This window comes from Segatella hominis, assembly GCF_004535825.1.
Classification (GTDB): domain Bacteria; phylum Bacteroidota; class Bacteroidia; order Bacteroidales; family Bacteroidaceae; genus Prevotella; species Prevotella hominis.
Genome location: NZ_SGVY01000018.1, coordinates 1 through 57,671 on the forward strand (window position 1 = coordinate 1; position 57,671 = coordinate 57,671).

At 41.0% G+C, this 57,671-nt stretch carries 45 protein-coding genes and 1 pseudogene (1 of these 46 running past the window's edge); 36 read left to right on the forward strand and 10 right to left on the reverse strand.

Annotation, left to right across the window (positions count from 1 at the left end; all coding sequences use genetic code 11):
* Window positions 1–234 precede the first annotated feature (234 nt).
* Together EXN75_RS08275 and EXN75_RS08280 are read right to left on the reverse strand one after the other, a co-directional pair.
* A complete protein-coding gene (locus EXN75_RS08275; RefSeq protein ID WP_134843429.1) occupies window positions 235–2,547 on the reverse strand; it encodes a BT4734/BF3469 family protein in 2,313 nt (770 codons plus the stop codon).
* A 52-nt stretch (window positions 2,548–2,599) separates the two neighbouring features.
* Window positions 2,600–3,088, reverse strand: a complete 489-nt coding sequence (locus EXN75_RS08280; RefSeq protein WP_134843430.1) for a hypothetical protein — start codon at window positions 3,086–3,088, stop codon at window positions 2,600–2,602.
* An 851-nt stretch (window positions 3,089–3,939) separates the two neighbouring features.
* Between EXN75_RS08280 and hsdR the strand changes: the two genes are divergently transcribed.
* From hsdR to EXN75_RS08300, 4 genes are all read left to right on the forward strand, one after another.
* A complete protein-coding gene (hsdR, locus tag EXN75_RS08285) occupies window positions 3,940–6,300 on the forward strand; it encodes an EcoAI/FtnUII family type I restriction enzme subunit R (RefSeq protein ID WP_134843431.1) in 2,361 nt (786 codons plus the stop codon).
* A 91-nt stretch (window positions 6,301–6,391) separates the two neighbouring features.
* On the forward strand, window positions 6,392–7,903 hold the full coding sequence (locus EXN75_RS08290) for a class I SAM-dependent DNA methyltransferase (RefSeq protein WP_134843432.1): 1,512 nt from the start codon (window positions 6,392–6,394) through the stop codon (window positions 7,901–7,903).
* 36 nt (window positions 7,904–7,939) lie between these two features.
* Window positions 7,940–8,968, forward strand: a complete 1,029-nt coding sequence (locus EXN75_RS08295; RefSeq protein ID WP_134843433.1) for a PDDEXK nuclease domain-containing protein — start codon at window positions 7,940–7,942, stop codon at window positions 8,966–8,968.
* Window positions 8,969–9,087: 119 nt separating this feature from the next.
* Entirely contained in the window at window positions 9,088–10,665 is a 1,578-nt protein-coding gene (locus EXN75_RS08300) for a restriction endonuclease subunit S (RefSeq protein ID WP_134843434.1), read from the forward strand.
* Here the strand turns inward: EXN75_RS08300 and EXN75_RS08305 are convergent.
* Window positions 10,645–12,048 carry a restriction endonuclease subunit S gene (locus tag EXN75_RS08305; RefSeq protein WP_134843435.1) on the reverse strand — a complete coding sequence of 468 codons (1,404 nt, stop codon included), beginning with the start codon at window positions 12,046–12,048 and terminating at the stop codon, window positions 10,645–10,647. The genes EXN75_RS08300 and EXN75_RS08305 overlap by 21 nt on opposite strands.
* A 62-nt stretch (window positions 12,049–12,110) precedes the next feature.
* Between EXN75_RS08305 and EXN75_RS08310 the strand changes: the two genes are divergently transcribed.
* The 8 genes and pseudogenes from EXN75_RS08310 (at window position 12,111) to EXN75_RS08345 (ending at window position 19,023) form a co-directional block, all read left to right on the forward strand.
* Window positions 12,111–12,917, forward strand: a complete 807-nt coding sequence (locus EXN75_RS08310; protein ID WP_134843436.1) for a tyrosine-type recombinase/integrase — start codon at window positions 12,111–12,113, stop codon at window positions 12,915–12,917.
* Window positions 12,918–13,324: 407 nt separating this feature from the next.
* Complete coding sequence (locus EXN75_RS08315; protein ID WP_134843437.1) at window positions 13,325–14,215, forward strand: Rpn family recombination-promoting nuclease/putative transposase; 891 nt, start codon at window positions 13,325–13,327, stop codon at window positions 14,213–14,215.
* Between the two features lie 49 nt (window positions 14,216–14,264).
* A pseudogene (locus tag EXN75_RS18635) lies at window positions 14,265–14,381 on the forward strand (PDDEXK nuclease domain-containing protein); the annotation flags it as partial.
* Between the two features lie 20 nt (window positions 14,382–14,401).
* Entirely contained in the window at window positions 14,402–14,611 is a 210-nt protein-coding gene (locus EXN75_RS18195; RefSeq protein WP_134843439.1) for a PDDEXK nuclease domain-containing protein, read from the forward strand.
* A gap of 115 nt (window positions 14,612–14,726) precedes the next feature.
* Window positions 14,727–15,275: a Panacea domain-containing protein gene (locus EXN75_RS08330; RefSeq protein ID WP_022111360.1), complete on the forward strand. Its 549-nt coding sequence runs from the start codon at window positions 14,727–14,729 to the stop codon at window positions 15,273–15,275.
* A gap of 683 nt (window positions 15,276–15,958) precedes the next feature.
* A complete protein-coding gene (locus EXN75_RS17665; protein ID WP_167639479.1) occupies window positions 15,959–16,345 on the forward strand; it encodes a LytTR family DNA-binding domain-containing protein in 387 nt (128 codons plus the stop codon).
* Between the two features lie 112 nt (window positions 16,346–16,457).
* A complete protein-coding gene (locus EXN75_RS08340) occupies window positions 16,458–18,512 on the forward strand; it encodes a TonB-dependent receptor (RefSeq protein ID WP_134843441.1) in 2,055 nt (684 codons plus the stop codon).
* Window positions 18,493–19,023: a hypothetical protein gene (locus EXN75_RS08345; protein ID WP_134843442.1), complete on the forward strand. Its 531-nt coding sequence runs from the start codon at window positions 18,493–18,495 to the stop codon at window positions 19,021–19,023. The genes EXN75_RS08340 and EXN75_RS08345 overlap by 20 nt, the downstream gene beginning before the upstream one ends.
* 23 nt (window positions 19,024–19,046) lie before the next feature.
* On the opposite strand, the gene EXN75_RS08350 is transcribed toward EXN75_RS08345, so the two are convergent.
* Window positions 19,047–20,087: an asparaginase gene (locus EXN75_RS08350; protein ID WP_134843443.1), complete on the reverse strand. Its 1,041-nt coding sequence runs from the start codon at window positions 20,085–20,087 to the stop codon at window positions 19,047–19,049.
* A gap of 355 nt (window positions 20,088–20,442) precedes the next feature.
* Between EXN75_RS08350 and thrS the strand changes: the two genes are divergently transcribed.
* The 15 genes from thrS to EXN75_RS08425 all read left to right on the forward strand — a co-directional run bounded on the left by thrS (window position 20,443) and on the right by EXN75_RS08425 (window position 36,773).
* A complete protein-coding gene (gene thrS / locus EXN75_RS08355; protein ID WP_134843444.1) occupies window positions 20,443–22,395 on the forward strand; it encodes a threonine--tRNA ligase in 1,953 nt (650 codons plus the stop codon).
* A gap of 152 nt (window positions 22,396–22,547) precedes the next feature.
* A complete protein-coding gene (locus tag EXN75_RS08360) occupies window positions 22,548–22,925 on the forward strand; it encodes a GxxExxY protein (RefSeq protein WP_134843445.1) in 378 nt (125 codons plus the stop codon).
* 369 nt (window positions 22,926–23,294) lie between these two features.
* A complete protein-coding gene (gene infC, locus EXN75_RS08365) occupies window positions 23,295–23,981 on the forward strand; it encodes a translation initiation factor IF-3 (protein ID WP_134843446.1) in 687 nt (228 codons plus the stop codon).
* Window positions 23,982–24,063: 82 nt separating this feature from the next.
* A complete protein-coding gene (gene rpmI / locus EXN75_RS08370; protein ID WP_022111351.1) occupies window positions 24,064–24,261 on the forward strand; it encodes a 50S ribosomal protein L35 in 198 nt (65 codons plus the stop codon).
* Window positions 24,262–24,300: 39 nt separating this feature from the next.
* Window positions 24,301–24,645 (forward strand): 50S ribosomal protein L20, encoded by a 345-nt coding sequence (gene rplT / locus EXN75_RS08375; protein ID WP_022111350.1) that lies wholly within the window; start codon window positions 24,301–24,303, stop codon window positions 24,643–24,645.
* Between the two features lie 273 nt (window positions 24,646–24,918).
* Entirely contained in the window at window positions 24,919–26,037 is a 1,119-nt protein-coding gene (locus tag EXN75_RS08380; protein ID WP_022111349.1) for a phosphatidylinositol-4-phosphate 5-kinase, read from the forward strand.
* A 74-nt stretch (window positions 26,038–26,111) separates the two neighbouring features.
* Complete coding sequence (locus EXN75_RS08385) at window positions 26,112–26,555, forward strand: YhcH/YjgK/YiaL family protein (RefSeq protein WP_134843447.1); 444 nt, start codon at window positions 26,112–26,114, stop codon at window positions 26,553–26,555.
* An 81-nt stretch (window positions 26,556–26,636) separates the two neighbouring features.
* Window positions 26,637–28,712, forward strand: a complete 2,076-nt coding sequence (locus tag EXN75_RS08390; protein ID WP_134843448.1) for an alpha amylase C-terminal domain-containing protein — start codon at window positions 26,637–26,639, stop codon at window positions 28,710–28,712.
* A 10-nt stretch (window positions 28,713–28,722) separates the two neighbouring features.
* On the forward strand, window positions 28,723–29,820 hold the full coding sequence (locus tag EXN75_RS08395; RefSeq protein WP_134843449.1) for a DUF6057 family protein: 1,098 nt from the start codon (window positions 28,723–28,725) through the stop codon (window positions 29,818–29,820).
* A gap of 78 nt (window positions 29,821–29,898) precedes the next feature.
* Window positions 29,899–31,116, forward strand: a complete 1,218-nt coding sequence (locus EXN75_RS08400) for a tetratricopeptide repeat protein (protein WP_134843450.1) — start codon at window positions 29,899–29,901, stop codon at window positions 31,114–31,116.
* Window positions 31,117–31,118: 2 nt separating this feature from the next.
* Entirely contained in the window at window positions 31,119–32,432 is a 1,314-nt protein-coding gene (locus EXN75_RS08405) for a DEAD/DEAH box helicase (RefSeq protein ID WP_134843451.1), read from the forward strand.
* A gap of 266 nt (window positions 32,433–32,698) precedes the next feature.
* Window positions 32,699–33,769, forward strand: a complete 1,071-nt coding sequence (gene serC / locus EXN75_RS08410; protein ID WP_134843452.1) for a 3-phosphoserine/phosphohydroxythreonine transaminase — start codon at window positions 32,699–32,701, stop codon at window positions 33,767–33,769.
* Between the two features lie 28 nt (window positions 33,770–33,797).
* Window positions 33,798–34,715, forward strand: coding sequence for an NAD(P)-dependent oxidoreductase (locus tag EXN75_RS08415; RefSeq protein ID WP_134843453.1), 918 nt, complete (start codon window positions 33,798–33,800; stop codon window positions 34,713–34,715).
* Window positions 34,716–34,832: 117 nt separating this feature from the next.
* On the forward strand, window positions 34,833–36,167 hold the full coding sequence (locus tag EXN75_RS08420) for a DUF1015 domain-containing protein (protein WP_134843454.1): 1,335 nt from the start codon (window positions 34,833–34,835) through the stop codon (window positions 36,165–36,167).
* 18 nt (window positions 36,168–36,185) lie between these two features.
* Window positions 36,186–36,773, forward strand: a complete 588-nt coding sequence (locus EXN75_RS08425; protein WP_134843455.1) for an IMPACT family protein — start codon at window positions 36,186–36,188, stop codon at window positions 36,771–36,773.
* 134 nt (window positions 36,774–36,907) lie between these two features.
* Here EXN75_RS08425 and truA read toward each other — a convergent pair whose 3' ends face one another.
* The gene (gene truA / locus EXN75_RS08430; protein ID WP_134843456.1) at window positions 36,908–37,711 is read right to left on the reverse strand and encodes a tRNA pseudouridine(38-40) synthase TruA; all 804 of its coding nucleotides are present in this window, start codon (window positions 37,709–37,711) and stop codon (window positions 36,908–36,910) included.
* 147 nt (window positions 37,712–37,858) lie between these two features.
* Between truA and dapA the strand changes: the two genes are divergently transcribed.
* From dapA to EXN75_RS08450, 4 genes are all read left to right on the forward strand, one after another.
* Window positions 37,859–38,746: a 4-hydroxy-tetrahydrodipicolinate synthase gene (gene dapA / locus EXN75_RS08435; protein ID WP_134843457.1), complete on the forward strand. Its 888-nt coding sequence runs from the start codon at window positions 37,859–37,861 to the stop codon at window positions 38,744–38,746.
* Window positions 38,747–38,822: 76 nt separating this feature from the next.
* Window positions 38,823–39,710 (forward strand): AraC family transcriptional regulator, encoded by an 888-nt coding sequence (locus tag EXN75_RS08440; RefSeq protein ID WP_134843458.1) that lies wholly within the window; start codon window positions 38,823–38,825, stop codon window positions 39,708–39,710.
* 318 nt (window positions 39,711–40,028) lie between these two features.
* A complete protein-coding gene (gene uxaC, locus EXN75_RS08445; protein ID WP_118117306.1) occupies window positions 40,029–41,432 on the forward strand; it encodes a glucuronate isomerase in 1,404 nt (467 codons plus the stop codon).
* Between the two features lie 103 nt (window positions 41,433–41,535).
* Window positions 41,536–42,855, forward strand: a complete 1,320-nt coding sequence (locus EXN75_RS08450; RefSeq protein WP_134843459.1) for a YihY/virulence factor BrkB family protein — start codon at window positions 41,536–41,538, stop codon at window positions 42,853–42,855.
* A 100-nt stretch (window positions 42,856–42,955) separates the two neighbouring features.
* On the opposite strand, the gene rho is transcribed toward EXN75_RS08450, so the two are convergent.
* Complete coding sequence (rho, locus tag EXN75_RS08455) at window positions 42,956–45,199, reverse strand: transcription termination factor Rho (RefSeq protein ID WP_134843460.1); 2,244 nt, start codon at window positions 45,197–45,199, stop codon at window positions 42,956–42,958.
* A gap of 155 nt (window positions 45,200–45,354) precedes the next feature.
* On the opposite strand from rho, the gene EXN75_RS08460 reads away from it, so the two are divergent.
* From EXN75_RS08460 to EXN75_RS08480, 5 genes are all read left to right on the forward strand, one after another.
* A complete protein-coding gene (locus EXN75_RS08460) occupies window positions 45,355–47,190 on the forward strand; it encodes an ABC-F family ATP-binding cassette domain-containing protein (RefSeq protein WP_134843461.1) in 1,836 nt (611 codons plus the stop codon).
* 89 nt (window positions 47,191–47,279) lie between these two features.
* Window positions 47,280–47,882, forward strand: a complete 603-nt coding sequence (gene yihA, locus EXN75_RS08465; protein WP_118117302.1) for a ribosome biogenesis GTP-binding protein YihA/YsxC — start codon at window positions 47,280–47,282, stop codon at window positions 47,880–47,882.
* Between the two features lie 35 nt (window positions 47,883–47,917).
* Window positions 47,918–48,901 (forward strand): Gfo/Idh/MocA family protein, encoded by a 984-nt coding sequence (locus EXN75_RS08470; RefSeq protein ID WP_134843462.1) that lies wholly within the window; start codon window positions 47,918–47,920, stop codon window positions 48,899–48,901.
* A gap of 232 nt (window positions 48,902–49,133) precedes the next feature.
* Window positions 49,134–50,201, forward strand: a complete 1,068-nt coding sequence (locus tag EXN75_RS08475; RefSeq protein ID WP_246031333.1) for a DUF4421 domain-containing protein — start codon at window positions 49,134–49,136, stop codon at window positions 50,199–50,201.
* A gap of 29 nt (window positions 50,202–50,230) precedes the next feature.
* A complete protein-coding gene (locus tag EXN75_RS08480; protein ID WP_246031334.1) occupies window positions 50,231–51,280 on the forward strand; it encodes an N-acetylmuramoyl-L-alanine amidase-like domain-containing protein in 1,050 nt (349 codons plus the stop codon).
* A 395-nt stretch (window positions 51,281–51,675) separates the two neighbouring features.
* Here EXN75_RS08480 and EXN75_RS08485 read toward each other — a convergent pair whose 3' ends face one another.
* The 4 genes from EXN75_RS08485 to EXN75_RS08500 form a co-directional block, all read right to left on the reverse strand.
* Window positions 51,676–54,009, reverse strand: a complete 2,334-nt coding sequence (locus tag EXN75_RS08485) for a YgiQ family radical SAM protein (RefSeq protein WP_246031335.1) — start codon at window positions 54,007–54,009, stop codon at window positions 51,676–51,678.
* A gap of 29 nt (window positions 54,010–54,038) precedes the next feature.
* Entirely contained in the window at window positions 54,039–54,380 is a 342-nt protein-coding gene (locus EXN75_RS08490; protein ID WP_118117301.1) for a hypothetical protein, read from the reverse strand.
* 94 nt (window positions 54,381–54,474) lie between these two features.
* Complete coding sequence (locus EXN75_RS08495; protein WP_246031336.1) at window positions 54,475–57,090, reverse strand: golvesin C-terminal-like domain-containing protein; 2,616 nt, start codon at window positions 57,088–57,090, stop codon at window positions 54,475–54,477.
* A gap of 95 nt (window positions 57,091–57,185) precedes the next feature.
* Window positions 57,186–57,671: the 3' portion of a 1-acyl-sn-glycerol-3-phosphate acyltransferase gene (locus tag EXN75_RS08500; protein WP_022111324.1), read on the reverse strand. The gene runs 72 nt beyond the window's last position; only the last 486 of its 558 coding nucleotides appear in the window; the start codon falls outside the window, past its right edge — the gene reads right to left on this strand; it ends in the stop codon at window positions 57,186–57,188.

Below are 57,671 nucleotides of genomic sequence, written 5' to 3' on the forward strand. Positions count from 1 at the left end.
TGATGTGTAAACCATTTCAGTAAGGCTTTTCTGATTGTGTATAGTATTTTAGTAAGAAAGTAAATTATGTGTATAGTAAATCAGTAAGTATAACAAGAAAGGTGTATACTACTTTCAGTTAAAGACATTTAGCACCTGTAAACAAGTCATTTAGGAGTGGCAAACAAGTCATTCAGCACCCGTAAACAAGTCATTTACGATAGCCAAACAAGTCGTTTGCAAGTCCTAAATGAGTCATTTCCTCATCGTATCTGAGTCATTCTGGCTCTCTGCTATCGTCAGTTTCGCCTCCTGATTGATATCATAGCCTTCCTTCTCGATTACGATCCAACCTCTGCCTTGTTTTCTGCGTAATCTCCGGAATCCCATTTTTTCCATGACGTTCTGAATGTATCCACTGGTCACGTTGTTTCGTATGGCAGGGTTGAATCCTATCTTTTCCATGATGTCGGCAGAGGTGGCAAATTTCATATTCGGATTCATCAGGTCGCCTTCTGTCGGCACCCTGAAATACTTGGCTATGAGCTCCTCCAGGAAGCTGTTGGCAAGGAACATCTTGTTGTGCAGTCTTTGCTTCTCCATGTCCTCGTAGGTGAGCCAAGGCACCCAGTCACCTTGCTTCAGTTTGCCCTCCTTGCGCTTTCTGATGAGTTCTTTCACGATATATATAGCCTGGGCATAGATATGATCGTGATCGATGGGATATTCGAAGGGGCTCTGGATTTTCTCCACCTCCCATACCAGGCAGCGGCGGTCTTCCTCTTCGCATATCACGTGGCGATTGTTGCTCGTGCCGCAGAGAGAGGCATGGCGCAGCAGCTGACTGGGATATTTGTCGTAGGGCACACGGATGGTTACGCTGCGCTTCGTCACACAACTCTTGAAGGAATTGAGATTCTTGCCATGAGGGGCATCAAACTCGTCGAGGCATATGAGCGCCTTGCTGGTCGTTATCTGCAGGAAATCCTTGTTCTTGTAGTCGGCTGAAGAATCGTTGGCATAGTAGCTTCTGAGGCACTTGGGCAGGAGATTTTCCAGAAATTTGGTCTTGAAGATACCGCCACGACCCACGAGCACCAGCACCAGCTCGTTCACCATCTCCTTGCTGCCCCAGCCATACACCATGCTCACAAACCATTTGCGGAAGGCATACTTGAAGTACTTCTTGGTGTGATAGTATTCGGGCGCCTCCTTCACCGTGATACGTTCGCAGAGCTGGTCGATGTAGTCGGGATCGCCTTCCTTCCATTCTGGCAATCCCATGAGATAATCCTCGATGGGGTTGAACTTTTTCGTGAAATCCGACTTGATGGCGCTTTCCAATCTTTTCTTGTTGGTGCGCAGTCCGTCCATATCCATCAGCGTATAGATGGTATTCTCCACGGTCTCGGTCACCTCCGTCCATTTGTAGTAGAATTCGCTCTGGGTATCGTAGGCCCTGATTTCCACCATGCCGGTCACGGTGTTCAGATGCATCTCATATCGGGTGTTAAGCCACTGCATCAGCACCTTCATGCTCGGGTTGGATCCGTATTTCTCGCCCTTCGTATAGAGATGCCAGCAGCCCCAACCTTCCGTATGATTGAACACCCAGTCCACGATGCTTTTCACACCGTCATACTGGCTTCCAAATTCCGCCGTCATCCAGTTGAGCAGTTCTTCCTTCTTAGCACCGTAGTTGAAGCAGAAGGTGGCAAATCGCATGCAGAACTCGTGATGGCTGCCAGGCTCAAATCGGCAGAACCAACCCTCAGAGAGCTTTTTCACTTGCTCTATCACGTCCTCCGTACTCGCTTCCGTCTTCTTCTTGCCTTTTGCATTCCCTGAGGATGCGCTGCCCTGACTCTTCTTGGCGCTTCTACTGCCTTTCGATGAAGTACCGTTGGCTCTATCCGTCTCCAACTTTTTCTCCCTTTCCATCTCCGGTTTCAGCACGGTCTGGTAGAATTTCGTCACCTCTTCAGGCGAAAGGGGTAGGGGTTCCGCATCCCAGTTGAAGTAGGCCTTCTCATCGTGCGCCAGACCGCAGAGACGGGTCATGTCGAGGCACTGTCTGTCGGCATTGAGATTCAGCAGCTCATCATAGATTTTGATGGCCTTTGTGATGGCGAGGCGGTGCAGTTCAGTCTCAGTGAGCGTGCAGCCGGGGGGACGCGCATATTTCAAGAGAATTCTGAATCCCCTGCCGCTGATAGTGCGGTAACAAACCATGGTAGTAGGCTTTTTGATAGCCTTTTCCACGGCGTCTTCCAGGATGATGCTTGGCGTATGATCATAGTCGAGCATGGCCCAGTAGGTAGGTTTGCCGAAGTATTCGAGCGTTCTACCATCGGGTTTGAACTGGATAGATGGGCAGATGGCAGCAGAGTTTCGCTTTTTGTTATCAGCAGCTTTTCTGTCGATATTTACCATTTGTCGGTAGTCATCCGTATGAATCTGGATGAATCTGTCTTGCATGATGAGCCATTCCAGTTCCTTCTTGCTCGACAGAGGTTTGTGGCTACTACTTCTGAGCGAAGTAAATAGCGAGGGCATGGTTTCTTCCATTAGCTTCCAAGTTAAATTGTTATTTTGGAAATTAGTTGAGGTCTGAAGATTGTTACTGTTTCAGATGAATGTCTCCATTTTGAATCAGGATGTTGATATTTTCGACGAAGTGTGTACTTTGAATGAACTTATCGGTCATTTTGAAAGCGTTTATTTTTTCTTCACGTTCTTCTATCGTTTGATTGTGTTCCAGGGCCATGTAGGCTGCATAAAAATCCCTCTCTCTATGTCCTTTTTCATGCATGTTTACTTGCTCTTGAATGTCCTTTTCATGGAGGATGGCGATAATCGTTTCTTTCATTTCTATCAGCTTGATCACAGAGATAACTCCTGTTTCAAATCTCTCAATTAACTTTTTGTCGAAATGACCAATTTCCTGCAGTTTTTTATCACTGATATCATTTTTCTGTATTTGCCGGATCAAGAATACTTGTCGGTTTCTTATCCAGTTAACAGCGGTCTCCAAAGCCTTCAGTTTTTCTTCAGAATAAACTGGGGGCACTTTTTTTGTTTCTCCCTTTTGTTTGCTTGGTTTCTCCATTTTCTTGCAATTATTAATATTATGCTGCAAAGTTCATCAAAAAATGCCAGATAGGGTGGGGGGTTATATAGAACCCCAAAAGTGCGAAAAAAGTAACCTAATATTTTGAATATTTAACAGTTGGGGCTTTCCTGTGTATTTAAAATCTCCAGCCAAACCATCCTTTCGATAAAAGGAAAATAAAACTTTACAAAGAAAAGCCAAAGGTGTCGGTGTCACTTACTTTTCATCTTTTTTTTAAGCATTGGAGCCACTACCCTCCAATTTGGATGTCTCCCTCTGATTATCAATCTTTTATCTATTTTCGCGCGGTAAGTCATAAAAAAAAGAGTATATAAAAGTGTCACCTGTCACCGTTTTCTGCTGCGCCCTTTATTGGAGCCAGTTTGTTGGGTGTCGCTGGTGACACGAGTTTTCAGTTTTTTTGTGGAGGGGTCTGTCACCCTTGTCACCCATCGGCATTGCGAAAAAATTGGAAGAATTGGACAATTTTATTGAGGTTAGGACTAAAGACTGTTGAAATGTTTGGCGTATTCAAATTAAATTCGTATTTTTGCAATGGTATAAAATATAGGCTTATGGTACATGTAAATGAAAACATATGCATACGTTTGCTGTCAAAAAACTCTTCTCTGCTGCAAAGGCACAATAACTACACGAAATAACAATCGCTATATTGGAATATTTTAATAAAATAGTTTAATTTATAATGATTATCGCAAAATTTAATGTATATTTGCAGCAAAATTCGGTGAATTTATGAAACTAAACAAGATAAAAGATGTCTTAGATAGCAAGGGAATTTCAGCAAGTATGTTGTAGAACTTCTGATAATAAAATATTATTTGAATATGGGCATAAGCAAAGATTTAACAGAAGAGGACATCAAGTTCCGCTATATCAACGAAGCCATCACAAGCAAGGGATGGTCAAAGGATAGTATATTCATGGAACAGAAGGTTAAATTTACTGACGGTAAAATTAGCCTTCACGGTAATCTTGTGCATAGAGAGAAACCGAAGTTTGCCGACTATGTACTTTATGCAAATAAGGCAACACCCATTGCTATTGTAGAAGCAAAGGATGCCAATCATTCTGTTTCTCATGGATTGCAACAAGCCATGACCTATGCCCAAATGCTTGATGTAAAGTTTGCATACAGTTCAAATGGTGAAGGTTTTGCCGAACATGACTTCTTGACAGGCAAGGAACGCACTTTTGCCATGGACGAATTTCCAACAAAAGAAGAACTTGTCGAAAGATATAAAAATGGGGCTAACGATGGAAACGGACTTAACGAACAAGAGCTGGCTATCATAGAGCAGCCTTTTTGCACTGGTCAGAATATATTTCCGCCACGATATTATCAGCGCAATGCAGTAAACCGCACAGTTGGTGCCATTGCCAAAGGACAAAACCGTGTGCTCCTTGTTATGGCAACTGGCACAGGCAAGACATATACTGCATTTCAGATTGTATGGCGTTTACTTAAAAGTGGTTTAAAGAAGAAAGTGTTGTATCTTGCAGACCGAAACATATTGGTTGACCAATCCATACAGCAGGATTTCAAACCATTAGAAAAGGTAACGCACAAGATAGACTACTCAAAAGACAAGAATCACTTGGAAGAATTGGGTTCTTATCAAGTGTTCTTTGCACTCTATCAACAGTTGATTGGACAGAATGATGCCAAAAACTATAAGGAGTTGTTTCCTAATCCAGACTATTTTGACCTTGTTATCGTTGATGAGTGTCATAGAGGTAGCGCAAAGGATGATAGCAATTGGCGAAACATCTTGGAATACTTTTCTTCGGCTACTCATATAGGTATGACTGCAACACCCAAAGAAACAAAGTACCAGTCAAGTATTGGCTACTTTGGTGAGCCTATATATACATACAGTCTTAAAAATGGAATTGAGGACGGTTTCCTTGCTCCTTTCAAGGTAATCAATATCACAACCAACATTGGCGATGAGTGGAGACCGACAAAGGGACAAAAGGATATAAACGGCAACGAGATAGAAGACCGCATTTATAACAACAGCGACTATGATTATAACATTGTTATAGAAGACCGCATAAGGGAAGTTGCACAAGAGATAACCAACTATCTGAAAAGTACAGATCGTATGGCTAAGACCATAGTATTCTGTGCCAATGAAGATCACGCTGAATGCATGCGTGTGGCATTGACCAATGCCAATTCCGATATGTGCAAGAAACATCCCGACTATGTGGTTCGCATAACAGGTAGCGATGAGTATGGAAAAGGCAAACTGGATTATTTTATTTCAGTATCTTCAGAATATCCTGTGATTGCAACAACCAGCAAACTGCTCTCTACCGGTGTGGATTGCAAAATGGTAAAGCTGATAGTACTTGACCAGCAGATTGGCTCCATGACAGAGTTTAAGCAGATTATCGGTCGTGGTACTCGTCTTCGTGAGAAAGAAGGAAAGACATACTTCACAGTGATGGATTTCCGCAACGTGACACGCTTGTTTGCAGACCCCGATTGGGATGGACCGATAGAGATAGACCCAAACTATCCTGCAAAACCAAACGAAACGAATCCACGCACATTTCCAGATGATACTGACACTCCTCCGTCCACGGCAAATGCACCAGTTACACACTCAAAACCGGTTGTTGATAAGGATGGATGCCAAGTGATGGTTGTCAATAAGGTAGTGTCCGTTTACGATGCCGATGGCAAGCTGCTTCGCACGGAGAGCATTACCGACTATACGAAGAAGAATATCCTTGATTCGTTTGCTACCATTGATACTTTTACCTCCAAATGGAATGAATTAAAGAAAAAATCAGACATTGCGGATATGCTGAAAGAAAGAGGTATAGACCTTGCGGATTTAAAGACTTCACAGGAAATGAGCAATGTGGATGATTTTGATTTCATCTGTCATATCGCATACGGCAAGAAGACCCTGACGAGGCGGGAACGTGCTGAGCAAGTGAAAAAGCGTGATATATTCACCAAGTATGGTGAGCAGGCACGACTGGTACTTGAGGCTTTGTTGGAGAAGTACATGGAAGAAGGCATTTCAGAACTTGAAAGTCTTACTGTGCTTGAAAACGATCCTTTCCGCCGATTTGGCTCAAAGGCAAATATAGTAAAGTTCTTCGGTGGGAAGAGAGATTATCTGAAGGCGGTAAAGGAGTTGGAGCAGACAATATATAATATAGCATAAAAATAGAATCTTTTCGAAAAGCCAAACGAACAGAGCCAAGCTTGCTTGGACTATGTCGTGGCGAGAAAAGATGCACAAAGTGAAACAAAATATGAGTTTATCAAATTTCGTAAAACGAGTACGCAATATCATGCGCAATGATGCCGGTATCAACGGTGATGCGCAACGCATAGAACAAATGGCGTGGATGCTGTTCTTGAAAGTCTATGACGAGAAAGAGAATGATTGGGAATTGGATGATGATGATTACAAGTCTATTATTCCAGAAGAGTGCCGTTGGCGCAACTGGGCGCATGATGACGGAAGCGGCAATGCCTTGACAGGTGATGAGCTGCTTTCGTTTGTCAACAACACATTGTTTGTGGAACTCAAAAACATAGAGGTAACACCAACTACTCCTATCCGTCAGGCGATTGTAAAGACTACATTTGAGGATGCCAACCAATATATGAAAGATGGAGTCCAACTTCGTCAAGTGCTGAATGTGATTGACGGTTTGAATCTTGGTGACTATGAGGAAAGTCATGCTTTCGGTGAGATATACGAGACAATCCTCAAAGAAATGCAGTCGGCAGGTTCCTCTGGTGAGTTCTACACCCCAAGAGCCTTAACCGAATTTATGGCAGAGATAGTCAATCCGCAGATTGGTGAGAAAATGGCAGACTTCGCTTGTGGTACAGGAGGTTTCATCACAAGTTGGTTGGGTGAATTGGACAAGAAGGTAAAGACTGCTGAAGACCGCAAAGAGTACAATCAGTCTGTATTTGGCATAGAAAAGAAACAATTCCCGTATATGCTATGTGTGACAAACCTGTTGCTGCATGGTATTGACACGCCAATGGTGTATCACGACAATTCGCTTACAAAAGATGTACTCAACTATACAGACGGAGACAAGTTTGATGTTGTGTTGATGAACCCACCATACGGTGGAAACGAGAAGTCGGATGTCAAGTCACATTTCCCTTCTGATATGCGCAGTAGCGAGACTGCTGACTTGTTCATGGTTCTCATCATGTACCGACTGAAGAGGAATGGTCGTGCAGCGGTCATTGTTCCAGACGGTTTCCTGTTTGGAGCGGACAACACAAAGATAGCCATCAAGACCAAGCTGCTCAGAGATTTCAACTTGCATACCATTATCCGTTTGCCTGGCAGTATCTTTGCACCTTACACTTCGATAGCCACGAACATTTTGTTCTTCGACAATACCAGAGCGGATGGTGCTCCAGAAGGTTATTCTACAAAGGAAACGTGGTTCTATCGTTTGGATATGCCAGAGGGGTACAAGCATTTCTCCAAGACAAAGTCCATGAAGTCAGAACATTGCGACCCAATCCGTGAGTGGTGGAACGACCGTAAGGAGATTATTATTGCTGATGGCGACGAGAAATCACGCTGCTATCCTGTTAAGGAACTGATAGATTCTGATTGCAACTTCGACTTATGTAAGTTCCCGAAAGAGGATGAGGAGATCTTGCCTCCTGCCGAACTGCTTGCCGACTATTTCAAGAAGCGCAAGGCTCTTGATCATGAGATTGATAAGACATTGGCAGAGATACAACGTATATTGGGGATTGAGGTGAATGTGGACGAATTGTAATATGTGGGACAATGTTCCACAAATCTAAAGATTGGCATGGAGAATAAAGAGTTGACAAACATAAATGATGTTGCCTACCAGAAGTTGATAGACAACATAACCGCGCTATGGGGTGAGGCGAAGTCAAAAGCAGTCAATGCTGTCAATACAGAATTGCTTGAAGCAAACTGGCAGACAGGTAAATACATTGTGGAGTTTGAGCTTAAAGGTAAAGATAGAGCAGAGTATGGAAAACATTTGCTCATGAATCTTTCAAAAGATTTGACTATTAGAAATGGCAAGGGGTTCAACCGTACTAATCTCACTTATATGCGTAAGTTCTATTTGGCTTTTCCAATTTTGGGGACAGCGTCCCCAAAATTGACATGGAGCCATTACTATGAACTACTAAAGTGTGATAATTCTCTCGAAATGAAGTTCTATTTTAATGAATGTATTAAGGAAGGCTGGAAAGTTCGAGAACTGAAAAGACAGATGAAAAGTTGTCTGTTTCAGCGACTTGCACTAAGCACAGACAAGGCTGGAGTTCTTGCATTGGCTAACGAGGGGCACCAAGTACAAACTCCGCAAGACATTATCCGTGACCCATTTGTGCTTGAATTTGCTGGACTTCCCAAACAGAAACGCTATAAGGAGAGTGACTTGGAAAAGGCTCTTAAAGACCACATGGAGCAGTTCCTTTTGGAAATGGGACGTGGTTTTGCATTTGTGGGCAGACAATACTCCATGCTGATAGGAAGCCGACAGTTCAAGGTGGATTTGGTATTCTACCATTGTATTTTGAAATGCTATGTGCTGATTGACCTAAAGCGAGCAGAGATAAAGCATGGTGACATCGGGCAGATGAACCTCTACCTTAACTATTTCAAAACAGAAGTATGTCAACCTGACGATAATCCACCCATTGGCATAGTTTTGGGAGCAAGAAAAGATGAACTTCTGATGGAGTATGCCTTGGAGGGTATAACCAATCAATTGTTTGTGGCACGTTACCAACTTTATCTGCCAAAGCGTGAAGAATTGCAAGCGCAACTTGACCAGCTCTTGGATGGCATGGAGGAATAACAACAATTCGCCAACAAGTTGTTGGCGAATTAGAAACAGTGATTAGTCAAGCATTGCTTGACCAATTCAAACTCAGAGGCAGTCCAATAACTTTTAAAGATACATTGAAATTATAAATAATGAACGGAAAACAATTAAAGAACAGCATATTACAATGGGCGATACAGGGAAAACTTGTACCGCAAGATCCTAATGACGAACCTGCAAGCGTTTTGCTTGACAAGATTCGTCAAGAGAAAGAACGCTTGATTAAGGAGAAAAATATCAAGCGTGACAAAAACGCATCCATTATCTACCGTGGTGAAGACAATTCCTATTATGAGAAGATACTTGCTACGGGAGAGGTGAAGTGCATTGATGAGGAGATACCATTTGAGATTCCAAAGGGGTGGGAATGGTGTAGGCTCAATGACTTGGCTCTGTATAGAAAAGGCCCTTTTGGAAGTAGCTTAACAAAATCTATGTTTGTGCCTAAGAACGATCAAAGTGTCAAAGTTTATGAGCAGAAGAATGCAATACAAAAAGACTTTCGCCTTGGCGATTATTATATCAGCAAAGAAAAGTTTGAAGCAATGCAAAGCTTTATAGTCAAACCAAATGACATTATAGTAAGTTGCGCAGGAACAATCGGTGAGACCTATCTTCTGCCATTAGATGCTCCTGTCGGCATTATCAATCAAGCGTTGATGAGAGTTACGCTTTTTGATTTGAGTATGGCAGAATACTGGCAAATGTACTTTGCTTATATGCTTTTAAATGAGGCACAAATGAAAGGAGCCGGTTCTGCTATTAAGAATATTCCCCCGTTTGAATATCTAAAAGCAGTACTTGTGCCTGTTCCTCCTTTATCAGAACAAACCAGATTGGTTGAAAGATACAATTTGCTTTTGTCTCTAATTGCAAAATATGAGTCAGAAGCAGATAAATTGAATTGTCTCAATCTAAACATCTATGATAAATTAAAGAAATCCGTATTACAAGAAGCAATTCAAGGTAAACTCGTCCAGCAAATTGCCGAAGAAGGTACAGCCCAAGAACTTCTTGAGCAGATAAAAGAAGAGAAAAAGCAATTAGTAAAAGAGGGCAAGCTAAAGAAGTCAGCCCTCAACGATTCTGTTATCTTCCGTGGTGATGATAACAAGTATTGCGAGAAGATAGGAAAGTCGGTGCAGTGCATTGATGAAGAGATTCCGTTTGAGATACCTGAGAACTGGGTGTGGGTAAGATTGGGTACTATTGTTGATTTTAGCAAAAGCCAATCTTTGCCATCTTCTTCTATTAAAGAAAGCACCTGGGTCTTAGATTTGGAAGACATTGAAAAAAATAGCGGAAAACTTTTACAAAAAAAGAGGATGAAGGACGTGTTGTCTAAAAGTGATAAGCATATTTTTTATAAAGGAAATGTGTTGTATAGCAAGCTTCGTCCTTATCTCAATAAAGTAATCATAGCTGATGAAGATGGTGCTTGCACCACTGAAATTCTTGCTTTTGACTTTGGCTATATTTACAATAAGTATGCACAGTTATTTTTGATGAGTCCATTTTTCGTAGATTATGCAACCGCAGATTCTTATGGAATTAAAATGCCAAGATTAGGAAGTAAAAGGGGGAATAGCGCGTTGATACCATTGCCTCCATTAAAAGAGCAGCAACGCATTGTTGCTCAAATAGAAAAACTATTTGAGCAACTGCATTAATTGCTCTATCTTTTCAACAATGCGTTGTTGTTGTTTACGAGGTGGCAAAGGAAATAGTTTGTTCTCTAAGTAACCAACAACAATACGTTGTTGATTAGCTGTTCCTTTAAATGTTGCTTCATCTATAAAGTAAGGAGACTCTAAGAAATACAACAGATACCATCTACCTATTGTGTTTCCATAGGGTCTCAACACTTTTAATTCTGTAGTTCCTGCCCCGATTCCATTAGGTAAGCCATGAAAAATTGCAGACTTTCTGTTTTGAAAACATGGCGTGATTTTAGCAAAAGCAACGTCACCATTCGCAAAATGAGTAAATCCCTTTTTTATATTTCCCCATTTGACCAAATCAAAAGTAAAATCAGATTTATAACCTGCACTTATCTTTTCCATTGGAATAAAAGCTGCTAAAGTCTCATTATCAGCCTCATTCTTTGGATTTAGTTGAAATACATCACGAATCCTTACCCATTTCCAATTAGCAGGAATAGAAAAAGGAATTTCCTCAGTTATATCCACGCACTTTTTCCCAATCTGCTCATAGTACTTGTTATCGTCACCCTTGAAGATGATAGAATCATTGAGGGCAGACTTCTTTAGCTTGCCCTCTTTTACAAGTCGCTGTTTCTCTTCTTTAATCCGTTCAAGTAGATTTTCTACAGACACATCTTTTGGATTAGAAAGCAGAGTTGATAGCTTAGGACAGTTTGGCCATCCTTGAATAGCTTCCTGCAAACATGACTTTTTGATTTTTTCATTAATGTTTTGGTTTAGCTCATCCAAACTTTGTTGAGCTTTTGCATACCTATTTATTAATGGTATTAACTCTTCCATTTTTGAGACAATTCGCTTTTGCTCATTTATGGGAGGTAATGGTAACAACAATCCTTTTAAACGATTTGCTGACAAGCCTGGCATTGCAGTTCCTACAGAAGCCAAGTTGTTGCTTTCCTTCAACAGATAAATGAAATAATATACGTATTCGCATATACCATTTATACATGGGCGTAATCTATGGACATGATTTTGAAGACAAATATCATAATCTTCATTCCAAATTGCAGAACGACCGTAACCTGCCCCTCCTTCACAAACAAGTAAATCACCTTTTGTGGCAGAGCAGTTTTTTATCTCTTCATCTGTGAAATTCATCACCTTCACATTGTCAAGTACAAAATACCCCCAATAAAGATTTGATGTAGTGATAAATTTCTGTGGTGTTCCACCACTTTTGTTGCTACTACTTTGTTGTTTTCCACTTGTGTGATTAAAAATGTTACCAATTCTCGTCCATTCCCACCCCTTTGGTATCTCAAACGGAATCTCCTCATCAATGCATTTCACCTCTCCTGTAGCAAGCACCTTCTCATAATAGGAACTCATAGAACAAAACCATGCCTATATATATTTGGACAACATAATGTTTCACTAATAAACGAATAGAAATGGAATTAGACAAATTTGAAGAGTTCCTAAGCCAAGGCAATATGGCTAAGAACACGATTTCGGCATATCTGTATGCCGTGAAGGAGTTTGGCTCTCGATACAAAGAGTTGAACAAGAGAAACTTGTTGGTTTACAAGACCTACTTGATTGAGACTTACAAACCAAAGACGGTGAATCTCCGTATTCAGGCGTTGAACAAGTACCTTGTATTTGTGGGCAAGACGAAACTCCGCTTGAAGTCGGTCAAGGTACAGCAGCGTTCGTACTTGGAGAATGTCATCAGCAATGCCGACTACACCTTCTTGAAGAACAAGTTGGAGAAGGAAGACAACTTGGAGTGGTACTTTGTGGTGCGTTTCTTAGCTGCGACTGGTGCCAGAGTGAGCGAACTTGTGCAAATCAAGGTTGAGCACGTGCAAGTAGGCTATTACGACATCTACACCAAGGGTGGCAAGATACGGCGTATCTATATCCCCAAGACATTGCGCACGGAAACAGAAAAGTGGTTGCAGACACTCAACCGTACAAGTGGCTATCTCTTTCTCAATCGCTTTGGCGAGCGTATTACGACAAGAGGTATATCACAGCAGTTGAAGAACTATGCGGTGAAGTATGGCTTGAATGAAAAAGTGGTGTACCCTCACTCATTCCGCCATCGTTATGCCAAGAATTTCTTGGAGAAGTTCAACGACATTGCCCTGCTTGCAGACCTTATGGGGCATGAAAGCATCGAAACGACACGTATCTATCTGCGAAGAAGTAGCTTGGAGCAACAAGAAATAGTAGATAAGGTTATCACTTGGTAAAATGCCAATAAAGGTTTATAGGAATAAGAGTAGAAAGAAATGCAGGTTTCTTTCTACTCAATCCTTGTAAAACATTTTATCATATGACATGCATATATCAACGACAACAAATCTATACGTCAGTAAATCATGTTATCATCATATATGCAATTCTTTGTTTACCGATAGGTTTGACAAGCAAACGTATGCAATTTGCAGAATTTAGCACTATTGCCAAATCATTACCTCAATTGAGGTGAAACACTCATAAATCGCTCATTTTAAGCTATTCTGAATATTTGGGCAGATTTTTATATAAAAACTCTCCATCATATTATTTTTTTGCCTTCAGATTTGCATTTTTCAAAAATTAATCGTACTTTTGCCCTCGAAGACGCAATAGTGCGTAGGCAAATAATACAAATATTATGGCGAAATACATCAACCCATTTACCGACTGGGGCTTTAAGCGATTGTTCGGTCAGGAGTTCAGCAAGGATTTGCTGATAAGTTTCTTAAACGATTTGTTCGAGGGGGAATTTCAAGTCAGGGATGTCTCCTTCAAGGACAAAGAGCAGTTGGCTGATTCCAAGGATTTGCGAGGCTGCATATACGATGTCTATTGCGAAACAGATGAGGGCAAGCATTTCATTGTGGAGATGCAGAACAACTGGACGGTTAATTTCGTGAATCGTACGTTGTGTTATGCCAGCAAGGCTATTACCAATCAGCGTGAGAAAGAAAAGTCCAAGGACAAGCCTTCATTTTATGAGCTGGTTCCTGTATATGTGATCAGTTTTATGAATTTCTCTCCTCATGTCGGAGAAGAGATCAGTCAGTTCAAATCTGATGTGATGTTGAGAGAGAAAAATAGCGAAGAGCCTTTCACAGACAAGCTTCGCTTCATCTATTTGAATCTTCCGTATTTCACAAAGAAGGCAGAGGAATGTGTAACAGATTTTGAAAAGTGGATTTACGTATTGAAGCATATGACTACATTAGAAAGAATTCCATTTGAGACGCAGAAGAAGATCTTCAAGCGTTTGGCAGAAGTGGCTGACAGCCGCTGCCTGAGCAAGGAGGAAATGGAAAAATATGAAGAGAGCCAGCGTCAGGTTGATAATTACAACCTGGGGATGTATAGTGCCTGGCTGGAAGGAAATGAGAAGGGGATTAAGCAAGGAATTGAACAGGGAATAGAGCAAGGCGAACTTGCTAAAAGTCTTGATGTTGCAAAGAATCTCCTTGCATTAGGTATGCCAGTAAGTCAAATCATGCAAGTTACAGGTTTGACAAAAGAGCAAATAAGCAGTTTGTAGGCTAAATAATAATGATTTGGAGATTGTAAAGCTCAAATTCTATTGGAGTTTGGGCGAGGACATTTGTGAGAAGCAGAAGCAATATAAATGGGATGCAAACTTCATGAAAAGATTGAGCCTTGATTTGCGTGCGGAATTTCCTCAGAGTGAAGGTTTTTCCAGGACCAATTTGTATGACATCAAAAGATGTTTCGCATTCTATTCAAGCCAATTGAATTTGTCCACCAGACTGGTGGACAATTACAGGAAGTGGATGATGCCAATTTGCTTAGATGCGAAGGAGACATTCCGAGTATTGGTATTCTTCTTTGCAAGGACAAAGATTCGTCAGTAGTAGAATGGTCTCTGCGTGGCATCACTACTCCTTTGGGTGTCTATGGGAAGTATGGCTATTAAAATTTGAAATAAGCTCTACTTTCATTTGAATATATAATATTTCGTAAAAAACTTATTGTTTTTTGCACATATTAATAATATGTATTAATTTTGCAACCAATAAAAAACTATTGAGATGACAAACTTCGATAAACAGAAACTGACAGAGATTGTATTATATATCTTGAATAAAACAAAAGGGTTAGACTACTACCATGTATTCAAGGTTATATATTTTGCTAATATTTCATATTTAGCAAAATATGGCTTTCCTATGGTTTCTGACGAATTCTGTGCATTGCCAGATGGACCTGTACCTTCTGTCCTTTATAATTGTATAAAAGGCGATCCTCAGTGTGATAAAGAATTGCAAGCAATGATAGACAATTGCGTTTCTAAAGGAACTGATGACGCTTATTATATGCTTGAAGCCAAGCGACAGGCAGACGATGAATACCTGTCAAAAGCTGATATTGAAGCTTTGGATAAGTCTATCTTCGAGAATGTAAATCTTCCATACGGTGAGTTACGTGCAAAATCACATGGCGAAGAATGGAAGCGTGCTTATGCCCAACAAGGGCGTAAAGTCATGGATATTATTGGTATGGCAAAAGATGGTATGGCATCCGATGATATGATAGAATATATTAAGGATAATCTGTTGGTGGAGGCTGCATTGTCATGACGAAACTCGGAGAATTATTGGGGACTATGGCTGACAAGTTAGCCCAAGATAGTCTTAACATCGGTGATTATATTTTTGGAGCACAACTCGTTTATCAACTGCTCAAAGATTAATATAAGATACTGGCTTCGCCTGATGCTTTATATGAACATCTGGCGAAGTAAATATTGCTTTTGTTTTGACAACTGAATAGCATAAGCTTCTTGTACTTTTGCCAGTAGAATTTAAATCAATAGTATTTTATGATGTCATTCCTTACTCGCATATATCCATTCAAGCAGAGCAGACACTGGTTGAGAGATGGATTTTTCTATGGCCTTGTCATTTGGGCTATATTATATTTTCTGCAGCCTTTCGGATTCTGTCTGTATCAGGGCAATAAATGTCTTGCTGCTGCCTTGTTTGGCATGGTCACTTTCGTGTGCTATGTCATTTATATAGCATCGGTATTGAAGTGTTTTCACCGGACTGTCAATCCTTGGCGCATCTGGCATGAAGGAATGGCAGTACTCGGACTGATTATTATGATTGCCTTTTGTAATTTTCTTTTATCCTCATTTCTCTTTCATTATACAATCACTATCAGGCTTTTTCTGTTGTTTTTGAACTGGACGATTATTGTAGGTATCTTTCTGACTTTGCTGTCAGTCGGAATACAATACAACAGATATTTAAGAGACAGAATGGAAGATTTGTTGCACAAAACGACTCAGGAACAAAAGGAGGTGATTATTACAATCCACGATACGAGCAGCAGGGGAAATGATCTTGCGATGCCTATCAATGATCTGCTTTATATCGAAGCGCAGAAAAACAATATCTCGGTCTGTTTTGTAAAGGAGGATCATGTTGTTTCTGCTGATGTTCATAATACGCTGACGCGTACTCTGGAAGAACTGAAGGGATATGATAATATCTTCCAATGTCACCGCTCTTTTGCCGTCAATGTGAACAATATATCTTCGGCTAAAGGTAATTCTAACGGGTATCAGTTGAAACTGGATAAATGTGCTGATATCATCCCAGTTTCGCGGTCATTTGTGCCTCAGTTTAAGACATATCTTACTTAGTTATTCGTCCTTTTAATTAGTTGCTCGTCATCATAAGTTGTTGTCTGTCATAGGTTTTAGCTGTATATCCTGAGAATTTGGTCAGTTCCGTTTTGTGCTGTATCTTTGCAGCATGAAACAACGAATGATACATATCGCATTACTGCTATTTATGGTAGTTGATCTGACTGCTCAGACTCTGATTTCAGGAATGGTCATGAGTGGTCTGGAACCTCTTGTTGGTGCCAACGTTTTTATCGCTGGTACTATTGATGGATGCCTGACGGATTCTCTTGGAAGATTCTCTTTTTACACTTCCAAAACAGGAGAAATAACCCTGAAGGCAACCATGATAGGCTTTGAGGAATACACACAGGATTCTGATGTCAGCAAACTGAAGCATCTCACCATTTCAATGAAAGAAAAGGCTGCAACAATCCAAGAAGTTGTAGTATCAGCCAGCACTTACAGTTTTGGAAAAAGTGATCATTTCAAGACGATGGATGCGCTGGACGTGGTGATGGCAGGTAATTCATGTGGAGACATTGTGGCAGCATTGCAGTCATTGCCAGGAACGCAAAAGGTGGGAGAGGATGGCAAACTCTATGTAAGAGGTGGTGAAAGCGAAGAATGTCAGACTTTTATCAATGGAATGCACGTACTTGTTCCCTATAGTACCAATGCCGAAAATACAGCAGTGCGAGGCCGTTTTTCTCCTTTTCTGTTCAAGGGAATTTGCTTTTCTCTTGGAGGTTATGGCGGAGAATATGGGCAGGCTCTTTCATCTGTTCTTCCGATGGAGACTACTGATGTGGCTACGAGCGACAAATATGGAGCCAGTGCATCACTGGTGGACTGGAATATCGGTGGAACTAAGGTGTTTGATACCAGCAGTCTGTCATTTAATGCGGCAATGACAAGCATGGGTATCTACAACCAGTTGTTTTCTGAAAGATTCGATTTCTACGAGCCATACCGGAAATTATCTGGCGAGGCCCAATATAAGATGGAGTTCAAGAATGCAGGAATTTTGAAGACATACGTTGGCTATGATTTTACTTCTGTAGGGCAACGTATTGATGATAGAAACCTATTGCTGAAGGAGAACAATGTTTATGCAAATGCTACCTATAAGGCAGCGATAGGGGCTGGTTATACCTTCTTTTGTGGTATGGCAAATTCATCGGTTTTCAATGATATAAAAGATGCCAAGTCTGCTGGTGACAGTTTTTATAATTTCAGGAATGAGATACATCTGAAGACAGAAATGCGCAAGGTTTGTTCTGATGTACTGAAATTGTCGGTTGGTGTGGAGGATTATCAGCGAAACAGTTTACTGGAGTATGATTCCTATTGCTACACCCTGAATTATAACATTCTGGCTGCCCATGCTGATGTCCAGTGGAGGATGCTGCCCGGTGTGTTTCTGAATCTTTCAGCAAGGACTGAATATATGTCGCATGCGCAGTGGCTGTTCATGCCAAGAGCTACACTCTCTTATGTTCCCAACAAGATTTTCCAGATTTCGCTTGTTGCGGGACGGTATAGTCAGACTGCAAGTGATGATAATCTCGCCACCAGCAACTATTCTCTTGGGCAGTGTACTGCTGATCATGCTATCATCTCCATGCAATATAAATCGGCGGGTACACTTGTAAGGATAGAACCCTATTGGAAGAAATATCATCGGTTGCCTTTATGGGATAAGGATGTTTATCTTCCGAAAGGATATGGGACGAGTAAGGGGTTTGATCTCTTTGTGGATGACCATTCTCTTTGCAGGCGTCTTTCCACCACCTTATCTTATTCATACAATGACTCCAGACGTTTCTATCTGGATTATACGGAAGAACGAACACCTGCTTTTGCTTCCAGACATAATCTGAGACTGACTGCGAAATATTCGTTCGGAAAAGCTATTCTGAGTTTGGCAGAATCTTATGCCAGCGGCCGTCTCTTTCTGCAAGGTAAGACTCCGCCGTATCACAGTGTAGATGTAAATCTGACTTATTTGCTGAGTCCCAAGGTGATTATTTATTCTTCGCTGAATAACATCCTTGGTCGCACGAATGTTTTCGGATATGATGCCAAGGGTCGCCCGATTGTCTCATCCCGCGATAGATTCTTTTATATAGGTATATTTGTTTCACTTAAAAATAACAAAGCTTATGACATTTCAAATTTTTAAAAAGTTCGTGTTGATGGGGATCTTCTTTTTGATCTCTACTGTAAGCATTCATGCTCAAGAGCCTAATATGCAGGCACTTATCGGACAGTCTCTTTCCAAACTCCAACAACCCACTCCTGAGAACTTCCTGAATTGTGTTGCTGAGATGAAACGTATTGATGATATGTTTCCGGATAGTATTCAACCTAAATTTCAGATGGTGTTGCAAAGCCTCAATTTTTCCGTTATGAATCCGCATGCTCCGGAAACGGAAAACCTGATGGCTGGAGCAGAAGAAACCATTGCTAAAATGGAAAAAATGAGGAATGCAAACCAGTCTGATATCTGTACCCTTCGAGGTTTTTTATGCATGGTACGTATCGTACAGAATCCTGTACAAAACGGCCAGCGCTATTATCTTGATGTCATGCAGAACTATGAGAAAGCGCTTAAACTCAATCCAGAGAACCAACTTGCCAAACAATTGCAGCAAAAGTTTTTTGAGGGTATGAAGAAGCAAACTGGTTTATAAAAAAGTGATATGCTTCTGGGTATTTACTCCGGAAGCGTGATTTCTCCTGCCAGTGACTGTTTCAGTTTTTCGCGCACCATGCGGTTGTCTGGATATCTGCCCTGCAGGTACATCAGTTTGGTGACAGCAGCCTCTACGGTACTATCGTAGCCGCTCACCACATGAGCTACCTTGAGCTGGAATCCAGCACCGTATCTCTCCATATCCACACATCCCGTGATGCACTGGCTGATGTTGATGATGTTCACACCGCGATGGGCTGCCTGATCGAGCAGTCGTATGATCCAAGGGGCATGAGGGGCATTGCCTGAACCATAAGTTCTCATCACAATACCTCGCAGAGATGGGGATTCCAGGACGTGGCGGACAATGGTATCCTGAATGCCTGGGAAGAGACTGAAGACGATGACGTTCGGATCCAGTTTCATGTGAGGTACCATCGGCTTGTGATAGTCTGGCTTCAGAATGTGGTGCGGATGGAAAGAGAAGTTGATACCTACATCACAGAGATGAGGATGGTTGAAGGAATCGAATGCATGGAATCCTTCTGCATTGATCTTCGTAGTACGGTTGCCGCGCAGCAACTTACCATTGAAGAAGATGCAGACCTCTGGTACTAACGGATGGCCTTCCAGGTCTTTCATGGAGGCTATCTCGATGGCAGTCATCATGTTCTCCTTGCCGTCGGTACGCAATTCGCCGATAGGCAACTGGCTACCGGTGAGAATGACAGGCTTGGTCAGGTTTTCGAGCATGAACGATAGGGCAGAGGCGGTGTAGGCCATTGTGTCCGTGCCATGCAGAATAACAAAGCCATCATAGTCATTATAATTGTTGGCTATCATGCCCACCAGTTCAGCCCATCCCATTGGGTCCATATCGCTGGAGTCTATCGGTGGGTCGAATTTTCTCACATCAATATCAGCCTGAATCAGTTGGAATTCGGGCATTGATGAAACCAAATGGTTGAAATCGAGAGGTTCGAGAACGCCTGTATTTACGTCCTTACCCATACCGATTGTACCTCCTGTATATATAATGAGAATCTTTGGTGTACCTGTCATTTTTGAAATATTTAGCAATTTGTCAATTAATCGCCTGCAAAAATACGGAAAAACTTTGTAATGGCAAAGAAATGTATGATAAAAATGACGAAGAAGTGTCTTTTTGTTAGTTGTTGCATAGGCGCATCCTCAATGTTTTCCTGTTAACCCCCTTTTATTTTCTTTTTTTTTCTCTCATCATTTTATTTGTTTTCCCTTATCTCATTTCTCATTTCTAATTTGTCATTTCTCATTATATAATATAGGTTGTAATATATTGAAAATGAAAAGTTATGAAAATTTAATGCAAAATATTCGCTTGTTACAAAAAGAAGTATTACTTTTGCATTTGATTTAATAAAAATACTAAGTTGTTATGGTAAAAATCACATTCCCAGACGGATCTGTTCGTGAGTATGAGCAGGGCGTAACTGGTTTACAAATCGCCGAGAGTATCTCACCGGCTCTCGCTCGCAACGTTGTATCTTGCGGTGTTAATGGTGAGACAGTAGAGTTGAACCGTCCTATCAATGAGGATGCGAATGTAGAACTCTATAAGTTTGAGGATGAGCAGGGTAAGCACACATTCTGGCATACTTCTGCACACTTGCTCGCTGAAGCTCTTCAGGAGCTTTATCCTGGTATTCAGTTTGGTTTCGGTCCAGCCGTAGAGAGCGGTTTCTTCTACGATGTGATGCCAGCTGAGGGTCAGGTGATTTCTGAGAATGACTTCGCCAAGATCGAGGCTAAGATGATGGAGCTTGCCAAGAAGAACGAGCCTGTGGTTCGCAAGGAGGTTTCTAAGGCTGAAGCACTCGCTGAGTTCAAGGCTGACGGTCAGGAATACAAATGCGAGCACATCGAACAGGACTTGGAGGATGGCACTATCACCACATATACCCAAGGTAACTTCACCGACCTCTGCCGTGGTCCTCACTTGATGAACACTGGTCTGATCAAGGCAGTGAAGATTACAAGTGTGGCTGGTGCTTTCTGGCGCGGTGATGCCAAGCGCGAGCAGATGACCCGTATCTACGGTATCAGCTTCCCTAAGAAGAAGATGCTCGACGAGTACCTGGTTATTCTCGAAGAGGCTAAGAAGCGCGACCATCGTAAGATTGGTAAGGAGATGGAACTCTTCATGTTCTCAGAGCGTGTAGGTAAGGGACTTCCTATCTGGTTGCCAAAGGGTACACAGCTCCGCTTGCGTCTGCAGGAGTTGCTCCGTTCGCTCCTGAAGCCTTATAACTATCAGGAGGTTATCTGTCCTGGTATCGGCGGCAAGAGCCTCTATGTTACATCTGGTCACTATGCTCACTATGGTAAGGATGCATTCCAGCCTATTCAGACTCCTGAGGAGGATGAGGAGTATATGCTCAAGCCAATGAACTGTCCTCACCACTGCGAAATCTACGCTCGTAAACCTCGTTCTTACAAGGATCTTCCTTTGCGTATCGCAGAGTTCGGTACCGTGTTCCGTTATGAGAAGAGCGGTGAGCTCCACGGTTTGACTCGTGTTCGTACATTTACTCAGGATGATGCTCACATCTTCGTTCGTTCAGATCAGGTGAAGTCTGAGTTCGAGAATGTAATCGACGTAATCTTGAAGGTATTCAAGATCTTCGGTTTCGAGAACTACGAGGCACAGATTTCCCTGCACGATCCTAAGGATACCGAGAAGTACATCGGTTCTGAAGAGATTTGGGCAGAGAGTGAGAACGCTATCCGTGAGGCTTGCAAGGAGAAGGGTCTTGAGACACGCGAGGAGGTTGGCGAGGCTGCCTTCTATGGTCCTAAGCTCGACTTCATGGTAAAGGATGCCATCGGCCGTCGCTGGCAGTTGGGTACCATACAGGTGGATTACAACCTGCCAGAGCGTTTCAAGCTGGAATATACCGCTGAGGATAACTCAAAGAAGACTCCTGTGATGATTCACCGTGCACCATTCGGTTCATTGGAGCGTTTCACAGCCGTTCTCATCGAGCACACCGCCGGTCACTTCCCATTGTGGTTGACTCCAGACCAGGTTGCTATTCTCCCTATCTCAGAGAAGTTCAACGATTATGCTCAGAAGGTACGTCAGTATCTTGACAAGCAGGGTGTTCGTGCTTTGGTTGATGATCGTAACGAGAAGATTGGTCGCAAGATTCGTGACAACGAGTTGAAGCGAGTTCCTTACATGGTTATTGTAGGTGAAAAGGAAAGTGCCGAGGGCCTCGTTTCTATGCGTAAGCAGGGTGGTGGCGAGCAGGCTACCATGAGCATGGAAGAGTTTGCTCAGCGCATCAATGCTGAGGTAGCAGAGCAGCTGAAGGCAGCTGAAGAGTAATTTTTCACGCTGATATATTATTTAAGTCACGCAGATTTCGCAGATGACGCAGATTTTTCTTTGGGTATTCTTTGTTGGAGTACTTGGAAAACGGCGTAGTTTGGGGAATCTGCGTGAGTCTTTTAAAAGGGGGATACTTAATACTTGTTGTTATGACAGAAAACGAAATATCTTATAAGGTTATCGGAGCAATATATAAGGTATATAATGAGCTTGGTCCTGGCTTGTTAGAGTCTGTTTATGAAGCAGCCCTTTGCTATCAACTCAGAAAAGATGGTTTGAGGGTTGAGAATCAGGTGAAACTTTCTGTAATATATGATGGGCACGTCTTGCCTGTAGATTTGCGATTGGATGTTTTGGTAGAGGATAAAGTGATTGTAGAATTGAAATCTGTTACAGAAATGAAGGCGGTTTATGGCAAACAACTTCTTACTTATCTGAAAATATCTAATCTAAAGCTTGGTCTGTTGGTTAATTTTGATACATCTGATATACGTTCATCTATTCACCGAGTCGTTAATCACCTTTAGCTCACGCAGATATATTTCTTGGTCACGCTTGATTATTTTTATTTTAGTCACGCAGATTTCGCAGATTACGCAGATTTTCCTTGCAGTGGCATACTTAAGAGTATCGCACGAAAGATCTGCGTAATCCGACCGGACAGGTCTCCTCTGCGGATAAATGATGTAGAAGAAGAAAGATCTGCGTAATCTGCGAAATCTGCGTGACTAAAAAACGATTTATGAGTCTTTAAAAATGAATTTTGCGTGGAATTTTCATCCACAGCAACAAAATATAAGCCTAAAAATGAAAATAACCAGCTGAAAATTTGGTGGTTTGCGAGAAAAATCGTAACTTTGCAGCCGTTTAATCAAAAAAACAACGTAGAATAGTTAATGAAAAATGACAAAATAAAAAATCAGTACCGCGTAAACGAACAAATACGCGTACGTGAAGTGAGAGTGGTAAGTGATGGTGGAGCAGAAGTGATGCCAACACGTAAGGCTTTGGACTTGGCTCGCCAGGAAGGTGTTGATCTCGTGGAGATTTCTCCTAATGCACAACCTCCTGTTTGTCGAATAGTTGACTATTCTAAATTCCTTTATCAGCAGAAGAAGCATGCTAAGGAAATGAAGCAGAAGCAGGTAAAGGTAGAGACCAAGGAAATCAGATTCGGACCTCAGACTGATGAGCATGATTATCAGTTCAAGCTCAAGCACGCTATGGAGTTCCTGAATGAAGGTAACAAGGTTCGTGCATACGTATTCTTCCGCGGTCGCAGTATCCTCTTCAAGGAGCAGGGTGAAGTCCTTCTTCTCCGTTTTGCTAACGACCTCGAGGAGTATGGTAAGGTGGAGCAGATGCCTAAATTGGAAGGCAAGAAGATGTTCCTCTATATGGGTCCGAAGAAAGCAGGTGTGGCTAAGAAGAGTCAGCAGAAGCTCGATCGTGAAAAGCGTGAGGCTGAAGCTAAGGCTGCAGAACAGGCTGAAAGAGCTGCCAATGCAGAAAAAAACAGTTTGCTGGCTAACGCTAAGGGCGGTGATACCTTGAAGCAACTTGCAGCAGACAAAGAGGATTAATCAAGAAAAAAAGAGATGCGTAACGCCGTGGTATATGCGTTGCCATCCGTTAAATAAATAACAATTAAAATTAAAAGTAAAAATGCCAAAAGTAAAGACTAATTCCGGCGCAAAGAAGAGATTCCGTTTCACCGGTACAGGTAAGATCAAGCGTCATCACGCTTATCACAGTCACATCTTGACTAAGAAGACAAAGAAGCAGAAGAGAAATCTCCTTGGTGAGACTCTCGTAGATCGTTCTAACCTCAAGCAGGTTCGCGACTTGCTCTGCCTCCGTTAATTATTAACTTTTTAGTCGAACTTTTAAAGAAAAAAAATTATGCCAAGATCAGTAAATCACGTTGCATCAAAAGCAAAAAGAACAAAAATCTTGAAGCTCACTAAGGGTTACTATGGAGCTCGCAAGAATGTATGGACAGTAGCTAAGAACACTTGGGAGAAGGGTCTTACTTACGCTTATCGTGACCGTCGTAACAAGAAGCGCAATTTCCGCGCATTGTGGATCCAGCGTATCAATGCTGCTGCTCGTTTGGAGAACATGAGCTATAGCCAGTTGATGGGTGCGCTTCACAAGGCAGGTATCGAGATCAACCGCAAGGTGCTCGCTGACCTCGCTGTTAACAACCCAGAGGCTTTCAAGGCTATTGTTGACAAGGTTAAGTAATTCAAGACTTAGTCTGTGATTTCAAAAAATAAAGACTGTATTCCAGATGATGGGGTACAGTCTTTTGCTTTTTAAGATTCCTAATTCCGCATCCTTTATCTCTTGTTTGATATCTCCTATTATATAAGCAACTATTATGTTTTGTCCGGAATTTCCCGTTTTTATCTTTGTTTATTTTGTTCTTATTTTGTTGTTTATCCTTAAATTTACTTAATCTATTTTGTCGTTTGATAGATTTTATATAATTTTGGAGAATAAACAACACGCAAGCGTATGAAATACAAGATAAACTTAATCTCATTTTTACTGATATCATTGCCTTTGTGCTCCTTTGCCCAGAAAATTTCACTGGGTTCTTGCGTTACTCGTGACGGGGGACAATATAAAGGCGAAATGGTAGGAAATAAGCCAAATGGGAAAGGTACTACCGTCTTTAAAAATGGTGATACTTATGAAGGATCCTACGTGAAAGGTAAGAGAAACGGTTATGGTGTCTATACTTTTGCTGACGGTGAAAAATATGAAGGTCAGTGGATGGAAGATCAGCAGCATGGACGTGGAACTTACTATTTCCAGAACAATAATAAATATGTAGGTTTATGGTTCCGTGATTACCAGCATGGACATGGCATCATGTATTATTACAATAAGGATAAATACGATGGTGACTGGTATATGGACAAGCGACAGGGACGTGGTACCTATACTTACTCCAATGGAGCATACTACAAAGGTCAGTGGAAGAACGACATGAAGAATGGGCTGGGATTCTTTGACTGGGGTGATGGTACGACTTACGATGGCAACTGGGTGGATAACCAGCGCTCGGGAAAGGGTACCAACAAGTATGCCGATGGCGATGTATATATCGGAGACTGGAAAGATGATATTCAGGACGGTAAAGGTATATACAAGTTTAAGAACGGTGATGTATATGAAGGCGACTATGTGCAGGGTGAACGTACCGGTGAAGGTATCTTCAAGTCTGTGAATGGGGCGAAATATACCGGACAGTTCCGTGATGGCCTGCGAAACGGACAGGGTACTTTTATCTGGAAAAACGGGGATATCTACGTAGGTAGTTGGAAAGATGACCTGCAGGATGGTAGAGGTAAACTGACCAAGAAATCGGGTGATATATTTGAAGGTGAATTCCGAAAAGGTCAGGTTAATGGCGAGGTGATTATTCACTATGCCAATGGCAATCGTTTCAAGGGCGTTTATAGAAATGGTAAGCGTGAGGGTGCCTGCATCGAGGAAACCAAAGAAGGTAAACGATTTGAAGGCACTTACCGTAACGACCGCCGAGAAGGCAAGTTCGTAGAGAAAGACAGAAACGGACAGGTGACAGCTCGGGGAACTTACGAGAACGGTAAGCGCTTTGAAGATTGATATGAAAATCCTTGAAAATTTTCTTAAGAGTTATCAATTATATTATATAGAATTTGTATTTTAAACTTTTAATCATGATAGTTGACACATTAGAAAATTTGGAGAAATATGTCTCTCTGAATCCTCTCTTTGCAGAGGTCGTTAAGTTCTTGAAAAAGAACGATTTGAACGAATTGGAAGACGGCAAGCATTCCATCGTGGGTAATGACTTGTTTGTAAATATAACAACAGCTCATGGAAATACTGTGGATGAAGCTGTATTTGAAACTCACAAGAATATGATCGATATCCAGATTCCTCTTGACAACGAAGAGACTTATGGTTATCTTCCTTTGGCTAAATTGCCAGATGCAGAATACAATGCAGAAAAAGACCTATCCAAATATCCTGGTGCTGTGGCTTCTGCTTATGTAACCTGTCTGCCTGGTGAATTTGCTATTTTCGCTCCTCAGGATGGCCATCAGCCATGCATCGGTACAGGCGATATCCACAAGGCTATCTTCAAAATCAAGGCATAAACTGAAAATCAATCAAAGTTTAAGACGGAATCTGTTACTCGCAGATTTCTTACTCTATAGCTAATCTAAAATCATGAGTATATGGCAACAAAAAAAGCAGAAAGCGGCAAGAAAACCGCTGCTAAAAAGGCAGTAAAGACTACTGCAGCTCCTAAACATATCGGTTTGGTGAAGAATGACTCCTATCTCGAACCTTATGAGGATGCAATTAAGGGCAGACATGATCATGCTCTGTGGAAATTGAGTCAGTTGACCAAGAACGGTAAGCAGACCTTGAGTGATTTCGCCAATGGCTACGAGTATTTCGGTCTGCATAAGACTGACCGTGGATGGGTGTTCCGTGAATGGGCTCCTAATGCTACTGATATCTATCTGATTGGTGATTTCAATGACTGGAAAGAGTCGCCAAAGTATCGTGCTAAACGTATTCAGGGTACAGGAAACTGGGAACTCAAGCTCTCCGAGAAAGCGTTGAAGCATGGTGATCTTTTCAAGATGAAAGTTCACTGGGAAGGTGGAGAAGGTGAGCGCATTCCTGCTTGGGCAAGAAGAGTGGTACAGGATGAAAAGACCAAGATTTTCTCTGCACAGGTTTGGAATCCGGAACCATACGTATGGAAGAAGAAAACTTTCAAGCCAAAGACGACTCCGCTATTGATTTACGAATGCCACATCGGTATGGGCCAGGATGCAGAAAAAGTGGGTACCTATACAGAGTTTAAGGAGAATGTACTGCCACGTATCATCAAGGATGGTTACAACTGTATCCAGATTATGGCTATTCAGGAGCATCCATACTATGGTTCGTTCGGTTATCATGTAAGTAGTTTCTTTGCTGCCAGCAGCCGATTCGGTACTCCTGAAGAACTGAAGGATCTCATTGATACGGCTCATCAGAAGGGTATCGCTGTCATTATGGACATCGTTCACTCCCACGCTGTCAAGAATGAGGTGGAAGGTCTGGGTAACTTAGCTGGTGATCCTAACCAGTATTTCTATCCTGGTGACCGCCATGAGCATCCGGCTTGGGACAGTCTTTGCTTCGACTATGGCAAGGATGAAGTCATCCACTTCCTCCTGAGCAACTGCAAGTATTGGCTTAATGAGTTCCATTTCGATGGTTTCCGTTTCGACGGCGTTACATCCATGCTCTATTACAGTCATGGTCTGGGCGAGGCTTTCACCTGCTATGCTGATTACTTCAACGGACATGAGGATGACAATGCCATCTGCTATCTGACTCTTGCCAACTGCCTGATTCATGAGGTAAACAAGAATGCAATCACCATCGCAGAGGAAGTGAGTGGTATGCCAGGATTGGCAGCCAAGTTTACTGACGGCGGATATGGTTTTGACTATCGCATGGCGATGAATATTCCTGATTTCTGGATAAAAACCATCAAGGAATTGCCAGATGAGGCATGGAAGCCAAGCAGCATATTCTGGGAGGTAAAGAACCGCCGTAAGGATGAGAAGACCATCTCTTACTGTGAGAGTCATGACCAGGCACTCGTGGGTGATAAGACGATCATATTCCGACTGATAGATGCCGATATGTACTGGCATTTCAAGAAGGGAGATGAGAATGATATGGCACATCGAGGAATTGCCCTGCATAAGATGATCAGACTGGTGACTGCTTCTACTATCAATGGTGGATATCTGAACTTCATGGGTAATGAGTTTGGTCATCCAGAGTGGATTGACTTCCCAAGAGAAGGAAACGGATGGAGTTACAAGTATGCCCGTCGCCAGTGGAACCTTGTAGATAATAAGGATTTATGTTATCATTATCTGGGTGACTTCGATCGTGAAATGATCAACGTTATCAAGAGTGAGAAGAATTTCAATAAGACTCCTGTTCAGGAAATCTGGCACAATGATGGTGACCAGGTGCTTGCTTTCATGAGAGGCGACCTGCTGTTTGTATTCAACTTCTCACCTACCAAATCATTTACCGATTATGGCTTCCTGGTACCTACTGGTTCTTACAGTATCGTACTGGACAGTGATAATGTGGCATTTGGAGGAAATGGTCTGAATGATGATACAATGACACATTTAACAAATTATGATGCGCTCTATGTTGAAGAGCATAAAGAGTGGTTAAAGCTCTATCTGCCAGCTCGTTCGGCGCTCGTATTAAAGAAAAACTGAAAGTAATTATATGGAAAAGAAAAGAAATAGTACCACCAAGATGCGTCTGACGTGTGCTATCATCTTTATAGTATTTACATATCTCTATTTGAGCTGCTACCAACAGGATCTGTTGGCAGTAGCTCAACATGCTTTATCGGGTGGAATGACCCAGTACAATTATGTACTGTTTCCCATCCTGACTACCCTTGTCCTGTTTCTTCTTCAAGTGGGCGTTTTTGCCATCACGCGGGTGAAGAAACGATTTCATGCATTGACGTATTTTCCATCTTTGCTGATACTCGCTATCATTACGGATATTCCTACGGATATTGATACCTACCATTCATTGGGTAGCTGGTGCTGGCTTTTTCCGTTGCTCCTGATTCTTTATTCGGGAATCATGTGGGTAATCCGTCAACTGGAAGCATATGAACCGGATATTCAGAAAGGTCTCTGGTTGTCCAGATGTACTTGGATCAATGTGCTCTCCCTGGATGTGATGATTCTTCTGGTGATTCTTATCGGCAATGGTAATGATGTGTTCCACTATCGCATGCGGATGGAAAGTTTGATGTGTGAAGGAAAATATCAGGAAGCGCTGGAGGTGGGTGCACAGTCTGCTCATACGGATTCTTCACTCACTATGCTCAGAATAGCCTGCCTTCATAAAACGGGAGCTATGGGGGATAAACTTTTTACCTATCCGCTTGTAGGTGGCAGCAAGGCAATGATACCAGACAGCGTGACTACCAAATCGATGATGTGGACCACTCCAAAGTGGATGCGCAAGAAGGTAAGAGGAAAATTCTACTATGTGAAACCGCTGGACTATCAGTTGAATGCATTCCTGCTGGATAAGAAGATAGATCAGTTTGTGCTCCTTGTGCAAAGCAAATATAATATTGAGAATGATTCGCTGCCAAAACATTATAAGGAGGCACTGATGCTATATACCCACAGAAGATTACATCCGAAAGTAGTATATAAAAACGCAGTAATGGAAGCTGACTTCCAGGATTTCCAGACTTTGGAGCGGAAATATTCAAATGCGATGGAACGTAATGCCGCCTTGCGTGATACCTATGGTAATACGTACTGGTATTATTATCTTTATGGTAAGGAATAAACTGGCTAATATGCATTTTATCGTAATGAACATTCAGGCTAATAAGTCTTATTAAATATCTCAACATAAAAAACAAGTATGAATAAACTTAAGTTGTTTTTGCTCATATCGATTTCTTTCTTCTGTATGGCAGGCTATGCTCAGAAGAAAGAGATTTCTGCTGCACGAGACAATGTTAAGGCTGGAAATAATTTAACTCAGGCTCAGGCATCTATGGAGAAGTTGCTTAAGGATTCTATGAATCGAGGAAACCTGAAAATATGGAATATTCTCTATGATGCCGTGAGAAAACAATATGAGCAGGGAAATGAAAAGTTGTATCTGAAACAGGCGTATGATACAGCCCAACTGTTTAATCTGACAAGACAACTCTTTGAGGTGGCACAGAATATGGATTCTGTAGAAATGGTTCCAGACAGGAAGGGAAAGGTGCGCATCGAATATCGCAAGCAACATGCTGACTATCTGGGAAAAATCAGACAAAACCTCTACAGCGGTGGACTCTGGTTTATTCGAAAAACCAAATATCCTGAGGCATATAGTTTGCTGGACCAGTATCTGCATTGCGCCAACATTCCTCTCTTCGCCTCTTACAATTACAGAGAGAATGATAAGTTGATTCCGACTGTGGCTTTCTGGGCCGTATATTGCGGATACAAGATGAAGAATCCACAGGCTACTCTTCATCATTCGTATATCGCTCTGAAGGATACTACTCATTATAATTATATGTTGCAATATCTGGCAGAGACATATAAACTCGAAAAGGATACGGTAAGATATGTGGATTGCCTGAAAGAAGGATTCAATAATTCACCTTCTTTTCCTTTCTTCTTTCCACGCCTTGTAGAACATTATATGGAAAAAAATGAACTGGATTCGGCAATGAATGTGGTGAACCAAGCTTTACGGGTGGATTCTTTGAATACCACTTATCTCCTGACCAAGAGTTCCATCTTGCTGAATCAGGGAAAGAATGAGGAATGTTTTGATATCTGTAAGTCTCTGATAGCGAAAAATGATTCCTTATCCGAAGCTCATCTCAATGCCGGTCTCTCATGTTTCAACCGCGCCATTATGCTGGATAAAAATTCGCAGAAATTGAGAAAGAAACATGATGAAATAAATGCGCTCTACAAACAGGCGCTTCCATATCTGGAAAAATATAGAAAGCTCGAACCGAATGAAGTAGGGAAGTGGTCCCTCCCATTATATACGATTTATCTCAATCTGAATATGGGTAAAGAGTTTGACGAGATAGACAAAGTAATGAATAATAACAGAAATAAAAAGTAAATATGCTACAAGATATATTGACTCGTTTGGGTATAGAACTGAACGGCATGCAGGAAGCTACGATGCATGCAATGCTTCATAGCAATAAGGACGTCGTGGTACTTTCGCCTACAGGTAGCGGTAAAACGCTGGCTTATCTTCTGCCGCTGGTTCAGCTCATTGATCCGTCGGTAGATGCACCACAGGCGCTTGTGATTACTCCTGGTCGTGAACTTGCATTGCAGTCGGCCAATGTATTGGGAACTATGCATACTCCTGTAAAAGCAATGGCTTGTTATGGTGGACGACCTACGATGGATGAACATCGTTTGCTCAGAAAGGTGATGCCTCAGGTTATCTTCGGTACTCCAGGACGTCTGAATGATCATATCGATAAGGGTAATTTCGAAATAGAGAATATCAAATACCTTATCATCGATGAGTTTGATAAGTGTCTGGAAATGGGCTTTCAGAACGAAATGAGCAAACTGATAGAGAGTCTGCCAAATCTGGAACGCCATATCCTGCTTTCTGCTACCGAGGCAGAGCTGATTCCTAATTTCGTTCACATGAATCGTGCTGAAACGATTGACTATCGCATTGAGGAGGAACAGGTTTCAGACCGTGTTTGCATCTATCAGGTGGATAGTCCACAGAAAGACAAGTTGGAGACACTCGCCCAGCTTCTGTTAAGTTTTGGTGATGAGAGTACCATTGTATTTCTCAACTACCGTGACAGTGTGGAGCGTACCAGCGATTTCTTGCGCGAAAAAGGTTTCTCACTTTCCTCATTCCATGGTGGATTGGACCAGAAAGCGCGTGAAGATGCACTCTATAAGTTCAGCAATGGTAGTGTGAATATCTTAGTAAGTACTGATTTAGCATCAAGAGGTATTGATATTCCAGATATCAACAATATTGTGCATTATCATATCCCGGAATGTGAGGATAGTTATATTCACAGAGTAGGTCGTACGGCGCGCTGGGAATCTCAGGGTAAGGCTTTCTTTATCATCGGACCTACAGAACACATTCCAGATTATGTGGATGCAGAGATACAGACTTACGAAATCCTTCAGACTCATTCTGTACCAGCCAAACCACGTATGGCTACTATATATATAGGTAAGGGAAAGAAGGATAAGGTAAGCAAGGGTGACATCGTAGGTTATCTCTGCAAAATAGGCCAGCTCAATTCTTCCGAGATCGGTAAGATCGATGTGAAAGACAGATATGCCTATGTGGCTGTATCGCGTACTAAATTGAAGCAGGTGCTCAAACTGACTGCCGGACAAAAAATCAAAGGTATCAGAACAGTTGTGGAAGAGGTTTTATAATCTTATTTCCTTCGCCCTGATATATTCCCATATTGATCTTATTGATTCTCTGTCATCTTAATTGCTGATAATATGTAGCAGTAATTCTATTTTCTGCATAAAAATACATAGAATAGGCAGAAAAGGCTGACAATCCGTAAGAATTTTGCCCATTTTGCTAAAAATGTGCAGAAAAGTTTGGTGGTTTCAAATAAAAATTGTAATTTCGCCGACGTGTTTTAAAAACACATAGGGAATAATCCAATAAAAACTTAAATAATATACAGATGAAGAAGTACAATTTTAATGCAGGTCCTTCAATGCTTCCACGCGAAGTGATTGAAAACACAGCTAAGCAGATTTTGGATTTCAACGGTTCAGGTCTTTCATTGATGGAAATCAGCCATCGCGCTAAGGATTTCCAGCCAGTAGTTGATGAGGCAGTCTCCTTGTTCAAGGAGTTGCTTGATATCCCTGAGGGTTACTCCGTTATCTTCCTTGGTGGTGGTGCGTCATTGCAGTTCATGCAGATTCCTGCCAACTTCCTCATCAAGAAGGCTGCCTATGTCAATTCTGGTACTTGGGCCAAGAAGGCGATGAAAGAGGCAAAGCATTTTGGTGAGGTCGTGGAGATCGCATCCTCGTCCGACGCCAACTATACTTTCTATCCTCAGTTTGAAGGCCTCGAGCCAGCTGATGCAGACTATCTGCACATCACTTCCAACAATACCATCTATGGTACTGAGTTGCGTCGTGATCCAGATGTTAAGGTGCCTTTGATTGCTGATATGAGTTCTGATATCATGAGCCGGCCTGTGGACGTTTCTAAATATACAGCTATCTACGCTGGTGCACAGAAGAATCTTTCTATGGCTGGTGTAACTGTAGTAGTCGTGAAGGATGAACTCTTGGGCAAGGCTCCACGTGAGTTGCCTACAATGATTGATTATCGTACTCATGTAGATAAGGGCAGTATGTTTAATACTCCTCCTGTAGTGCCTATTTATTCTCTGATGGAGAATCTCCGTTGGTTGAAGGCTAATGGTGGTGTAGAGGCTGCTGATAAGCGTGCTCACGAGCGTGCTGAAGTCCTCTATGCAGAGATTGATCGCAATAAACTCTTCAAGGGTACTGTAGAGGAAGCTTCACGTTCTCTGATGAACATCTGTTTCGTTATGAACGATGAGTATAAGGAACTTGAAAAACCATTCCTTGACTTTGCTGTTGAGCGTGGTATGGTAGGTATTAAGGGTCACCGCTCTGTAGGTGGCTTCCGTGCAAGTTGCTACAATGCAATGACTATGGAGGGCGTGAATGCTCTCGTAAAGGCTATGCAGGATTTCGAGGCACAGCACTAATTCGAAAATATTCTAATCAAATTCAATCATGAAAGTATTAGTTGCAACAGAGAAACCTTTTGCAGCAGCTGCTGTTGAAGGTATCAAGAAAGAAATTGAAGGTGCAGGCAATGAACTTGTCCTGCTCGAGAAATATACAGAAAAGACTCAGCTATTGGATGCAGTGAAAGATGTGGATGCAATGATCATCCGATCTGACAAAGTAACTGCTGAAGTTTTGGATGCTGCCAAGAATCTGAAGATTGTGGTACGTGCTGGTGCAGGTTATGACAATATTGACCTTGCTGCTGCTACTGCTCACAATGTAGTTGCTGAAAATACTCCAGGTCAGAATTCTAATGCAGTTGCCGAATTGGTTTTCGGTTTATTGGTATTTGCTGTTCGTAATTTCTATAACGGCAAGTCAGGTTCTGAATTGAAGGGTAAGAAATTGGGTATTCTTGCTTTCGGTAATGTGGGTAGAAATGTTGCTCGCATCGCTAAGGGCTTCGGTATGGAAGTATCTGCTTATGATGCTTTCTGCCCTGCTGATGTTATTGAGGCTGCCGGTGTTCATGCTGTCAAGAGTCAGGATGAACTGTTCCAGACTTGTGATATCGTTTCTCTTCATATTCCTGCTACTCCAGAGACTATCAAGAGCATTGATTATAAGACTGTAAACCAGTTGCCTAAGGGAGGTATCTTGATCAATACTGCCCGCAAGGAAGTTATCAACGAAGAAGAGTTGGTTAAGCTGATGGCTGAGCGTGAGGACTTGAAGTTTATTACAGATATCAAACCTGATGCTGATGCTGAGTTTGCTAAGTTTGAAGGTCGCTATTTCTCTACTCCTAAGAAGATGGGTGCACAGACTGCAGAGGCTAATATCAATGCTGGTATTGCTGCTGCTAAGCAGATTAATGCATTCTTCAAGGATGGCTGTACCAAATTCCAGGTAAACAAGTAATAAAAGAATAATAGGTGAGCTCGCAGAGGGTACTGTATGATAGTATCCTTTGTGGGCTTTTGTGTTTTATCATTGTGCCATACTATGTTAGCGTGGCACTCTAATACCTACAACATTATGGCAAAAATTAAACCTTTTAAGGGCATTCGTCCGCCAAAGGAACTGGTGGAACTGGTGGAATCAAGACCATACGATGTGCTCGATTCAGAAGAGGCTCGTGCCGAAGCTGGTGACAACGAGAAGAGTCTTTATCATATTATCAAACCTGAAATCAATTTTGAACCTGGTACTTCTGAGTATGATCCACGCGTCTATGAAAGCGCTGCTGAGAATTTCAGAAAGTTTCAGGAGAACGGTTGGTTGAAACAGGATGATAAGGAACAATATTACATTTATGCCCAAACCATGAATGGCAAGACTCAGTATGGTCTTGTGGTGGGTGCTTATGTAAACGATTATATGACGGGTGTGATTAAAAAGCATGAGTTGACTCGCCGTGATAAGGAGGAGGATCGCATGAAGCACGTACGTGTTTGCAATGCAAATATCGAGCCTGTATTCTTTGCTTATCCTGATAATCAGGTGCTTAACGATCTTTTGGTTCGCTATGCTGCTACTACACCGGAATATGATTTCATTGCTCCTGTTGACGGATTCCGTCATCAATTCTGGATTGTAAGCGATGATCAGGATATTGCCACCATTACAGCGGAGTTTGAGAAGATGCCAAGTCTCTATATTGCTGATGGTCATCACCGTTCAGCTGCTGCTGCTTTGGTTGGTGCTGAAAAGGCTAAGAATAATCCTCATCATACTGGTCAGGAGGAATACAATTACTTTATGGCAGTTTGCTTCCAAGCAAGTCAGTTGACAATTCTTGACTATAATCGAGTAGTGAAGGACTTGAACGGTTTGACTTCAGAACAATTCCTCGATGCTTTGGCTAAAAACTTCGAAGTCATTGAGATTGATGCTATTAATATTAACGTATCAGGTGATGATGAAGGTATTCCATGCTATGAAAAGATGGAGTTACAGGAAGCTATCGATAAATTCGGTTTGGATATTCTGAAACCTGCAGCCCTTCATTCATTCCTCCTATATTTGGATGGTAAATGGTATGGATTGTTTGCTAAGCCGGGTACTTACGATGATGAAGACCCGATTGGCGTATTAGATGTTGATATTTCATCCCGTTTGATTCTTGATGAAATCCTTGGAATCAAGGACTTACGTTCTGATAAGCGTATCGATTTTGTGGGTGGTCTCCGTGGACTTGGTGAGTTGAAACGTCGTGTAGATAGTGGTGAAATGAAGATGGCATTGGCACTTCATCCGGTAACTATGCAGCAGATTATGGACATTGCTGATAGTGGTAAGATTATGCCACCTAAGGCAACTTGGTTTGAGCCAAAACTGCGTAGCGGTTTGATTATTCATAAATTAGACTAAAGAGTTCGGCTTAATTAAATGATTGACGAATACAAAACTATAAAAGATCAAGTAGGCGAGGGACTGTACACTGAGAAAAGGAGTAAGTTCCTCGCTTTTGCTCATCATGTGACATCTGTCGAAGAAGTCAAGGAAATAGTGGCAGGTTATAGGAAGAAATACTATGATGCCAGACATTGTTGCTATGCATATATGTTGGGTCCTGAAAGAAATGAATTCCGGGCGAATGACGATGGAGAACCGTCTTCTACTGCCGGAAAACCGATCTTAGGACAGATCAATAAAGCAGAATTGACAGATATTCTGATAGTGGTTATCAGATATTTCGGTGGAGTAAAACTCGGAACAAGTGGCTTGATAGTCGCTTATCGTGAAGCTGCTATAGAGGCATTGGCTCATTGTGAAGAGGAAATCAGACAGGTAGAAGAAATTGTGACTTATGATTTTACTTATCCGATGATGAATGATGTAATGAGAATTGTAAAGGAAATGAATCCTCGTATTGTGGATCAGGTTTTTGATAACACCTGCAGTATAAAGCTTTCCATTCGCAAGAGTGAGGCAGAACAATTAAGAACTCGCTTGAAGAAACTTTCGTTTGAATAAAGTTTCTCCAAGCGAGTTTTTGGTTTATATATTTTTTTCGTTAAATAAATCAGAATTGTTTCTGTTTTAAAAACAGGAAGTTTTTGTGTTTATTATCCGGATGCAATAGTTTTAATTTTCGGATGATCTTAAAGCTATAATTCCGGATAGCTTACATCTTCTAAGAAAAGAGCATTGCCTGGCATACTCTCGCCGGCATCACTTCTTGTTCCCTGATGCAAAATTTCAAGAAATTGATTCATGCTTATTTTCCCACGGCCTACATCAATCAATGTTCCTACCACAGCTCTCACCATGTTGCGAAGGAAACGGTTGGCTGTTATTTCAAAATACCAGGATGTAGGGGAAGTTTGCACCCATTTCGCTTCTGTAACATGACAAATGGTAGTCTTGTTATCACCACCAGCCTTGCAGAATGCTGCATAGTCTTCATGCTGAAGGAAATATTTGGCTGCTTCATTCATTTTATTAAAATCCAATGGGTAATTAATTTGGAGAGAGAAATGACGTTCAAATGGATCCTTTCGCGTATGTATATAATAATGGTAGGTGCGGGAGGTGGCAGAGAAACGGGCATGCATGTCATCTGCAACAGGGAAAACATCCCATACAGATATATCTCTTGGGAGAATTCGATTCAGGCGATAAACCATCTGGTCGCAGGAAATGGGAAGAAGTTCCTTTTTCGCAGACATGTCTTTTTCTTCGTCAGAAGATAATGCTGCCTGATCTTTATGTTCCCAATCAAAATGAGCTGCCATTTTTCTGGCATGAACTCCTGTGTCTGTACGGCCGGCCCCTACAACTTCAATTTCTTTTCGGAGTAAAATAGACAACGCTCGTTGCAACTCTTGCTGCACCGTATTGGCATTAGGCTGAATTTGCCATCCATGATAGTTTGTACCATCATAACTAAAGGTAATAAAGTATCTACTCATAGCTGCAAAATTACGAAAAATATGCGATATATGCGATAATAATACCAAATTTTTTCAATTTTGATACAATTTTGAAAGAAAAATGGCAATTTGTTTTGCAATTTGGCAATAAATTTGTAATTTTGCGATTAATTTTGAAAATTGATTATGGCACAGAATATTTTTAAAGGGTTAGGTATAGCTCTCATTACTCCATTTAAGACCGATGGTTCGGTAGATTACCAGGCTCTGAAGAGATTGGTAGAGTTTCAAATTGACAATGGTGCAGATTTCCTTTGCATCCTTGCTACAACTGGCGAGGCGCCTTGTCTTACTAAAGATGAGAAAGATAAAATCACTGAACTTGTCAAAGAGGTCAATCATGGTCGTGTCAAGATTTTGAAATATTGCGGTGGTAATAATACTGCTGCTGTAGTAGATGAAATCAAGAATACTGATTGGAGCGGTATTGATGGCATCCTCAGTATTTGTCCTTATTATAATAAGCCTTCTCAGGAGGGACTTTATCAGCATTTTAAGGCAATCGCTGAAGTTAGTCCTCTGCCTATCGTATTATATAATGTACCAGGTAGAACAGGTGTTAACATGAAACCTGAAACAACTTGTCGCATCGCCCGTGAATTCCCTAATATTGTAGCAATCAAGGAAGCAAGTGGCAGCTTGGAACAGGTAGATGAGATTATCAAGAACAAACCTGATAATTTTGATGTTATCAGTGGTGATGATGCATTGACTTTCTCTATGGTAGCCAGTGGTGCAGCAGGTGTAATTTCAGTCATTGGTAATGCTCTTCCTAAAGCATTCAGCCGTATGATCCGCTTGGAGTTCCGTGGTGAATATGAGCCAGCACGTAAGATTCATCATGCATTTACAGAGCTTTATAGTTTGCTTTTCGTAGATGGTAACCCTGCTGGTGTAAAGGCTTTGCTCAATGATATGGGTTTCATAGAAAATGAACTTAGATTGCCTCTTGTTCCAACAAGAATTGCAACTAAGCAGAAGATGAGCGATATCATCAAGGACTTGCGTTTCTGATGACATTAGCTTTGATTTTGCTCATTTTCCGAAATATTACCACTGAATTATTCTGAATTTCACTAATAGCTACTTTATGTCAGACGATAGAAGAATCATACATGAAATTACTCCGCTGATGGGAAAAGATGTTTTATACATTGCAGACCGTCATAAAAAGGAGTTTACTTATCCTATTCACAATCACTCTGTGTTTGAACTCAATTTTGTGGAGAATGCTAAAGGTGTCCGACGCATAGTGGGTGACTCACAGGAAATTATCGGTGATTATGATTTGTGTTTGATTACTTCTCCTGACCTTGAACATGTATGGGAACAGAATGATTGTCGCAGCGAGGATATCAGAGAGATTACAATACAATTTGACTTCAGTATGAGTACCGAAACGCTCTTTGGCAGAAATCCGTATTCAAGTATTACAAGAATGATGCAGCAAGCCAAGAAAGGACTTGTGTTTCCGATGAAAGCCATTATGAAAGTATATGGATTGTTGGATACTTTGAGTTCTGTCAAAGATGGCTTTTATGCCGTTCAGCAGTTTTTGACTATATTGTATGAACTTTCTCGGTGTGATGGTGCTAAGACTTTAGCTTCTACCAGTTATGCGAAGGTTACCGTGGAGGATGATAGTAGAAGAATTCTGAAGGTAAAGAATTATATCTCTAAGAATTATATGGATGAACTGAGACTGCCAGAGCTTGCAAACATGGCTGGTATGAGTCCAAGTGCATTCAGTAGATTCTTTAAGTTGCACACCGGAAGAAACATCAGTGAGTATATTATTGATTTGAGGTTGGGTTATGCAGCACGAATGCTGGTAGATACTGCAAAATCTATCAGTGAAATCGGGTTTGATTGCGGATTTAATAATCTGAGTAACTTCAATCGTATTTTCAAAAAGAAAAAAGGATGCTCACCAAGTGAATTCCGTGAAAATTATCACAAGACTCGTATTATTGTGTAGTCTGTCTAGTGAATGGACTGTATGATTAGTGTTTTCTTCTGATGAATTTATGACCTATGGCATAAATGCCTGTTATAAATATTAAGAATTGAAGAGAATTAAAGAATAAAAAACAAATAAATCTTCCATGTATGACTACTTGGGAGATTTATTTTGTTCTTTTTTAACTTTTCCGCAATCGTTTAAGTAAAAATCTGATTAAAAATTCTATTATTATTTTGTTTTACCGAAAATTTGAGTTATTTTTGCAAAGAAAATAGTTAATGGAATTCCCAAAAGGTTTTTCAAAAGCAAAATATTTAAAACTACTATACAATTATGAAGCAATTTATGGATGAAAATTTCTTGCTCGACACTAAGACTGCGCAGGATCTTTTCCACAATCATGCGGCTAAAATGCCAATTATTGACTATCACTGCCATCTTATTCCAGAGATGGTAGCTAATGATCACAAGTTTAAGAGTATTACTGAACTTTGGCTCGGTGGTGACCACTACAAGTGGCGTGCCATGAGAACTAATGGTGTAGATGAGCGTTTCTGCACTGGTACCGATACAAGCGATTGGGAGAAGTTCGAAAAGTGGGCTGAAACTGTTCCTTATACATTCCGCAACCCATTGTATCATTGGACTCATCTCGAGCTTAAGACAGCTTTCGGTATTGACAAACAGTTGAGCCCTAAGACCGCTCGTGAGATCTTTGATGAGTGCAACGAGAAATTGCAGTTGCCTGAGTTCAGTGCACGCGGTTTGATGCGCCATTATCATGTAGAGTGTGTTTGTACAACAGACGATCCAATTGATGATCTCCGTTATCACAAGCAGACCCGTGAGAGCGGTTTTGAAATCAAGATGATTCCAGCATGGCGTCCTGATAAGGCTATGAATATCGAGAAGCCTGACTTCGCTGAGTATATGAATAAGTTGGGTGAAGTTGCTGGTGTTACTATCTCAACATTCCAGGATATGGTTGATGCTCTTCAGAAGCGCCACGATTTCTTCACAGAGAATGGCTGTAAGTTGAGCGACCATGGTATTGAGGAATTCTATGACGAGGCATATACTGATTCTCAGATTGAGACTATCTTTGAAAAGGCTATGCGTGGTCAGCAGTTGTCAGTTATTGAGGTTCGTCAGTACAAGCATGCTTTCTTGAGAATTTGTGCTGAGATGGATCATGCTGCTGATTGGACTCAGCAGTATCACTATGGTGCCATCCGCGATAATAACACATTGATGTACAATAAGTTGGGTGCTGATACTGGTTTTGATTCTATTGGTGAGTTTACTACAGCTCGTGCTATGAGTAATTTCTTGAATGAATTAAATGTAGAGGGTAAGTTGACTCGTACAATCCTTTATTGCTTGAACCCATGTGCCAATGAGGTAATCGCTACTATGCTTGGTAATTTCCAGGATGGTTCTTGCCCAGGTAAGATTCAGTTTGGTTCTGGCTGGTGGTTCAATGATCAGCTCGATGGTATGACACGTCAGATGAATGCATTGTCTGTGCTCGGTCTTTTGAGCCGTTTCGTCGGTATGTTGACCGACTCTCGCTCATTCCTGAGCTATCCACGTCATGAGTATTTCCGTCGTTTGCTTTGCAACCTCCTCGGTAATGATGTAGAGAAGGGCTTGCTTCCTAACGATATGGAGAGTCTCTCTCGCATGGTTGAAGATATCTCTTACAACAATGCCCGCAACTACTTCAAGTTCTATTAATTGTAGAGCTGAATAGCAATTATACTAAGACAAATCCCTTTACGACATCTGATGATGTTGTGGAGGGATTTGTTGTTTTTTTTACTACGTAAAACTTTTGAATATGGGGGTAATAGACAGAATACTAAGATATTACGAAGATCTCAGAGAATTTAATTCTTCTAATATCAAAGATTTCCGAGGCAGAGTAAAATCTTGGATAAAGATGGGTATGCTTGCTGGTCGTATCTTCTATGTAAAGGATATGTGGGCCAGGGATGTGGCAGCATTGACTTTTGCCTCCTTCATGGCTTTGATTCCTTTTATGGCGATGATGTTTGTCATTGCCCGAGGTTTTGGGTATTCATCCTTATTGGAATCCTGGCTTTCTACTACTTTTGAGGCACAACCGGTTGTGGCTCAAACTATTGTAAATTTTGTACAAAACTATATTGAGAATACCCAGAGCAACTATATCATCGGTACGGGTATCGTGATGTTTCTCTATACTATCATCTCTCTGATGCAGAAAATTGAACTTACCTTTGATGATATCTGGCATACGGGAGAACGTTCATGGAAACAGATTTTTACAGAATATCCTACCATTCTGTTCGGTTTAGGTCTCATGATACTTTTTGCTTCGAGTATTAATGTATGGACTGTTAATGTGGTGGATAATGTCGATAAGATCGCTGATATAGGGGAAACAATTCCTTCGTTTATCCTCCATTTGGCTGCATTTGTTCCGATGTTTCTGTTCTTTGTGTTCTGTTACTGTGTTATTCCGAATACTTATATAAGATTTCGAAGCACCCTTGTACCATCATTCCTGGCAGGTATCTGTATGACAGCCTTGCAGTATGGCTACATTTATTTGCAAGTATTCCTTTCCAGCTACAATGTCATTTATGGTTCTTTAGCAGCTATTCCGCTTTTTCTGTTATGGCTTCAGATTTCGTGGGCTATAGTGGTCTTTGGTGCTTTGCTTTGTCATACTAATCAGAACATACATTATTATGATGGAGACCTCAGATATGATGATCTGAAATTGGTGCAGCGTATCAAGGTTTGCGGAATGGTTATGCATTTGGTATGTAGGCAGTTTAATAATGGAGAACAAGCATATACACCGAAAGAGATTCATGAGTTGACGAATATACCGCAACAAATTGTCAATCAGGCAGTGAGGGAACTCCTGCAGGCCAAATTGCTGGTTGAGATTAGAAGCGAGAAAAGGGGGTGTTTTGAAGAATCTGTTGTCTTGCATCCGATAGAGAAGATAGATCATCTGACTTATGGCATGATGATAGAGCGACTCTTCAATTATGGTGAGGAAATTTCTGGTTTTTCAGAAATAGAAAATGAATTGGAATTGTGGAAAAATATCGATATTGTAAATCAGAAATTCGTAGATAACGGTAAGCAGATATTATTTATTTAGAAAAATATAAACGGTCATTTGTAACATCAGTTTGTACAAATGACCGTTTATTATTTATATTCTCCTAAATTATATAAATAGGATAACTTTATTTTCATTCTTATGAGTTCATAGAGAGTAAGAACTCATCATTATTTCTTGTATGCTGCATGCTATTGTGGATGGTATTCATAGCCTCAATTGGGTTCATGTCTGAAATGTACTTGCGCAGAATCCACATGCGGTCGAGGGTAATCTTATCCTGCAGGAGATCATCACGACGTGTAGATGAAGCAACCAGATTGACAGCAGGGAAGATACGTTTGTTGCTGAGAGAACGATCCAACTGCAACTCCATATTACCCGTACCCTTGAATTCCTCAAAGATAACTTCATCCATCTTGCTACCAGTATCAATCAAGGCTGTAGCAATAATTGTCAGCGAACCACCTCCCTCAATATTTCGGGCAGCACCAAAGAAACGCTTTGGCTTCTGGAGTGCATTGGCGTCCACACCACCAGTAAGGACCTTACCAGAAGCTGGTGCAACAGTATTGTAAGCACGAGCTAATCGAGTAATGGAATCAAGGAAGATGACAACGTCGTGACCGCATTCTACCATTCTCTTTGCTTTTTCCAAGACGATACCTGCAATTTTCACGTGGCGCTCTGCTGGTTCATCAAATGTAGATGCAATTACTTCTGCATTTACAGTACGAGCCATATCAGTTACCTCCTCTGGACGTTCATCGATGAGAAGCATCATCAGATAAGCCTCCGGATGGTTGGCTGCAATCGCATTTGCAATATCCTTCATCAGAATTGTCTTACCAGTCTTAGGCTGCGCAACAATCAACGCACGCTGTCCCTTACCGATAGGTGAGAACAGATCAACGATTCTTGTGCTGAGATTCGTGGTTGCACGATTTCCACAGAGAGAGAATTTCTCATTAGGGAAGAGTGGGGTAAGATGCTCGAACGGTATTCTATCTCTTACTTCTGATGGTTCACGGCCATTGATCTTATCAATAGAAGTCAATGGGAAATATTTCTCACCTTCGTGTGGTGGGCGTACTTTGCAGAGTACAACATCTCCCGTTTTGAGACCATATCGCTTGACAAAGTTGGATGCTACATATACATCATCAGGAGACGACAGATAGTTGTAGTCGCTACTGCGAAGGAATCCGTAACCGTCAGGCATTACTTCGAGAACGCCATTGGATGAAATAATATCACTGAAATCGTATAATGGTTCACTTTCCTGTACTTGGGCATCGGTTGCTTCAGATTGAGCAACTTGATCTTGCTGGTTTGCTGCAGCAGAAGTCATCGGTCTGTCAAATATGTCGAATGTTGGCAGGGCAGACTGATCTTCAATAGGTAAATCTACTACAGGGATAAAGTCTGTACCATCACCTGGATCGTTTTCCCAAACTTGTTCAAAGTTATTATTTGATGTTTGAACAGTTGCGTGTTGCTGATATGCTTCTTCTTCATTTTGAGCATTCATTTTAGCCTGCAACTGTGCAATCAATTCACTATGCTGAGCATTTGCCCCTTGAGAATGATCGAAAGCCTGCTCAGGAATAAAACTTTCAGTATTATCCAGAGAAGTACCAGTAGGATTATTCTCTGCTACAATGTTTTCTTCTGAGCTGTTTCCTTCAGAATGATTTTCTTCAATTTTATTTTCAATATCATTGTCGCTTCCTGTATTAACATCTGAAACCGTATTTTCTGCAGATATTGCATTTGTAGGTAGTTTTTCCTCTACAGGAGCAGCATCTTGATTATTCTCATTTGCAGAAGAGTTCATTTCAGTGTTAGTGGCATTTTGAGTAGCCATTTTTGCTTCGTGCAGTTTTTTAAGCGCAGCAGCTTTCGCTATAGCAATAGCTTCCAATTCATCAGCCTTGCTTTTTCTACCACGATGCTTTGGAAAGTCAATAACAGGTTCCTCTGGGGAATTTGTTGATTGATCACTAACTTCTGTATTTTTGTTTTCTTGTGGTTCAGTATTTGAGTTTGCTGGTTCAGAAACCGGCTGTGTTCCTTCTTGAGTTTTATCAGACTCATTAAATAATTTAGGTTCCTCGTGTGCAGAAGGACCTGTAGCTTGATTTTTCATCACGTCAAAGTTTTCACCGTCTTTTCCCTTGACAGTGTAAACCTTATCTTCTGTTTTGGCAATGCGAGCTCTCTTTCTTTTTACTGGTTGAGGCGCTGTTTCTGCCTGAGCGTCAAGGATGGCATAGATGATAGTCTCCTTGTTGTCGCTTGATTTAATCTTTGCGCCAATTTGTTTAGCAATGTCTTTCAATGTTGCGACATTCCTAGAAGTTAATTCGTCTTTGCTATACATTATTTATAATAGTTATATTGTATATGATTCTTGATAGTATAAAAAGGTGTTTCAAGAGGAGAAACACCTATCGTACAAATTCCGAGTGCAAAGATAATTAAAAAAATCGTTTCTGCCAAATTTTTTTTGTATCTTTGCACAAAATTTCAATAAAAATGGCAAATCAGACACCATATTTAGATGTACAGAACCTTACAAAGCGGTTTGGAGCCCAGGTTCTTTTCGATAAAATCTCTTTTTCCATCGCTGAAGGACAGAAGGTGGGACTTGTTGCACGTAATGGTACGGGCAAATCTACTCTTATGTCTGTACTGATGAATAAAGAGGGGTATGAAAACGGTGATATTATATATCGTAGAGACTTGAAAATCGGTTATTTGGAGCAATCACCAGACTTTGATCCAGAGGAGACTGTATTGGATGCTTGCTTCAATCATAATGGAGATCCGGAAAAGGTACTGAAAGCTAAACAGATACTTACGCAATTGCATATCACTAATCTTGAGCAACCTATGGGGCAGCTCAGTGGTGGCCAGCAAAAACGTGTAGCACTTGCTAATGTACTGATAGAAGAACCCGATTTTCTGATGTTGGATGAGCCTACTAACCATTTGGATCTGGAAATGATAGAATGGCTGGAGGGTTATCTGAATCGTGGAAACAAGACTATTTTCATGGTTACTCACGATCGTTTCTTCCTTGATAAGGTTTGTAATGTTATCCTTGAATTGGACGATCAGACTATTTATACCTATCGAGGTAACTATGCATATTATCTGGAGAAACGTCAGGAAAGAATGGATAATCTTCGTGCTGAGATACAACATTCTAAAAATTTGTATAGAAGAGAACTTGACTGGATGCGCAGGCAACCACAAGCTCGTGGCCATAAAGCACGCTATCGTGAAGAGGCATTCTATGAACTTGAAAAAGTTGCCAAACAGCGCATTGAGGACAGGCAGGTCAGACTGAAGGCTTCGACTGTTTATATTGGCAGCAAGATTTTTGAATGCCAGTATGTTAGCAAGGCTTTTGAAGATCACGGTCATAAAAAGGTGATACTCGACTATTTTTATTATAACTTTGCCCGTTTTGAGAAAATGGGTATTGTGGGTAATAATGGTACCGGTAAATCGACGTTTATCAAGATGCTCTTGGGTGAAGTGAATCCTGATGAGGGTAAATTTGATATCGGTGAGACTGTACGCTTTGGTTATTTTTCGCAGGAAGGTCTGAAATTCCGTGAGGACCAGAAGGTTATAGATGTAATTACGGAAATTGCCGATTATATCGATCTTGGCGGTGGTAAGCATATGACAGCTTCTCAATTTCTCCAATTCTTCCTCTTTACACCGGAGGAACAACATAATTATGTATATAAGTTGAGTGGAGGAGAAAAGAGAAAGCTTTATCTGTGTACCGTATTGATGCGTAATCCGAATTTCCTCATTCTGGATGAGCCTACTAATGACCTGGACATTCAGACGTTGCAGGTTCTGGAGGAATATCTTCAGGATTTCCCTGGATGTGTTATAGTAGTCAGTCACGACAGGTATTTCATGGATAAGGTTGTAGATCATCTGCTTGTGTTCAAGGGAGAGGGTGATATTCAGGACTTCCCTGGCAACTATACTCAGTATCGTGATTGGAGCAGGTTGCAAACTAAGGAGAATGAAGAGGAATCCACTAAGGCAAAATCGGCGTCAAAGACAACTGATGCTAAGAATAGTGATAATGCCAGTGGTACTGCTAAACGTGATGTAAACTTCGAAAACAAACGGAAGATGTCCTTTAAGGAAAAACGTGAGTACGAACAGCTTTCAAAGGAAATCGAAGCTTTAGAGAAAGAACAGAAGCTATTGGAGGAAGAACTCTGTAGCGGAAAACTGAGCGTGGAGGAACTGACAGAAAAAAGCAAGAGATTGCCACAAATCAAGGATGAACTTGACGAAAAGGAAATGAGATGGCTTGAACTTTCAGAATTGCTTTAATAACCGATATTCGGTATTCTAATAAAGAAATTGGATGGGAGTAAAGTATAACGTATAAAATAATAATCGTAACTATAATATCAGTAACAATGGAGATTAAAAAATCAGAATTTACGATATCTGCTCCTCGAGTGAGCATGTGTCCTAAGGATAATAAATTAGAGTATGCTTTTATTGGCAGAAGTAATGTAGGTAAGTCAAGTCTTATCAATATGCTTTGCAATCACAAGGGTTTAGCAAAAACTTCAGCCACACCAGGTAAAACTCTGTTAATCAACCACTTTATCATCAATAACGAATGGTATTTGGTTGACCTTCCTGGTTATGGATTTGCCAAGCGCTCCAAGACTGTTCAGAAGCAACTGGAACAGATGATTGCAGGTTATATTCTTCAGCGCCCTCAGTTGGCAAATGTATTCGTATTGATTGACGTTCGCCATGAGCAGCAGAAGATAGATCGTGAATTTGTAGATTGGTTGGGCGAAAGCAACATACCTTTCTGTATTGTGTTTACCAAGGCAGACAAGTTAGGTCCTGTAAAGGCAAGAATGAATGCCCAGAAGTGGATGCAAGCATTGGAGGATCGCTGGGAAGAACTCCCTCCTTATTTTATAACCAGTAGTGAAAAGAAAATGGGAAGGGATGAAGTGCTTGATTATATCGATGAAATCAACAAGTCTTTGAGTGAGTAAGTTTCTGAACACTTCAAATATTAATATCAGAATCAATGAAAGAAATTAAGTGGGGATTTATCGGCTGCGGTGAGGTAACCGAGAAAAAGTCAGGACCAGCATTCAATGAAGTTCCTGGCTCACAAGTTGTTGCGGTTATGAGCAGAAGTGAAAAGAAAGCGCGCAGTTATGCTGAGCGCCATCATATCAGAAAATGGTACACTGATGCTCAAGAACTTATTGATGATCCTGATGTAAATGCGGTCTATATCGCCACGCCACCTTCTTCTCATGCCACTTTTGCTATTATGGCTATGAAGGCTGGTAAACCTGTTTATGTTGAGAAGCCTCTGGCTGCAAGCTATAACGACTGTATTCGTATCAATCGTATTAGCGAACAGACAGGTGTGCCATGTTTTGTTGCTTATTATCGCCGTTATCTCCCTTATTTCCAGAAAGTTAAGGAAATTATTCAAAGTGGAGGAATTGGAGATATCATCAATGTGCAGGTAAGATTTTCTGTTCCGCCACGCGATTTAGACTATCATAGTGGAAAGGAAATGCCTTGGAGATTGCAACCGGATATTTCTGGTGGTGGCTACTTTTATGATTTAGCTCCACATCAGATTGATCTTTTGCAAGATTTGTTTGGTGTGATAACACGTGCCCATGGATATCCGGCAAATCGTGCTCACTTGTATGAAGCTGAAGATACGATTTCTGCATGTTTCTTCTTTGAAAGTGGCATTCCAGGCAGTGGAAGCTGGTGTTTTGTTGGTCATGAAAGTGCTAAGGAAGATTGTATTGAAATCATTGGTGACAAGGGATCACTGTCTTTCTCGGTTTTCAATTACGAACCTATTCGATTAATTAATTCCGAAGGAAAGAAAGATATTGTTGTTCCAAATCCGCCATACGTTCAATTACCAATCATCCAGAAGGTGATAGAAGATTTACAGGGAATAGGTATTTGTGAATGTACCGCTATTTCTGCTACACCTACCAATTGGGTACTTGACCGTATTCTTTGGAAAAACTAAAGACTCATAGGGCTGATGAATATTCATTCGGCTACTTTGGTTTCTGATTTAATCAGATTTCTGATAAAACTTGAAATAAAGTTTGCTTGTATTCTCTAAAGTAATAAACATCGTGATTGAGATGAAGAGATATTGTATTGGATTATTTTTGCTGTTTTCCGTTGCATCTATTCATGCAACGGAAATAGGGGATCGTGATTCTATCGGTTTCAACGTTCTCTTCAATAAATCGATGTTTCAATCCAATTCACCAGATAGTCTCATTAGGGAAAAACACAAAAAAACATTCTTTCATCGTGTGGGGGATGTGTTTACTAAGTTTTTCCGGGAATTTAATGTTACTGACAGTTCCTATATAGAACCGCAGCATTATAATTATACTGTAATGCTTCAGAATACAAACACTTATGAGGAATATACACTTTCCAGCAAGGAAGGTCAGCGCATATCTTTTGCTCCTGATCCAACATTCCGCCTCGGACCTTATCTGGGTTGGCGCTGGGTGTTCCTTGGTTACACTCTCGACCTCAAACATATCAATGCAAGTTCTCAACATACCAATAAGAAAGAGTTTGACTTAAGCTTGTATAGCAGTATGTTGGGCATCGATTTGTTTTGGAGACAAACTGGTAATGATTATCATGTACAACGCATGAATCTGAGCAGCGAACTTGATACATCACCGATGCACAAAGTTCCTTTTGATGGTTTTAAATCCAGTATTAAAGGGTTCAATCTTTACTATATCTTCAATCATAGAAAATTCTCATACCCAGCAGCTTACTCGCAAAGTACCTGTCAAAGAAAAAGTGCTGGTTCTATGCTCTTAGGGATTGGTTATATGCGGCATACGCTTGATGTTGACTGGGATAAGTTGAGTTCTCTTGTAGATGAGAAATTAGGAAAAAAGGAAGATGGAATATCAAGAATAGATAGTACTTTAACCTTCTCGAAGGTGAAATATTCAGACATCTCTGTTTCTTGCGGATATGCTTATAATTGGGTCTTTGCAAAGAACTTCCTCTTTAATGCTTCGTTATCTATAGGCCTTGCTTACAACAAATCGAAATCAGATACAGAACATAGCAGATTGGATATTCATGATTTCAGTTTCAATAATTTCAATCTTGATGGTATTGGTCGTTTTGGTATTGTATGGAATAATACGAAGTGGTATGCTGGAGCCAGTACAGTAATCCATACCTATAATTATAAGAAAGAACAGTTTTCTACTAATAGTTCTTTTGGTTCGCTGAATATCTATGTGGGCGTGAACTTTGGTCGTAAGCGCCACCATTAATGATTTACAGGAAGTAAAACATAATTGACATGATGTATTTTAAGTTTATTTTAGCCAGTCAGATTTTAAATCTGGCTTCATTGCTGGCTGTAGGACAAACGAGAAGTTGTACGTTCGAACCGCATCCTAAGTCGGTTTCTAATGGAGTTTCGGATTCTAAAGGAGTTAAGAAGGAGAATATTGATAGTCATCAGGATGCTCATCTTTCTCCATTAAAGTCTTCATCAGATAAAGTAGCAAATCTTTGTGCTGACGATAATGTACATTATCAGGTTGAGGCAACATATAGTCAAGCAGATGTTTCCCGTATCAATTCCTTACTTCGAGAGGCTTCCCAACTCAAAGAAAAACCGAAAAGTTGGATGCTTTGGTTTGGAAAGAAATTCATAGGTGTTCCGTATGTAGGAGGAACTTTGGATAGGGCGGAGGAAGAAAAAATGGTTATTAATACTTCAGAACTCGACTGTACGACTTTTGTTGAAATTGTGACAGCTTTGACTCGTTGCATGTCCGGGAATGGAAAAAGGGATTTCTCTGATTTTTGCCGACAGCTTCAGCATGTCCGTTATATCAATGGAGAAATTGCCTATGAAAAGAGACAGCATTATTTTACTGTTTGGATTAGTGATAATGTAGAGGAAGGCATCGTTACTGATATTCAGAACAATCCTCCTTTTACCAAAGTTCAGCATGTTTCTGTGAATTGGATGACTACTCACCAGCAGAGCTATAAGATGCTAAAAAATAATGCAAAGCGACTTCAAGGTATTAAGGCATTGGAAGAGCAGATTAGTGGTAAAAGTTATCGGTATATTCCAAAAGAGCAGATCGTAGATAGTCGGTTATTCAGAAATACCATTCATAATGGCGACATCCTTGTCATGATAACCAATAAAAAGGGACTTGATACGACGCATATAGGAATCGCATCATGGCATCAAGATGGACTACACATGCTTAATGCAAGCAGTATTCACAAGAAGGTAATCGATGAACCAATGCTTCTGCGTACTTATATGATGAAACATCCGAGCCAGATAGGAATCAGAGTTTGCAGAGTTGTTGATGGAGCTAAATGATTTTGAGAATATATTTTAAATTATTATTGTACTAATAGTCAGTGGATAAGATTTAAAATGTTTGTTTTTTACTTTCCTAAAAAGTTAGGCTATTGGGGAATAGAAACAAGTCATTTAACACCTCTATCTTTCGGAGATAACACTCGTATCTCTCATTTCTATAAAAATGCTTTTTGAAGGGCACAAAAGTGCTATAGTCAGGGCACTTTTGTGCTATCCCCGAGTACTATAAGAAAACAAGTTGGGTCTCTCTTTTAGGTGACATACGCAAAATGAGCAGTCATTTGTCTTGAAAACGTTTCTTTCAATTCAATGACTGCTCATTTTTTATTTTAACATCACTGCTACATTTTTGCACATCTATTGAGAACTTGCCCTAAATATAGTAATGATGATTATCTTTTACCTCTTTTTCCGGAATTGCCTTTATTTCTATTATCTCCTGTGAAAGATCCCGAATTTCTACCTTTTTCATGATTTTTATTGCCGTTTCCGCGATTTTGACTCATGTCACCGCGTCTATGATTTCCTTCATCAAAATTAGGATTGAAACTCTTTTTCTTTTTATCCTTGAAGAATCCAGAACCTTTATCGGCTTTCAACTGCTCTTTTACAGACTTGGCAAGTTCGCGAGGAGATAGTGGTCTTTGTGAACCATCATTACGGTTACGGGCATTCAGAGGTTTACCATTATTGAGATATTTATCCTCATCATAGCATCCTACATTGCCATATCCCTTAGGTTGGTATGATTGGTTTCTAACATTCCTTCCGGAATTGGAGCCGTAAGAAGAATTTCCCTGTCTGTTCTTTCCTCTTGCACCACGACCAACGCCTGGGTTGTCATAAGTAGAGCCTACAGCTTTCTCATCGAATCTTGCAGAAGTGTGTCCGCCTCTCATATCACGCTTATCATACAATTTAGCAATCAGGTCACTTCTGCCAATTCTACGTAATTCAGATTCAATAGCCCTTCTTTCTTCCGGTTTATACCAGAAGAAGAACATTCTTTGAGCGAGTTTTTCCTTCTGAGTCTTGGCACTGAAAACTGGTTCCAAAGTGTATGGATCATATCCTGTGTACCAGGTTTCCGTAGAAATTGTCATCGGAGTAGGAGTGAAGTCCTGTACTTGTTCAAGATGAAAATCAAGTCCCTTGGTTATCACAGCCAATTCCGCCATATCCTCTTCATGACAGCCCGGATGTGAACTGATGAAATAAGGGATGATTTGTTGGTTAAGTCCCTCTTCCTTGTTAATCTTATCGAAGATGCGTTTGAATTCATAGAATAAGTCGAATGATGGCTTACGCATGAACTTGAGAACTTCCGGACTTGTATGCTCTGGTGCCACTTTCAGTCGTCCGCTCACATGCTTGGTAATCAGCTCGCGGGTATATTCCCTTGCAGCCTGATTTACCTTCTCATCCTTGCTTTTATGCAATAGCAAATCATAGCGGACACCACTACCTATAAAACTTTTCTTGATACCAGGTAGGGCATCAACTGCATGATAGATCTCGAGGAGTTTGCTATGATCGGTATTGAGGTTAGGACAAATCTGCGGATTTACGCATGATGGACGTTTGCACACCTCACAGGCCTTCTGATTTTTGCCATGCATTCCATACATATTAGCAGATGGGCCGCCCAAATCGCTCAAGTATCCTTTGAAATCAGGCATTGCGATGATTTTCTTCACCTCTTTCAGAATACTTTCCTTGCTTCTGCATACCACAAATTTTCCTTGGTGAGCAGAGATGGTACAGAAAGAACAACCGCCAAAACAGCCACGGTGCAGGTTGACAGAGAACTTGATCATCTCATACGCAGGAATTGTTTTTCCTTTATATTTTGGATGAGGCAGACGGGTATATGGCAAATCGAAAGCAGCATCCAATTCCTCTGTTGTCATCAGAGGGAAAGGAGGGTTGACCACAACATATTTTCCATCCACTTCCTGAATCATTCTTTGTGCATGCATCTTATTGGCTTCTTCCTCCAGATGGCGCACATTTTCGGCCTGACCTTTTTTGTTGTGAAGACACTCCTCATGGCTATGCAGGATGATGTCATCATCCTTGAAACCACCAGGAATATCCTTTTCCTTACAATAGAAAGCAACCTGTGGCATTTCGTGAATCTCGTCCATTGTTTTTCCTTCAGCAAAAGCGTTGGCAAGTTCCACAATAGAACGTTCACCCATTCCATAGAGAATGAGGTCGGCACCTGAATCACAGAGAATGCACTTGCGCAGTTCGTCTTTCCAATAATCATAGTGACTGATACGGCGCAACGAAGCTTCTATACCGCCAAGAGCCACAGGTACATCAGGGAAAAGTTTCTTCAATATCTGAGTATAGACGATAGAAGGATAGTCTGGACGCATGTCATGGCGTGAGTCTGGACTGAAAGCGTCTTCACTGCGCATACGGCGATTGGCGGTATAACGATTTACCATCGAGTCCATGGCTCCTGGAGAAACTCCAAAGAACAGACGTGGGCGTCCAAGCTTTTTAAAATCACGGAAATCACCATGCCAGTCAGGTTGAGGCACAATAGCCACACGGTAGCCATTGGCTTCAAGAATTCTGCCAAGTATAGCTGCTCCGAAGGATGGATGATCTACGTAGGCATCTCCAGAAAACAGGATAACGTCCAGTTCGTCCCACCCTCTGAGTTCACATTCTTTCTTAGTTGTTGGTAAAAAATCTGTTAATTTATAATCCATTTAAAATCTGTCTTAAAGAGGTTCAGGAGTTAGTCATTAACCGCATCTGGTTCAGCTTCTGATGCCTCCTCAGTTTCCTTCTTCTCTTTCCAATCTACATAAAGCAATACCAAGTTATGAAGGCCTAAGGCTTTCATATTGCTATTATAAATAACGTCAAGGCATAGATCCAAAAGATTCTTGTCCTGACAGTTGTCTGCTTCCAATAAAGAGCGGACATTCAATTTCAATTTTTCAAGTACTTCTTCATCAATGATTCCATTACTGTCCACCAGATTGCGAAGAAGCTGATACTTATCAATAGTTTCAAGATGCAGGTCGCTTACTTCAATTGAGCGAGTACCTGATTGGTTTGCTTGAATTTTATACATAATATTCTACATTTAAAGGGTTATTATTTCTTTTTTATCATATTCAGATTTGTTGAATGCATTGACTTGTCGGATATATCAGAAAAAAGTATCATTACTTGTTGCCAAGTAAATACTTGAGAATACCAGACATTAACTGTCCACGTGTCTGCTCATTCTTGATACACTCGAAAGGGAAGCCCATGGTGAATGAACCATACCCATTGCCTTTATATCCTACAGCTGCACTTGCTCCATTTATATATTGCATTGTGCAGATAGCCCCATCAATTGGGGCAAGAATATCTGGATGTGTTGCAGCGTAGTGCTTGTCATTCAATTTGTCGTAATAATCAAAGTTCATTCCTAATCCGTTAACCATCGGTGTGGCTTTCAGACTGTCTGAAACCAGATATTGCACCTTCAGCGTATTAGCCAGGAAATTTTTCTCTTCATCCGTTTGCATATCGCTTCCGATGTAGGAGCCGCTCACCAATAAACGTCCTCCATGATGTATGTAATTTTCAATCTTATTGATCATGGTCGGAGTAAAAGATTTGTAGTATTCAGGCGTGTAGCCATCATATCTTTCGAGTCCATTGATCAAATCTACTATTGGGTACTTTCCCATTTTTACCTTCCCAGAAAGGATGGCCTCGCTGGAGCAACTGGCAATACTATACAGATTAGAAGTAGCAATTGCTCTGGCATGTTCTACTGGATAATTGAAATCATTACCTGCAATCATTTGTCCTGCCATTTCGTCACCACAATAGCCAAGTCCATCAGCAGTCATCACGCCCATTTTAGAACGCTTGAAAACTCTCTGCTTTCCATTCCATCCGGCATTCAGTCCATAACTTACTCCTGGATCCTGATCGAAATCAAAACCTTGTTCCGCTTCATTGTCTATCACTTGAGGTGCAGCCAAACGATGGAAATTGTTGACTATCAATACGGTATGGCGAGCTTTCGGATTGTAGAGAGCAGCCAATGTCTCAGAAGGAAAACTTTCTCCACCTTGGTTCAATGCGGTCACTTTGAAGCTATACATCTTGCCAGGTTCCAGTTTGATCTGGCAGGCAGCAGTTCTGATAATTTGTCCATTATCGAAGCCACCTCTTCCTTCTGCTATATACAATACATAAGAGGTAGGAGCTGCAGTCGGTTCTGTTTTATCCGTCTGCGGACTCCATGAAAGAGTGGCTATTCCCTGATTGTTCACCTCTACAGAAAAGTGATTTGGAGGCAAAGGTTGAACCGTATATTTCTTGCCATGATTGGAGGAAACATATCTGAGGATAGTCTTGTACAGCGAACGAGCAATGGTGAATTTTGCCATTGGATTCTGAGCCAGTTTCATATCAGGGAAACTCTGATGAGAGAGAGTCTCGATGATGGCAGAAGGCACTTCTGGCAATCTTGTTTCAGAATAATTTCTGTCCCAAAGATAGCGTTCACCAAAATCACCATATTTATATCTCATGTCTGTAACGAGGTTCTTCAGCAATGCCTGGGCAAAATCCTTGGATGTAAATCTGGAAATACCCGTATTCAACTTCTCATCATTGAAGTTGGTTGTGCAAATAGCCAAAGATCCATATACGGATTTTCCGTCAGGATTGTATCCCGCATCACTATGAATGGCAAGTGATAATTCAATAGGTACATTCTTGCCGTCTTTAGCAGGCATATAGACGCTACCACCACCCAGCCAGTTGGTCATGAGAGAACGGGTATTGATATCATCCGCATAATCGTTTTTGCCCTTTCTTCCTCCATAAACGGAGTAGGGAGCGCCAGCCCATTGTGCGTAGTATCTTGCCCCTTCCAGACAACGGGGAAATCCACTATTGTATCCACCACGAAGGATATTTCCCATACCGCCTCCAAATCTTACGGCATCACTTGTCACAATACCTTTGGAAGAAGCCTGATTGGTCACGACAACACGATTGAACTCATTGCAACCTTTATCGAAATCAAATGTGCCCAAATAGACCCATGTGCTGCCTCCCATTCTCTGGTTGACTGTAAATTCTGTAACCTGCCCCTTGTGAAAAACGAGATATTTAGCATCCTTTACACTTTTCGGCAAAGTCTGATAACTTACATAGACAGCATATTTACCAGCATCAGGAATATTTGGCTGATAGCTGATTTCACTGTAATTCTTCTTTTTAGTGGCTTTAGCCTTTCTGATGGAACCGTCAGTAAAAGGGTTTTCCCCATCATTGTAGAATGCCTTTATAGCCGCAAATCCAGGTTCCTTTCCTGTTTTCCATTTTTTCCCATTTACCGTTTCTTTGTAGTAATTAGCTTTGATAGGATCATCATTATCAACTATGATCTCTTTTTTTTGCCAATCTCTTTCACGCGGAGTGAAAACAATGGCACCGGCATTCTGAAGCATCGGAATCAGATAAGGGACAACGATGGTTTGCGTGAACAAATCCTCGGTAGTTCCAAAGAGATTTGGTCGTTGCCATTTCCAGCGTTTCTGATCATTATCATAATATCTGCCATGCGATGACCATACTGAAAGATGGCGGTTCTGCAATCCTTCAGTTATAAAGTAAGGATGTGATGCATTAAAGACCCAGGGATCATCGGTATATTCGATGTCTCCCCAGACCCTTGTATTGCCTTCAAGATATTGCGCATTTGCAGTTGCCGGCATCAATAGCCAGCAACAGAATGCCCAATATTTAAGATAGTTTTTCTTATTCAATTTTTTACCTCTAAGTTATTTATAAGCTGACTTATTTCTAAGTTTACTTACCTTTATCATTACCTATTTCTAAGTTTTGATATTTACTTTTTACTTCAATCGATGTTTCCGATAGTGAATTTTTCCGGTTTTTTACCCTTGAAGTCCTTGAAATAAAGTTTGATTTCGCGCATGTCCTTATCTACATCGCCTGATGGAATCATCTTCTTGGTGCACTGAATGAGCTTCTTTTCATAATCAGCACCATAGAGCAGGATAGGAATATTGGCCTTCTGTGCAATGAAATAGAAACCTTTTTTCCATTCTGGATTAAGAGAACGGGTTCCTTCAGGTGTGATGCAAAGCACGAAAGACTTTCTCTTTTTAGCCTCTTCAGCCAAATTATCAGTCATGCTCGTATGCTTACTTCTCCAGACCGGAATGCCACCCATCTTGCGGAAAATAGGACCGAGAGGCCAGAAGAACCATTCTTTTTTCATCAAGAAGTTAGACTTCATACCTTCTGCCTTGGCAAAAGCCTGTCCAAGAAACAAATCCCAGTTGCTTGTATGCGGAGCTAAGCATATAATATACTTTTCCGG

What these genes read in the sequence shown, in the direction of transcription:
- EXN75_RS08275 (WP_134843429.1), bottom strand. Translation starts at nt 2,547, where the DNA reads ATGGAAGAAACCATGCCCTCGCTATTTACTTCGCTCAGAAGTAGTAGC.
- EXN75_RS08280 (WP_134843430.1), bottom strand. Translation starts at nt 3,088, where the DNA reads ATGGAGAAACCAAGCAAACAAAAGGGAGAAACAAAAAAAGTGCCCCCA.
- hsdR (WP_134843431.1), top strand. Translation starts at nt 3,940, where the DNA reads ATGGGCATAAGCAAAGATTTAACAGAAGAGGACATCAAGTTCCGCTAT.
- EXN75_RS08290 (WP_134843432.1), top strand. Translation starts at nt 6,392, where the DNA reads ATGAGTTTATCAAATTTCGTAAAACGAGTACGCAATATCATGCGCAAT.
- EXN75_RS08295 (WP_134843433.1), top strand. Translation starts at nt 7,940, where the DNA reads ATGGAGAATAAAGAGTTGACAAACATAAATGATGTTGCCTACCAGAAG.
- EXN75_RS08300 (WP_134843434.1), top strand. Translation starts at nt 9,088, where the DNA reads ATGAACGGAAAACAATTAAAGAACAGCATATTACAATGGGCGATACAG.
- EXN75_RS08305 (WP_134843435.1), bottom strand. Translation starts at nt 12,048, where the DNA reads ATGAGTTCCTATTATGAGAAGGTGCTTGCTACAGGAGAGGTGAAATGC.
- EXN75_RS08310 (WP_134843436.1), top strand. Translation starts at nt 12,111, where the DNA reads ATGGAATTAGACAAATTTGAAGAGTTCCTAAGCCAAGGCAATATGGCT.
- EXN75_RS08315 (WP_134843437.1), top strand. Translation starts at nt 13,325, where the DNA reads ATGGCGAAATACATCAACCCATTTACCGACTGGGGCTTTAAGCGATTG.
- EXN75_RS18195 (WP_134843439.1), top strand. Translation starts at nt 14,402, where the DNA reads ATGTTTCGCATTCTATTCAAGCCAATTGAATTTGTCCACCAGACTGGT.
- EXN75_RS08330 (WP_022111360.1), top strand. Translation starts at nt 14,727, where the DNA reads ATGACAAACTTCGATAAACAGAAACTGACAGAGATTGTATTATATATC.
- EXN75_RS17665 (WP_167639479.1), top strand. Translation starts at nt 15,959, where the DNA reads ATGGAAGATTTGTTGCACAAAACGACTCAGGAACAAAAGGAGGTGATT.
- EXN75_RS08340 (WP_134843441.1), top strand. Translation starts at nt 16,458, where the DNA reads ATGAAACAACGAATGATACATATCGCATTACTGCTATTTATGGTAGTT.
- EXN75_RS08345 (WP_134843442.1), top strand. Translation starts at nt 18,493, where the DNA reads ATGACATTTCAAATTTTTAAAAAGTTCGTGTTGATGGGGATCTTCTTT.
- EXN75_RS08350 (WP_134843443.1), bottom strand. Translation starts at nt 20,087, where the DNA reads ATGACAGGTACACCAAAGATTCTCATTATATATACAGGAGGTACAATC.
- thrS (WP_134843444.1), top strand. Translation starts at nt 20,443, where the DNA reads ATGGTAAAAATCACATTCCCAGACGGATCTGTTCGTGAGTATGAGCAG.
- EXN75_RS08360 (WP_134843445.1), top strand. Translation starts at nt 22,548, where the DNA reads ATGACAGAAAACGAAATATCTTATAAGGTTATCGGAGCAATATATAAG.
- infC (WP_134843446.1), top strand. Translation starts at nt 23,295, where the DNA reads ATGAAAAATGACAAAATAAAAAATCAGTACCGCGTAAACGAACAAATA.
- rpmI (WP_022111351.1), top strand. Translation starts at nt 24,064, where the DNA reads ATGCCAAAAGTAAAGACTAATTCCGGCGCAAAGAAGAGATTCCGTTTC.
- rplT (WP_022111350.1), top strand. Translation starts at nt 24,301, where the DNA reads ATGCCAAGATCAGTAAATCACGTTGCATCAAAAGCAAAAAGAACAAAA.
- EXN75_RS08380 (WP_022111349.1), top strand. Translation starts at nt 24,919, where the DNA reads ATGAAATACAAGATAAACTTAATCTCATTTTTACTGATATCATTGCCT.
- EXN75_RS08385 (WP_134843447.1), top strand. Translation starts at nt 26,112, where the DNA reads ATGATAGTTGACACATTAGAAAATTTGGAGAAATATGTCTCTCTGAAT.
- EXN75_RS08390 (WP_134843448.1), top strand. Translation starts at nt 26,637, where the DNA reads ATGGCAACAAAAAAAGCAGAAAGCGGCAAGAAAACCGCTGCTAAAAAG.
- EXN75_RS08395 (WP_134843449.1), top strand. Translation starts at nt 28,723, where the DNA reads ATGGAAAAGAAAAGAAATAGTACCACCAAGATGCGTCTGACGTGTGCT.
- EXN75_RS08400 (WP_134843450.1), top strand. Translation starts at nt 29,899, where the DNA reads ATGAATAAACTTAAGTTGTTTTTGCTCATATCGATTTCTTTCTTCTGT.
- EXN75_RS08405 (WP_134843451.1), top strand. Translation starts at nt 31,119, where the DNA reads ATGCTACAAGATATATTGACTCGTTTGGGTATAGAACTGAACGGCATG.
- serC (WP_134843452.1), top strand. Translation starts at nt 32,699, where the DNA reads ATGAAGAAGTACAATTTTAATGCAGGTCCTTCAATGCTTCCACGCGAA.
- EXN75_RS08415 (WP_134843453.1), top strand. Translation starts at nt 33,798, where the DNA reads ATGAAAGTATTAGTTGCAACAGAGAAACCTTTTGCAGCAGCTGCTGTT.
- EXN75_RS08420 (WP_134843454.1), top strand. Translation starts at nt 34,833, where the DNA reads ATGGCAAAAATTAAACCTTTTAAGGGCATTCGTCCGCCAAAGGAACTG.
- EXN75_RS08425 (WP_134843455.1), top strand. Translation starts at nt 36,186, where the DNA reads ATGATTGACGAATACAAAACTATAAAAGATCAAGTAGGCGAGGGACTG.
- truA (WP_134843456.1), bottom strand. Translation starts at nt 37,711, where the DNA reads ATGAGTAGATACTTTATTACCTTTAGTTATGATGGTACAAACTATCAT.
- dapA (WP_134843457.1), top strand. Translation starts at nt 37,859, where the DNA reads ATGGCACAGAATATTTTTAAAGGGTTAGGTATAGCTCTCATTACTCCA.
- EXN75_RS08440 (WP_134843458.1), top strand. Translation starts at nt 38,823, where the DNA reads ATGTCAGACGATAGAAGAATCATACATGAAATTACTCCGCTGATGGGA.
- uxaC (WP_118117306.1), top strand. Translation starts at nt 40,029, where the DNA reads ATGAAGCAATTTATGGATGAAAATTTCTTGCTCGACACTAAGACTGCG.
- EXN75_RS08450 (WP_134843459.1), top strand. Translation starts at nt 41,536, where the DNA reads ATGGGGGTAATAGACAGAATACTAAGATATTACGAAGATCTCAGAGAA.
- rho (WP_134843460.1), bottom strand. Translation starts at nt 45,199, where the DNA reads ATGTATAGCAAAGACGAATTAACTTCTAGGAATGTCGCAACATTGAAA.
- EXN75_RS08460 (WP_134843461.1), top strand. Translation starts at nt 45,355, where the DNA reads ATGGCAAATCAGACACCATATTTAGATGTACAGAACCTTACAAAGCGG.
- yihA (WP_118117302.1), top strand. Translation starts at nt 47,280, where the DNA reads ATGGAGATTAAAAAATCAGAATTTACGATATCTGCTCCTCGAGTGAGC.
- EXN75_RS08470 (WP_134843462.1), top strand. Translation starts at nt 47,918, where the DNA reads ATGAAAGAAATTAAGTGGGGATTTATCGGCTGCGGTGAGGTAACCGAG.
- EXN75_RS08475 (WP_246031333.1), top strand. Translation starts at nt 49,134, where the DNA reads ATGTTTCAATCCAATTCACCAGATAGTCTCATTAGGGAAAAACACAAA.
- EXN75_RS08480 (WP_246031334.1), top strand. Translation starts at nt 50,231, where the DNA reads ATGATGTATTTTAAGTTTATTTTAGCCAGTCAGATTTTAAATCTGGCT.
- EXN75_RS08485 (WP_246031335.1), bottom strand. Translation starts at nt 54,009, where the DNA reads ATGGATTATAAATTAACAGATTTTTTACCAACAACTAAGAAAGAATGT.
- EXN75_RS08490 (WP_118117301.1), bottom strand. Translation starts at nt 54,380, where the DNA reads ATGTATAAAATTCAAGCAAACCAATCAGGTACTCGCTCAATTGAAGTA.